Below are 56,768 nucleotides of genomic sequence, written 5' to 3'. Positions count from 1 at the left end.
CCATGTGATCGTGACAGACGACAATCCCCGTTCCGAAGATCCTGCCGCGATCCGCGCGGCGGTCATGGCCGGTGCTCCCGGTGCGGAAGAGATCGGCGGGCGGCGCGCGGCGATCGCCGCCGCGATCGCGCAGGCCGGGCCGGACGATATCGTGCTGCTCGCAGGCAAGGGGCATGAACAGGGGCAGGTGATCGGCGACCGTGTGCTTCCCTTCGACGATGTGACCGTCGCGCGCGAGTGCGCGCGCTGATGGGGCAGGCGATGACCCCGCTCTGGACGGCGCAGGAACTCGCGCAGGCGACTGGCGGCATCGCTTCGGGCGATTTCGTGGTGACCGGCGTCGCGTTCGACAGCCGGGAAGTCGGGCCGGGTGACCTGTTCATCGCGCTGAAGGGCGAGACGACCGACGGGCATCGCTTCGTCGACGCGACCTTTGCGGCGGGCGGCGCGGCGGCGATCGTGTCCCAGCCGGTAGACCATCCCCATGTTCTGGTTGCCGACACGACCCAAGCCCTGACCGACATTGCCATCGCATCGCGTGCGCGCATGACGGGCAAGGTCATCGGCGTCACCGGATCCGTCGGCAAGACCGGGACCAAGGAAGCCCTGTTCCACGCGCTCGACCGGATGCGGCCCGGGCAGGCGCACCGCTCGCTTAAAAGCTATAACAACCATGTCGGCGTGCCGCTGAGCCTCGCGCGCATGCCGCGGGACACGCTGTTCGGCGTGTTCGAAATGGGCATGAACCATGCGGGCGAGCTGGCCGCGCTGACGCGCATCGTGCGGCCCGATGCAGCGGTTGTCACGGCCATCGCCCCCGCGCATATCGAGTTTTTCGGCACGGAAACGGCCATCGCGCAGGCCAAGGCGGAAATTTTCGAGGGGCTGGAGCCCGGGGGCACGGCCATCGTTCCCTTTGACAGCCCGCATCGTCCGCTGTTGATCGAACGCGCACGGATGTGCGCAAGCGCGATTATGACATTCGGCATGGGCGCAGGCGCGGATGTCCGCGCGCTGGAGGCCGTGCCCGCGCGCGATGGCGGGTCGCTGGTGACCGCGCAATTGCCCGAAGCGGAACTGTGCTTCACCGTCGCGGCACCGGGCGACCACTGGGTTTCCAATGCGCTGGCGGTACTGGCGACGATCGAGGCTGTGGGCGGGGACCTCGCGGCGGCTGGGCTCGCGCTGGCGGAGTTGCCGCAGCTTCCCGGACGCGGCGAGCGCACGAAATTTCCGCTCGCTGATGGCGCCGTGCTGGTGATCGACGAGAGCTACAACGCGAATCCTCTGTCGATGGCCGCCACGCTCGCCCAACTGGGGCGCGAGCACGCAAAGCGCCGGATTGCCGTGCTCGGCGCGATGAAAGAGCTGGGCGTGCGCAGTGCCGCGCTGCACGCGGGCCTTGCCGAGCCCTTGCAGGATGCCGGGGTCGACATGGCTGTGCTGGTCGGCACGGAGATGGCGCCGCTTGCCGACAGGCTTGAAGGCCGCATCCATTTCACGCATGTGCCGGATGCGCTAGAGGCGGCGCATGTGATCGAATCGCAGATGCGGCCCGGCGATGCCATTCTGGTCAAGGGATCTAACAGTGTCGGTCTGTCGCGCGTGGTCGCGGCGCTGACCGGCGGAGGACATTAATGCTCTATTGGCTGGCGCAACAGCTCGATTTCCCCGGAATCCTGAACCTCGTCCGTTATCTGAGCTTTCGCGCGGGCGCGTCCATCGCCACGGCGCTGGTGATCGGGCTGGTGATCGGCCCGCGCTTCATCGGCTGGCTGCGCGTGCGGCAGGGCAAGGGCCAGCCGATCCGGTCTGACGGACCGCAGACTCACCTCGCCAAGCGCGGTACCCCCACCATGGGCGGGTTGATGATCCTCACCGCGATGATCCTGTCGGTTTTGCTCTGGATGGACTTCACCTCGCTTTACCTCTGGGCGTGTCTGTGCGTGACGCTGGGGTTCGGCGCGATCGGCTTCATGGACGATTATGACAAGGTCACAAAAGCGAGCCACAAGGGCCTGTCGGGCAGGCTGCGGCTGGCAGTGGAGTTCGCCATCGCCGGGATTGCGGCGGCGCTCATCGTCCACCAGAACGGAACGGCGCTCTATGTCCCATTCTGGAACGGTCCGGCAATCGACCTCGGCCCGTTCTATTTCGTGTTCGCCGCTTTTGTTATCGTGTCGTTCGGGAACGCGGTCAACCTGACCGATGGGCTGGACGGGTTGGCGACGATGCCGGTGATTATCGCGTGCATGGCGTTTACGGCGATCGTCTATCTGGTCGGGCGCGCGGACTATGCGCATTATCTGGGCATCCCCCATGTGCCGGGGGCGGGTGATCTCGTCATCCTGTGCGGGGCGATTATCGGTGCAGGGCTGGCGTTCCTGTGGTTCAACGCGCCGCCCGCCGCCGTGTTCATGGGAGATACCGGCAGCCTCGCCCTGGGCGGAACGATCGGCGTGATCGCGGTCGTCGCGCATCATGAGATCGTGCTGGCGCTGATCGGCGGGCTGTTCGTGGTGGAGGCGCTATCGGTCGTGATCCAAGTGTTCTTCTACAAACGCACCGGCAAGCGCGTGTTCAAGATGGCGCCGATCCACCATCATTTCGAGCAATTGGGCTGGGCGGAACCCACCGTCGTCATCCGCTTCTGGATCATTTCCTTCGTGCTGGCGCTGGCCGGGCTGGCGACGCTGAAACTGCGATGATCGTATCCCGCGCCTTTGCCGACAAGACCTATGCCGTGCTGGGCTTGGCGCGGTCGGGCCTTGCCACTGTGGCGAGCCTTGCCGCCAGCGGCGCGCGGGTGATTGCGTGGGACACACGCGAGGAAGCGCGCGATCTGGTGGCGGACACGGCAGACATCGCCGATCCACTGACCATCGACATGACGGGCTTTGCGGGCGTCGTCGTTTCGCCGGGCGTTCCGCTCAATCGCCACCCGATTGCCGACAAGGCGCGGGCGGACGGCGTGCCGGTGATCGGCGATATCGAGCTTTTCGCGCTCGCGCGTAAATGCCTGCCCGCGCACCGGGTGGTGGGCATCACTGGCACCAATGGCAAATCGACGACCACCGCGCTCATTCATCATATCATCGAGACCGCGGGCATCCCAACGCGGATGGGCGGGAATATCGGCCTGCCCATATTGGGGCAGGACCCCTTGCCCGAGGGCGGAATCTATGTGCTCGAACTATCGAGCTACCAGATCGATCTGACCTACAGCCTCGATTGCGACGTCGCTGTGTTGCTCAACATCACGCCCGATCATCTGGACCGCTATGACGGGTTTGAAGGCTATGTAGCGTCAAAGGCGCGATTGTTCGCCATGCAATCGGCCGATCATGCAGCGGTGATCGCCACCGATGACGAGCCGAGCCGGGCGATCATCAAGTCGCTGGGCCAGCGGGCGACGCGCGTCTCGGGCGAGGACATCGATCGCGCGGCGCAAGCGCGGTGGCCATCCCTGCAAGGTCCGCACAACGCACAAAATGTTGCGGTCGCGGCGGCCGTCGCGCGTGCGCTGGGCATCGGTGAGGCGATCATCGAGCGGGCGCTGGCGAGCTATGCCAGCCTGCCGCACCGGATGCAGCGCGTGGCCGAAGTCAACGGCGTTCTGTACGTCAACGACAGCAAGGCGACCAACGCGGCGTCGACTGCGCCCGCGCTCGCGGCCTACCCGCCCATCCACGGCAAACCGCGTGTCCACTGGATCCTCGGCGGTATCGCGAAGACGGACAATCTTGACGAGTGCGTGCCCTATTACCCCTATGTGAAGCACGCCTACACCATGGGCGAGAGCGGGCACATGTTCGCCGACCTGTTGCGCGATCATATGCCGGTCGATGACAGCGAGATGTTGCTGACGGCGGTGCGTCGCGCCGCCCGCATTGCCGAACCGGGCGATGTCGTGCTGCTGTCGCCCGCCTGCGCCAGTTTCGACCAGTTTCGCGATTTCGAGGCGCGGGGCGATGCCTTCGTCGCGGCGGTCGAGGCGGTGCAGAGCCAGGAAAGTGTGAGCGATGCGCAGTAAGGGCGAACCCAACCGCACGTTCCGGCCCCGCCAGATGGTGCGCGATTTTCGCAGCCGCACGGTGCCGCGCGAACGCACGCCGCTTGCGGCCTGGTTCTGGGAAATCGACCGGCTGCTCCTCTCGCTGATCGTGATTCTGATCGCGATCGGGCTGGTTGCGGTGGCTGCCGCGTCTCCGGTCGCCGCCATAGATCGTTCGACGAGTGCGGTCAGTGTCGACCCGCTGGTCTATTTCTACAAGCAATTGCTGTGGGTGTGTATCGGCGTTCCGCTGATGCTGGGCATATCGATGCTTTCGAAGGACAAGGCGCGTCGGTTCGCCCTGATCGCGACGGCATTTTTCGTGTTCACGCTGCTGCTGGTGCCGGTGCTGGGAAGCGTCGTCAACGGCGCGAAGCGGTGGATCGACCTGCCGGGAATGCGGTTCCAGCCGTCGGAATTTCTGAAACCCCTGTTCGTGGTGACGGTCGCCTGGCTGCTTTCACTGCGGGAACGGGAGCCGGATCTGCCCCTCATTCCGATCACGGGCGCGATCACGGCGGTTATCGCCGCGCTGCTGATGCAGCAGCCCGATTTTGGACAGACGGTGGTGTTCTGCGCCTGCTGGGGCACGCTGCTGCTGCTCGCGGGCGCGTCGGGGCGATTGATCGGCACGATGATCGCCGGGGCGGTCGGACTGCTGGTCGCGACCTATCTGTTCTATGAAAACGGGCGGCAGCGGATCAACGATTTCCTCGGGCTGGGCGTCGCGCCGGACGCCGGACCGGACCAGACGGATCTCGCGCACCGCACGATTACCAATGGCGGTTTTCTGGGGGTCGGACCGGGTGGCGGGCAGGAGAAGTTTCGCCTGCCAGAAGCGCATACCGACTATATCTTCTCCGTCATCGGGGAGGAATTCGGTCTGTTCGCCTGCATCATCATCGCGCTGCTGTATCTGGCGATCATGGTCCGGGTGCTGCTGCGCCTGCTGGACGAAGAAGATAATTTCATCATCCTTGCCGCGGGGGGGCTGACGACACAGTTCGGATTGCAGGCGATCATCAACATGGGGGTGAATGCGCAGATATTTCCTTCCAAAGGTATGACACTCCCCTTTATCAGCTATGGCGGCTCCTCTATGCTGGCGCTGTGTATCGGGGTCGGGCTGCTGCTCGCCTTCACGCGGCGCAATCCGTTTATGGACAAGCGTCGGCCCCATGCCGTGAAATGGAGTGGTCGATGAGCGTTTCCCGACACTTCGTTCTCGCCGCGGGCGGGACCGGAGGACATATGATCCCCGCTTATGCGGTCGCCGAGGAGCTGATGGCGCGCGGGCATCATGTGGCGCTCGTCACCGATGATCGCGGCGCGAAGATTCCCGGCATTTTTGACGGCATGGCGGTCCATATCCTGCCCGCCGGGCGGATGGACGGCGGCCCCAGGGGCTGGCTGCGCGGCCTTCGCGGCATCATGGCCGGGCGCGACATGGCGCGGCGCATGTATGACGGGTTTCGTCCGTCTGTGGTGGTGGGTTTCGGCGGCTATCCGGCGCTGCCCGCTCTGCTGGCTGCGCTGAAAGAAGACATCCCGACCGCCATCCATGAGCAGAACGCCGTTCTGGGCCGGGTTAACCGCTTGCTCGCAGGGCGGGTCAACGCGATCGCGACCGCCTATCCTGAGGTTAGCCGCCTCAAGGACAAATATGCCGACAAGGTCCATCTGGTCGGCAATCCGGTGCGGGCGCAGGTGCTCAATCTGCGCGAGGAAGAATTTCCTGTCCTGACCGACGAGAGCGTGTTTCGCCTGCTCGTGACGGGCGGCAGCCAGGGTGCGACGATCCTGTCCTCCGTGGTGCCGGAGGGGCTGAGCCTTCTCCCACTGAGCCTGCGCCGCCGTTTGCAGGTGACGCAGCAGTGCCGCGCCGAGGATATCGAGCGGGTGCGCGCGGCCTATGCCGAGCTGGAAATCCCGGCGGACCTCGCCACCTATATCAGCGACATGCCGCAAAAGCTGAGCTGGGCGCATCTGGTCATCGCGCGGGCGGGGGCATCGACGCTGGCGGAGCTGACCGTCGCCGGGCGTCCGGCAATCCTCATCCCGCTACCCTCCGCGATGGACGATCACCAGACCGCCAATGTGCGCGAGCTGGTCAATTGCGGAGGCGCGCGGTCGATCCGTCAGTCCAACTTCACGCCGGTGGAGCTGGCCAAGCAACTCCAGAAGATGGCAATGGAGCCCGGTGCGCTCCAGAACGCGGCGCGGCGGGCCTGGTCCTGCGGCCGTCCCAACGCCGCGCGCGATATGGCCGATCTGCTCGAATCGATAGGAACCGCTCCCCTGATGAACGACCCCGTGACTGTCTCCACGCCTGTGCCCACCAGCCTGAACCTGAAAGGCGTTCCGGCATGAAGGGCGTTGCGACGGACATCGGGACGATCCACTTCATCGGCATCGGCGGTATCGGCATGTCCGGCATTGCCGAGGTGATGCACAATTTGGGCTACAAGGTTCAGGGGTCGGACGTCGCCGAAGGCTATGTGATCGAGGGGCTGCGCAAGAAAGGCATACCGGTCGCTATCGGGCATCGCGCCGAAAATCTGGGCGATGCGGCGGTGGTGGTGACGTCGACCGCGATCAAGCGCGGCAATCCGGAGGTCGAGCTGGCGCTGGAAACCCGCGTGCCGGTGGTGCGCAGGGCCGAGATGCTGGCCGAGCTGATGCGCCTCAAGTCCACCGTCGCTGTGGCGGGCACGCATGGCAAGACGACGACAACATCGATGGTTGCGGCGCTGCTGGACGCGGGCGGCGTGGACCCGACGGTCATCAACGGTGGCATCATCAACAGCTATGGTTCCAATGCACGTCTGGGGCAGAGCGACTGGATGGTGGTGGAGGCCGACGAGAGCGACGGCAGCTTCTTGCGCCTCGACGGCACGATCGCGGTCGTCACCAATATCGATCCCGAACATCTCGACCATTATGGCAGCTTCGATCGCGTGAAGGACGCGTTCGTCGAATTCGTCGAGAATGTGCCGTTTTATGGCGCGGCGATCGTCTGCCTCGACCATCCAGAGGTACAGGCAATCTTGCCGCGCGTGCAGGACCGGCGCATCGTAACCTACGGCTTCTCCGCGCAGGCTGACATTCGCGGCGAGAATGTGCAGCCCGTGCCCGGCGGCAACCGCTTTGACGTGCAGGTGCGCGAGCGCGATGGATCGATCCGCCGGATCGAGGGCATCGAAATGCCAATGCCCGGGCGGCACAATGTCTTGAACGCCATGGCGGCTATCGGTGTGGCGCTGCACATGGGCATCGACGACGCGACGATCCAGACGGGCTTCGCCAAGTTCGGCGGGGTCAAGCGGCGCTTTACCAAGGTCGGCGAGATCGCGCTGCGCGGCGGTGGCGTCGCGACGGTGATTGACGATTACGGCCACCACCCGGTCGAGATCAAGGCGGTGCTGGCGGCCGCGCGCGAAGGCGCCAAGGGACGGGTCATTGCGGTAGTCCAGCCGCATCGCTTCACCCGTCTGCGCGATCTGATGGACGAGTTCCAGCAGGCGTTCAACGACGCCGATGTCGTCTATGCCGCGCCGGTCTATCCCGCAGGCGAAAGCCCGATCGAGGGCGTGGATAGCAACGCGCTGGTTTCAGGCCTCAAGCGGCGGGGGCACCGGGCGGTTTCCACCATCGAGGGCGCTGACGGTCTGGCGGAGACGCTGGCGCGGGATATCCAGGCCTACGACATGATCATCTGCCTGGGCGCGGGCGACATCACGAAATGGGCGGCGGGGCTGGCCGATGCCGTGTCCACGCGTCTGCACGAGGCGGCGGCATGAAGGATCTGATCGACTTTGCCGTGGACATGCAGAAGCGCGTGATCGATGCGCATGAGCAGAGCGTCGAGGTTGCCCGCACGTCGCTCAAGACCGGCGATGCGATGCTCGACGCGCAGAAGGCCATGACGGACGCCACCAAGGCGAACATCGCGGCATGGGAAAAATGGCTGGAACTCTGGGGCTGGCGTAAATGATGGCGGATGCGCTGGCTCTGCCTCCCTTGCGCGGAACGCTGGAGCGGGGAGGGAGTCTCGCGGATTTCATCTGGTTCCGTACCGGCGGCCCGGCGGAAGTGCTGGTGCGCCCGGCCGATGTCGAGGATCTGGCGGCATTTCTGAAGGAGCTGGACCCGTCCGTGCCGGTGCTGCCGGTGGGCGTGGGATCGAACCTGATCGTGCGCGATGGCGGTGTGCCGGGCGTCGTCGTGCGCCTGCCCAAGGCGATGCAGAAGGTGAGCGTCGAGCCGGGCAACCGCGTGCGCGCTGGCGGCGCAGCGATGGGCATTTCGGTCGCTAGCGCGGCGCGCGATGCGGGGATCGCCGGGCTGGAATTCCTGCGCGGCATCCCCGGAACGGTTGGCGGCGCGGTGCGGATGAATGCGGGCGCCTATGGCCGGGATACGAGCGATATCCTGGTCGAGGTCACAGTGGTGTTGCGCAACGGATCGGTCGAGACGTGGCCGGCCGGGCGCCTGGGCTACAGTTATCGGCACAGCGAACTTCCGCAAGGTGCGGTGGTGGTCGAGGCACTGTTCGAAGGCACGCCGGGCGATCCCGCCGCCATTGGCGCAGAGATGGACCGCATCGCCGCCGAGCGCGAGGCGAGCCAGCCACTGCGCAGCCGCACCGGCGGATCGACATTCAAGAACCCGGATGGGCATAAGGCATGGGAACTGGTCGACCGCGCCGGGTGTCGTGGGCTGCGCCGGGGTGACGCGCAGGTTTCCGAAAAACATTGCAACTTCCTGCTTAACCTCGGCGAGGCGAACAGCGCGGATATCGAACAACTGGGTGAGGATGTGCGGCGACGGGTGAAGGCGGACAGCGGCGTGGATCTGGAATGGGAAATCCAGCGGATCGGGGTCGCGAAATGAGCCGTGGTCCTTGGCACGTTGCTGTCCTCATGGGCGGCTGGTCCGCCGAGCGGCCTGTCTCGCTGATGAGTGGGGAGGGCGTTGCGAAGGCGCTGGAAAGTCGCGGTCATCGCGTTACGCGCATCGATATGGACCGCGATGTTGCGCAACGCCTTGCCGATACCAAACCCGATGTCGTGTTCAATGCGCTGCATGGCGTGCCGGGCGAGGACGGCACGGTGCAGGGCATGATGGACCTGATGGGCATCAAATATACCCATAGCGGGCTGGCGACGTCGGTGATCGCGATCGACAAGCAACTGACCAAGCAGGCGCTCGTTCCCCACGGCATCCCGATGCCCGGCGGGCAGGTGGTGGACAGCGCCACGCTTTACGAAGGCGACCCGATCCCGCGCCCCTATGTCGTGAAACCGGTCAACGAAGGATCGTCCGTCGGCGTCGCCATCGTCACCTATGACAGCAACTTCGGCAACCCCATTGGCCGCGATGTCGAGGGGCCGTGGCAGCATTTTGGCGAGCTTCTTGCCGAACCCTATATTCGCGGGCGCGAGCTGACGACCGCTGTGCTGGGGGATGAGGCGCTGCTGGTGACGGAACTGCGCCCGAAATCCGGCTTCTATGATTTCGACGCCAAATATACCGATGGCATGACCGAACATGTCTGCCCCGCCGATGTGCCGGACGCCATCGCCGACGCCTGCCGCGACATCGCCCTGCGCGCGCATCGCTTGCTTGGCTGCAAGGGCACGTCGCGGTCCGATTTCCGCTGGGATGACAATCTGGGCGTCGAGGGGCTGTTCCTGCTGGAGGTCAACACCCAGCCGGGCATGACGGCGCTGAGCCTCGTTCCCGAACAGGCGGCGAAGATGGGCATCGATTATGCCGAACTGGTGGAACGCATTGTCGAGGAGGCGCTATGAGCGAGACCCGCATCCGTCGCGGCGGCACAGGCCGCCTTTCCACCACGCGGGTATCATCGGGGCGCAGCAAGACCATGGCGCGGCCCCGCGCGGGCGGCGCAAAGAAAAAGACCGGGCTGGGACGTCTGCTTGCCATGGTGCCGATCAGTCCCGCCACGCAGCACCGGCTCGCGACTGGGGCCATCGTGCTGGCGGTTGTCGGGATCGGCTGGGGTGTGGCGAGCTTTTTCGGCCTGCCGGGCATGGCACGCATGGAAATCGCCGAGATGGCGTCGCGCGCGGGGTTTCAGGTCGAGAAGGTCGAGGTGCGCGGAGTCGAGCGCATGGACGAACTGCCGGTGTATAACATCGCCTTGGGGCAGGTGGACCGCTCGATGCTCAATCTCGATCTGTCAAATCTGCGCAGCGAAATGCTCAAGCTCGCCTGGGTGAAGGACGCGCGCATTTCCCGCCGCCTGCCCGACACACTGGTCGTGGACATTGTCGAGCGCCAGCCCGTCGCGGTGTGGCAGCATGACGGGCGGCTCGCGCTGATCGATGTGACGGGCCAGCCGCTGGAAGGGATCAGGCCGTCGGAACTTCCCGATCTGCCGCTGGTAGTCGGGCCGCGCGCCAATTTGCAGACGGGGCAACTGACCAAGCTGATGGATGCCGCGCCGTCGTTGAAGCCAGTGCTCGCCGGAGCGACATGGGTGGGCAACCGCCGCTGGGATCTGCGTTTCCAGTCGGGCGAGACGCTCTCGCTGCCCGAGGGGCAGGAACAGGCGGCCGCCGCGCTCGTTGAGTTTACCCGGCTCGATGGCATCAACCGCCTGCTCGGCCGGGGGATCGTGCGGTTCGATATGCGTGACCCGGACAAGTTCGTGCTGCGCCTGCCCAAGGATGCGGGCGCAAAGACAAATGCGGCGAAGAGCGATGCACAGGATGGGGACAAGCCCGCCCCCGCTGCCATCGTGTCGGGCGAGGATACCTGATTATGGCGCAGCCCAAGGGCGACAAGCTGATCACCGCCATCGACATCGGATCGTGGAAGGTTTCTGCGCTCATTGCGGGTGTGTCTCCGACCGGCGAGCTGACGATATTGGGCACGGGCCAGCGCGAAAGCCGGGGCGTACGGCGCGGCTTCATCGCCGACATGGAGCGGACCGAGCTGGCTGTGCGTGAAACGGTCGAGCAGGCGGAACGCGTTGCCGGCACCAACATCGAGGATGTGTGGGTCAGCTTTTCGGGTGGCAGTCTGGTGAGCGACATCGTGACGGTCGAGCGTGATCTCGATTGCAGCCGGGTGGAGCAGGCCGACATCGATGAGCTGCTCGCGGTAGGGCGCGACAGCATCGATCCGGATGGACGCGTCGTGCTGCATGCCCAACCGACCTGCTTTACGATCAATGGCACGGAAGGGGTCAAGCGGCCGCTTGGCATGCACGCCGATCGGCTGGGCGTCGACATTCATGTGGTACTGGCTGACGGGGCGCCGCTCGCCAACATGGACCAGTGCGTGCGCAACGCGTACCTCAACGTCAACGGCATCGTCGCTGCGCCGGTCGCGACGGCACTGGCGTGCCTCACCGAGGAAGAGCGCGATTTGGGAGTCGCATTGATCGAGCTGGGCGCGGGCGTCACCAACGTGTCCGTCTATGCAGGCGGTATGCTGGTGGGGATGCACAGCATCGCGATGGGCGCTGCGGACATCACCGACGATATTGCCTCGGCCTTCGGCATTCGTCGCAGTCAGGCCGAGCGCGTCAAATGTTTCTACGGATCGGCGATGCAATCGCGCCGCGATTTCCGCGAGATGATCGAGATCGTTCCCAATGTTACGGAGGGCGAACGCAGCGATGGCGGCCGCATCACGCGCGCATCGCTGGTGTCGGTGATCTGTGAACGCCTCAACCAGATCATGGTGCAGGCGAACGAGGCTCTGGGCAAGATGGGCTTCAGCACCCCGGTCGGGCGGCAAGTGGTGCTGACCGGCGGAGGTGCGGAAATGAAGGGTATTGCCGACTATGCGCAGGGCGCTCTGGGACGCACCGTGCGCGTTGGACGGCCGCGCGGGATTGCCGCGCTGCCTGAAGCGCACTCCGGTCCCGCGTTCTCGACGCTTGCGGGGCTGGCGCTCTATGGCCATACGAATCCACTGGATTTGCGCTCACTTCCGGCGTCGGATCAATCGGTTCACCGGATCGCGCCACTCGCTTGGTGGCAACGAATGGTGCGCGCCGTGAAGACAAATTACTGACGCATCCCACGTGGTGTCAAAATTAGGTTAAAAAAGGGATGAATTGCCGTTTCAACTGGTGCATGAAGTCCTACAGACCGTTATACTTCATTTTCATGAAGTCCAATTGGGGGCGAGGCCGGAACCTCGAAGGAGCAGATATATGAGCATTGAAATCGGACCGCCGGTCGTGGATGAACTCAAGCCGCGCATCGCCGTAATCGGCGTCGGTGGGGCCGGTGGCAATGCCATCGCCAATATGATCGCCTCGCAGGTCGAGGGCGTGGACTTCATCGTCGCCAACACCGACGCGCAGGCGCTCAACGCCTCGCCAGCCGAGCGTCGCATCCAGCTTGGCCCGCGTATCACCGAAGGCCTGGGCGCGGGATCGCGGCCGGAAATCGGGCGTGCGGCGGCAGAAGAGACGCTGACCTCGGTCGAGGAAGCGCTGGACGGCGCGCATATGTGCTTCATCGCGGCGGGCATGGGCGGGGGCACCGGCACCGGCGCCGCGCCCGTTATCGCGAAGGCCGCGCGTGATCGCGGCATCCTGACCGTGGGCGTCGTCACCAAGCCGTTCACTTTCGAAGGCAACCGCCGCGCCCGTTCCGCCGAAGCGGGGATCGAGGAGCTGCAGAAGCATGTCGACACCCTGATCGTCATTCCTAACCAGAACCTGTTCCTCGTCGCCAACCCGAACACGACGTTCAAGGAAGCGTTCGCGATGGCCGACGAAGTCCTGCAGCAGGGTGTGCGGGGTATCACCGACCTGATGGTCATGCCCGGTCTCATCAACCTCGACTTTGCCGATGTGCGCTCCGTGATGGGCGAGATGGGCAAGGCGATGATGGGCGCGGGCGAAGCGGACGGCGATGGTCGCGCTCTGGCTGCCGCCGAGCGCGCGATCGCCAACCCGTTGCTCGACGGCGTGTCGATGAAGGGCGCGAAAGGCGTCATCATTAACATCACGGGCGGCGACGATCTGCGCCTGATGGAAGTTGATGAGGCGGCCAACCACATTCGCGAACTGGTTGATCCGGACGCCAATATCATCGTGGGTTCGGCGTTCAACAATGATCTCAATGGCAAGATCCGCGTGTCGGTCGTCGCGACCGGTATCGAGAGCGAAGAGGGCGCGCAGCCTGCCGCGTCGCAGCCGTTCAGTTTCGCCAGCCGTCCCCAGACCCAAGCGGCGGCTCCGGTCGCAGCCGCTGCGCCCTTTGCACCTCCTGTCGAAGCAGTCGATCCTGCACCGGTAGCCGAAGCGCCGGTAGCGGCAGCAGAAGCGGAAGAAGCGATCGCGATCCCGCCAGCGCCAGCCCCGTCTGCTCCGGTCAAGCTGTTCGACGACGAGGGTGAGGACGAGCTGCTGCTCGGCGCGGAAGCGACCGAAACGGCGGCTGCTGCACCCGCAGAGGCCGCGCCCGCCGCGTCGCCGCTGGTCAGCAAGCCGGAACCCGCGCCTGCGCCGCGCACCGGCGGTACGCTGTTTGAACGGATGTCCGGCCTGTCGCGCGGCCTGAGCAAGTCGGCCGAGCCGGAAGAGGATGGCGGTTCGGTGACCCCGTTCCCGCAGTTCCTCAACCGCCAGGGCAATCAGTAAGCGCCAACGCGCACGTCCGAGGAGAGGTCCGTGCATTCGGGGGGATGCGCAGACCTCTCCTTTTTCGCGAAGAGCGGCTTCGGTCGGCGTTCGCTTAACCCGGAACGCGCGACCCCCAATTCGGTCGATGGGCGTGATGGGCGCGAAAGCGTCTTCGTCTGGTTCTGAAGCGATTGGTCCGAGCTGTGCGGCCCCCTGCCGCGTCGCCGCGCGCAAGGATATTTGCGTCCCCCGCAAAGGCTGATAGAGACGATTGCGTGAAGCATAGTATCCGGCATTTTTCCTTCGTTTCCGCCCTTGCAATCGTCTCGGCGTCGGGTGTGGCAAATAGCGTTTCGGCGCAAACATCCGCCCCGATCACGTCTCAGCTCGACATTCCGTCATCGGACCAGGCGGGCAAGCTGTCCGGCTATCTCGCCCGGCTGGCGACCGATCCGCGCGATCTGTCTTCGTTGATCGGTGCGGGAGAGGTGGCGTTGAGTCTGGAAGACGCGCGGGCGGCCGTTGGCTTTTTTGGGCGCGCCGACGAAGTGTCTCCCAACAATGGGCGGGTCAAGGCCGGGCTCGGCCGCGCGATGCTGGAAATGCAGCAGACGGGGGATGCGTTGCGCCTTCTCGAGCAGGCAGGAACGCTGGGCTATTCCGATCCGGAGATGCTGTCCGATCGGGGACTGGCGCGCGATCTGACTGGCGATCAGGCGGGAGCGCAGAGGGATTATGTCGCCGCGCTGCGGTCCCGGCCCAATGATCAGACGTTGATCCGCCGTTATGCGGTGTCGCTTGGCATATCGGGGCAGATTGATCTGGCAGAAAAGACGATCCAGCCGCTCCTCTACAAGAGCGATCGGGGCGCATGGCGGGATCGGGCGTTCATCCTGGCGATGAACGGGCGGCAGGAGCAGGCCCGTACGATCACCACCCAGGTCATGCCCAGGCCGCTTGCTGACGCGATCCAGCCCTATATGGAGCGCATGGGCATGCTGACCCCGGCGCAGCGCGCAGCGGCGGTGCATATGGGGCAGTTCCCGCCGGGCCTCGTCAAGGTAAGGGTCGCTTCGACAGCGGTTCCCGCACCCGCTTCCACTCCGACGGCTTCGGCGGTTGCAAGCAATACGAAGCGACCAACGGCGCGCGGGAGCCGTACCACGCCCACGTTGGCGGCCACTTCGCCCGTTGTGCAACCGATGCCGCCCACATACACGCCGCCGCAAAGTCCCACACTCTCCGGGCGTGCTGTTGAGAGCGACCCTGTTCGGTCGTCCGCGCCGGTCCGTGCAGCGCAAGCTGCTTCCGCGCCCAGCACCGCGCAAGTGCCTCCGGTCATCGACTATAGCGACGCACCGCCGACGAATATGGCACGGCCCGCGCCCGCGCGCGTCGAGCCTGTCCGGTCGCAGCCCGTCAGCCAACAGCCCGTTCGTCCCGCGCCTGCAAATGTCACGCCGGCACCAACAGCTCCTGCCACGTCCGCCGCCGCTGCTTCTGCTGTTCCATCTGCGCCCTCGGCCGCGACACCTCAGCCGATAACGCCACGTCCTGTAAACCCGGCGCCGACCTATGGGCCGCCTGCGCCACAACCGTCGGCCCAGCCGTCTTTCGCGCAGCCAAGCTCAGCCCCTCCCGCTCCGGCTCCGGCAGCGCCCGCATCGGTTCCGCAGACCGCGCCGACATCCAACCGCACCCTCGCGCAGATCATGGCCGAGGTGCAGGTTCCCGAGGCTGAGCAGGCGGCTAGCGCCGCCGCACTCGATCTGGTCGAGATCATGCGGGTTCAGGCGGAGCGCCGCAAGGCCAAGCTGGCCGCCGAGGCGAAGGCTAAGAAAGATGTCGCCGCCAAGGAGAAGGCTGCTGCTGAAGCCAAGGCAAAGGCCGAAGCGCTGGCCGAGAAGAAGCGCCTCGCCGCCAACCCGTCCCGCATCTGGGTGCAGGTTGGCACCGGGCGCGACAAGAGTGCGCTCGCCTTTACGCTCAAGGCGATGCGCAAGAAATACGCTGACACCATGGGATCGCGCGATGGCTGGACAGCCGAATGGGGGCGCACCAATCGCCTGGTCGTCGGTCCCTTCAGCTCCAAGGCAAAAGCGCAGGACTTCGAGGCGTCCATGAAAAAGGCGGGCAGTGACGCGTTCCTGTGGGTGAGTGACGCGGGGGAAGACGTATCGGCCCTCGGCGGAAAGTGAGCAGCCCCCACACCCTTGCGTCCTATGCCTGCCACCCGGAGCAGAGCCGGGGGCGGTTGCACCCGGAGCCGGGCGGCGAGACACGGGGGCCGCGCGATATTTTCCAGCGCGACCGGGACCGGATCATTCATTCGATCGCGTTCCGTCGCCTCCGCCACAAGACGCAGGTGTTTATCGCGCCGGATGGCGACCATTATCGCGTCCGCCTGACGCACAGCCTGGAAGTCGCGCAGATCGGCCGGACGATTGCCCGCGCGCTGGGGTTGAACGAAGACCTGACCGAGGCGCTGTGCCTCGCGCATGACATCGGTCATCCCCCGTTCGGCCATGCGGGCGAGGATGCGCTGGAAGAGGCGCTGGCGGGGCAGGGCGGCTTCGATCACAACGCCCATTGCCTGCGCATATTGATGCTGCTCGAAAGCCCCTATCCGCTCTTTCGCGGGCTGAACCTGAGCTGGGACATGTTGGAGGGGTTGGCCAAGCATAACGGGCCGGTGACGGCGCCCAATTGGGCGATGCGGGAACTGAATGCGCTGTTCCCGCTGGAGCTCGACAGCTGGCCGTCGCTGGAGGCGCAGGTGGCGGCGATCGCCGATGACATCGCCTATGACAACCATGATATTGACGACGGGCTGCGCGCAGGGCTGCTCAGCCTCGACCAGATTTGCGCGGTCCCGCTGGTGGCGCAAAGCTGGGACCGGGTAAGGGCGCGCTACCCCGATGTGCCGGAACATCGCCTGCTGCGCGAACTGGTGCGCGATCAGATCGGCGTGATGGTCAACGATCTGCTGGAAACAACGCGGGCGAATATCCTCGCCTCGGGTGTGCAGAGCGTGACGGACGTGCGCGCAGCGGGGCGAAGGCTTGTGTCCTTTTCCCCCGCCATGGAGGCCGCGGAGGCAGACCTCACCCGGTTTATGTACGCTCACCTCTATCTCCACGAGTCCCAGTTGGCGGAGGCGGAACGGGCACGGGTGGTCGTCTCTGGCCTGTTCGATGCCTATCGCGCCGATCCTGCCCGGATGGGGGGGCAGTGGGCGGAACTCGGCAACGCGCCCGAACCGCAGCGCAGCCGTACCATCGGAGACTATATCGCGGGCATGACAGACCGCTTCGCCGAACGCAGCTTGGAGGGGCTGGGAGGAAAGCTCATAGTGCCCGATTGACTCAGCGGTTGGGTTGCGCAAAAGGTTGTTTGTCTCCGCAGCGAGGATTCGTTGCGGTCAAGATGCGGGAGAGCGTCGGGGCAGGGCAACCTGCAGCGACCGCCGAAGGAGCAACCGCCCCGGAATCTCTCAGGCCCACGGACCGCATCTCGATCAAGGCACTCTGGAAAGCGGATGGTCTGTCCATCCCACCGAAGGTGTAAGCTGTCGTTTCCGCGTGGAACGGTCAGTCAAAGCTCTCAGGTTCCGTGACAGAGGGGGTTCGATGCAGCGTCCACAGTGGCATTGCGTCGGCCAGCCGTCTGTACAGGGACCGATAGTGTGACCGAATATTCCGAAGACGAACTTGAACCCATTGAAATCGGTACACTTCCGCTCGACGCGTGGCACCGGGCGCGGGGTGCACGCATGGTCGAGTTCGCGGGCTATCACATGCCGATCCAGTATGATGGCATCATGGCCGAGCACAGCTGGACGCGCGATCAGGCGGGCCTCTTCGACGTCAGCCATATGGGGCAGATCAGCCTGACCGGCGACGGGCTGGACGCCGCGCTGGAGGCGATCATTCCGGCGGAAGTGAGCAGTTTGGCTGTGGGACGGCAGCGTTATTCGCTTCTGCTCGACGAAGAAGGCGGCATCCTCGACGATCTGATGGTCAGCCGCCGGGGGCCGGACGACGGCGACGACATCTTCATGGTGGTGAACGGCGCAACCAAATATGACGATCTGGCCTGGCTGCTCGATCAGTTGCCGGACGACATCACGCTGAACCTCAACGAGGATCAGGCACTGCTGGCGCTGCAGGGGCCGCGCGCCGCCGAGGCGCTCGCACAGATCGTGCCGGGCGTCGATGCGCTGTTCTTCATGCAATGTGCGGGGTTTGCGTGGCGGGGCAACGCACTGTGGATCAGCCGTTCGGGCTATACGGGGGAGGACGGCTTCGAAATCAGTATCCCGGCCGATGCGGCGACGGATTTCGCCGATGCGCTCTGCGCGATCGACAGCGTGAAGCCCATCGGGCTGGGCGCGCGGGATTCGCTGCGGCTGGAGGCGGGATTGCCGCTCTATGGGCATGATCTTGACCCCGCCATCGGTCCGATCGGCGCAGGGCTGGGCTTCGCCATCAACAAGAAGCGCCGGGCAGAGGGCGGCTTCATCGGTCATGCGCGGGTCGCACGGGAGGTGGCGCAAGGCGCGCCTTTGCGGCAGGTCGGCCTCAGCATCGAGGGGCGCCTGCCCGCGCGCGAAGGAGCTCCGGTGTTTGTCGGTGCCCAGCGCGTGGGTGTGCTGACTTCGGGCGGCTTTGCACCGACCGTCGGCGCGCCGATCGCCATGGCGCGCGTCGAGGCGGCCTATGCCGCGCCGGGGACCGCGCTCGAAATCGAGGTGCGTGGCAAGCGTTTAGCCGCCAGCGTCACGCCGATGCCCTTCGTTCCCCATCGTTACCATCGCCAGGGAGGCAGCAAATGAGCCGTTATTTCACCGAAGATCATGAATGGGTCGATGTCGAGGGCGAAATCGCCACGGTCGGCATTACCGAATATGCGCAGGGACAGCTGGGCGACATCGTGTTTGTCGAGCTGCCGGTGGAAGGTGCCACCTTTACCAAGGGCGATGACGCCGCCGTGGTGGAATCGGTAAAGGCTGCATCGGACGTCTATGCGCCCGTTTCCGGCGAAGTGCTGGAGATCAATGGCGAACTGGAGGCCGAGCCTGCGCTGGTCAACAGCGACGCGGAGGAGGACGGCTGGTTCTTCAAGCTGCGCCTGACGGACGCGAGCGAACTCGACAGCCTGATGAACGAGAGCGCTTACGACAAGTTCGTGGCCAGTCTCTGAACATGGCTGCTGCTCCCAACCGGTCGAGCCAGTGGGATGCGTCCGATTATGGGCGCAACGGGGCGTTTGTCCCCGCGCTGGGCCTGCCGGTGGTGGAGTTGCTCGCCCCTCGGCCGGGAGAAGCCATCCTTGATCTGGGGTGCGGCGACGGCACGCTGACGCAGGCGTTGGTGGACGCGGGTGCGCGGGTGACGGCGGTGGATGCATCGCCCGCTATGGTGGCCGCTGCAAAAGCGCGCGGGATCGACGCCGAGCAGGCCGACGGCGAACAGCTCGCCTTTGACGGGCTGTTCGACGCGGTGTTTTCGAACGCGGCGTTGCACTGGATGCTGGATGGTCCCGCCGTGGCGCGGGGCGTGTTCCGCGCGCTGAAGCCGGGCGGGCGGTTCGTCGGCGAAATGGGTGGCGCGGGCAATGTGCAACAACTTCGCGGCGCCCTGAATGCCGAGTTGGAGGCATGGGGCTACGCGCTGCCCAAGCACGACCTGCAATGGTATCCGACCATAAAGGATTTCAGCGCTGTCTATGCCGCGTTGGGCTTCGTCGCCATTGACGCGCGGCTGATTGACCGTCCTACCCCCCTCCCGGCTGGGCCGGAAGGCTGGTTCCGCACCTTCCGGTCCGGGTTGATGGATGTGCTCGCTGTACCGACCGAGAACCGAGAGTCCATATTCACCGCTGCAGCAACGCGCGTGCCGACGGCAATGCAGGGTGAGGATGGCATGTGGCGCGCGGATTATGTGCGCCTGAGATTTGCAATGAGGAAACCGGACTGATGCGTTATCTTCCCCTGACCGATGCCGACCGGCGCGCGATGCTCGACGTGGTGGGTGCGGCGTCGATAGACGATCTGTTCGTCGATGTGCCCGCGCAGGCGCGGCTCGACGCCAAGATCGCCGAGTTGCCCGACCATGCCAGCGAATGGGCGGTGGAACGCCATATGGCGGGGCTCGCACGGCAAAATCTGGTGGCGGGCGACGTGCCGTTCTTTCTGGGGGCAGGAGCCTATCGCCACCATGTGCCCGCGAGCGTCGATCATCTTATCCAGCGCGGCGAGTTCCTCACTGCCTACACGCCCTATCAGCCGGAGATCGCGCAGGGCACGTTGCAGGTACTCTTCGAGTTTCAGAGCCAGGTGGCGCGGCTGTTCGGCTGCGATGTCGCCAATGCTTCGATGTATGACGGGTCGACTGCCTGCTGGGAAGCGATCGGCATGGCGCGGCGTATCACCAAGCGCAAGAAGGCGCTGATCGCGGAAGGGCTGCACCCGCATTATGTGAGCGTTGCCAAGACCATGGCGCGCTTTACCGGCGATGAGCTCGTCACCTGCGCGCCGGAACTGACGCCCGACGGTGACGTCGATGCGCTGACCGCAGCGGTGGATAAGGACACGAGCTGCGTGGTCGTGCAGTATCCCGATATTCTCGGTCGGATCAGTGACTTGTCGGCGCTCTCTGCGGCGGCTCATGAAGTGGGTGCGCTGCTCGTCGTGGTAGTGACGGAGCCAGTGGCGCTGGGCGCGATCCGCGCGCCGGGGGACATGGGCGCGGACATCGTGGTGGGCGAGGGGCAGTCGCTGGGCGTCGGCCTGCAGTTCGGCGGCCCGTATCTGGGACTCTTCGCCACGCAACAGAAATATGTGCGCCAGATGCCCGGTCGCCTGTGCGGGGAGACCGTGGACGCTTCGGGCAAGCGCGGATTCGTGCTGACGTTGTCGACACGCGAGCAGCATATCCGGCGGGAAAAGGCGACGTCGAACATTTGCACCAACAGCGGCCTGTGCGCGCTCGCTTTCTCGATCCACATGACCTTGCTGGGCGAACGCGGCTTGCGCGAACTTGCCATGCTCAATCATGCCCGCGCGGTCGAGGCGGCGGAGGTCCTGGCGGCCGTGCCGGGTATTCGCGTGCTCAACAACAGCTTTTTCAACGAGTTCACCATCATATTTGACACGGATGCTCGGGATGTTGCCCGTACACTTGCCGATCAGAGCGTGTTGGCGGGCGTGTCGCTCGGGCGGCTTTATCCGGGGGAGGAGGCGCTGGCCAACGGCCTTATCGTCGCCGTGACCGAAACCACGACCAGTGAAGATATCGCGGCATTGGCCGCTGCACTCAAGGAGGTTCTGGCATGACCATGCTGAAGGAAGGCCGTCCGACCACCCCCCAACTGGCGGTCGAGGATTTCGCGCCCGTCCTGCCGGAAACGGCGACCGGCAACCGAGCGCTGATGCTGGAAGAGAAGTTGATCTTCGAGATCGGCTCGCCAGACCGTACCGGGGTCGACTTTGCGCCGCTGCCTGAGGGGAAAAGCCGCCTGGGCGGGCTGGAACGCAGCGCGCCGATCGGCCTGCCCGGATTGTCGGAACAGGAGACGGTGCGGCATTACACGCGGCTGTCGCGCCAGAATTACGCGATCGACCTCGGCCTCTTCCCGCTGGGAAGCTGCACGATGAAGCACAATCCGCGCCTTAACGAGAAGGTTGCTCGCATGCCCGGCTTTGCCGACGTGCATCCCTTGGCGCCCATCGCCACGGTGCAGGGCGCGCTGGGCGTCATCTACGAGCTGGGTGAATGGCTCAAGACGCTGACCGGCATGGCCGCCGTCGCGATGTCGCCCAAGGCGGGCGCGCATGGTGAGCTGTGTGGGCTACTGGCGATGCGCGCGGCCCTCGAAGCGCGGGGCGACGCGCGCTCGGTCATCCTGGTGCCGGAAAGTGCGCACGGGACGAACCCGGCGACCGCCGCGTTCTGCGGGTATAAGGTCGAAAATATTCCCGCGACCCCGGATGGCCGCGTGGACACGGCGGCGCTGGAAGCGCGGCTGGGGCCGGATGTGGCGGGCGTGATGATCACCAATCCCAACACCTGCGGCCTGTTCGAGCGCGACATGAAGCGGATTGCGGATGCCGTCCACGCGGCGGGCGGGTTGGTTTATTGCGACGGCGCGAATTTCAACGCCATCGTCGGCCGTGTTCGCCCCGGCGACCTGGGCATCGACGCGATGCACATCAACCTGCACAAGACCTTCTCCACGCCCCACGGCGGCGGTGGACCGGGCAGCGGCCCGGTGGTGTTCAGCGCCGCGCTGGCGCCCTATGCGCCGCTTCCGTTCGTCGAGAAAACCGAGAACGGATTCGCGCTGATCGAGGAAGAAACGGCGGGTGAGCATCATGGCGGCAGCTTTGGCCGTATGGTCGCATTCCATGGCCAGATGGGCATGTTCACCCGTGCGCTGGCCTATATCCTCAGCCATGGCGCGGATGGTCTGCGGCAGGTGAGCGAAGACGCGGTGCTTAACGCCAATTATATCCTGCGCTCGCTGGAGGATGTGCTCGACGCGCCGTTTGCGGCATCCGGACCATGCATGCATGAGGCATTGTTCAGCGACAAGGGGCTGGCCGAGGGTTTCACCACGCTCGATGTCGCCAAGGGGCTGATCGACGAAGGCTTCCACCCGATGACGGTCTATTTCCCGCTGGTCGTTCATGGCGCGATGCTGGTGGAACCGACGGAAACGGAGAGCAAGGCCGCGCTCGATCAGTTCATCATGGCGCTGCGCAGTGTTGCGGAGCGGGCGAAAGCGGGCGACACGATGCTGAAGGGGGCGCCCTGGTATGCGCCGCGCCAGCGGCTCGATGAGACGCTTGCCGCGCGCAGTCCGGTTCTGGCGTGGAGCGACGCAACGGCGGCGTAACCTCTTCCTCTCGGCCGTGCGTTATGGTGCGGCCGAGAGATCCCGGACCCTCTGGATCCGCTTGTGCTCGCGATAGGCGATGTAGAGGCCGCTCGCTGTAATGATCGCGCCGCCGATAAAGGTGTTGATCGACGGCCAACTGCTCCACAGCAGCCAGCCGAGCAGGGTAGACCAAATGATGGCCGAATAATCCATCGGCAGAACCAGCGATACCGGTGCCCAGCGCAGCGAAGTCGTCATGCAGATTTGCGCCAGACCGCCCGTTAGCCCCGTGCTCAGCAACAATATCCAGGTCCACAGGTCATGTCCGCTGGCATAAAACGGCATGAACGGGGCGACGACCGGCAGGGACATGACGGAAAACCAGAAAACCGTCGTGATCGGTGCTTCGGTCCGGCCGATTTGACGCAGCAGGATGGAGATGAGCGCACTGGAAACGGCTGCAGCGATCGCGACAGCGAGGCCCAGCGGCGCGATTGTCTCATGCCCTTGGGGTTGGGCGATGATGATTACGCCGACAAAACCGATGATAACTGCGCTCCAGCGATGGATGCCGGTTTTTTCGCGCAGCAGCAGAGCCGAGAAAATTGTGCCGAAAATCGGCATGCTGAAACCGATCGTGGTCGCTTCGGCGAGGGGCAGCAGGATGTAGGAGAAGAAGTTGAACACCATGCCGCACAGACCCGCGAGGCTGCGGGTGAAGTGCAGGCCGGGCCGCTGGGTGCGCATGCTCGCCAGACCCGGTCCGGCGGCGGCAGCCAACACGATGATCGGAAGGGAGAAAAGCTGGCGATAGAATACGATTTCCACCAGATTGACGCCCCGTTCCGATGCGAGCTTCGCCCCCGCAAACATGAGCGTCAGCATGATCATTGCGATCAGGCGCTGGCTCAAGGCGTAGAAGGGACGATCGTGGGTCGCGTGCGGGCGAACAGCGGCTCTCGGGGAGGAAGAGGACATCGTTCCGCTTTAGGCAGTTTCCCGCTCGGCGCAATGCTCCGTTCGGCAATCAGGCCGGCAGGTTTACGATTGTCTGGGCTTATTTCCGGGGCTTGCGAAACTTCAGCGTCATGCGGTCGCTCTCGCCGATCGCCAGATATTTCGCCCGGTCCACCTCGCCCTTACGCAATGTCGGCGGAAGGGTCCACACCCCGTCAGGCCAGTCTGTGCTGTCTTTCGGATTGGCGTTGATTTCCGAACTGCCGACAAAAACAAATCCGGCCTTCTCGGCCAGGGCCCGCACAAACGAGGGCTTAAGGTAGCCGCTCGTCTTTTGTAGCGCATCCGGCCGGTCCTCGGGCAGGCGGTGGTCGACGATGCCCAGCGTGCCACCGGGTTTCAACATCGCATAGAACGTGGCAAAGGCGGCTTCTTCCGTCCCGTTCATCACCAGATTGTGAATGTTGCGAAACGTAAGCACGGTGTCGACGCTGCCTGGAGCTACGGCGTCGCCCGTGGGCCAGGGTGCGATCCGCGCCGTGCCGTAAAGCGCCGGATCGGCGGCGACACGGTTTTGAAGGGCAGTCGTAGCGGGCCCCGGCGGCTGGAGGCCGATATAGGTGCCGTGATCACGTAGGAGCGGCGCGAGGATCTCGAAATACCAGCCTCCGCCGGGCAAGAATTCCGCCACGGTCTGCTGGGGCGTTACCCCAAAGAACCGCAATGTTTCGATAGGATGGCGATAAGGGTCGCGCAGGCGATTGGCCGGGGTACGGCTGGGTGCGGCGACGGCCGCCCGAATCGCTGTCTCTGCCGACGCCTGTGTTCCGGGCTTGGCGAGTGCCGACGGTGGGAGAGCCATGGCCGTGCACAGTGACAGGGCAAGCGGAGCAAGTACGCGCATCATCGATTCTCCCGGAGATGCCCAAATGTGACGGGAAAATACGATTGCGGCAAGGGCCGTTTCCAACAACGCCGCAAGATGTCGATCGGCAGAGCCTACAGGCAGGCTTCCAGCAGCGCCTGATCGAAGCCGAATTGCCGCGCCTTGTCCAGCGTATAGGGGCGCAGACCGAGCGAGCGATACTCGCCGATGATCTTGCCGTTCGCGTCCTCGTCCAGATATTCGTATTTGAACAGTTCCTGGGTGACGATGACTTCGCCTTCCATCCCGATGACTTCGGTGATGTTGGTGATGCGGCGCGAACCGTCGCGCAGGCGCTTCACCTGCACGATGAGATCGACCGATTCGGCGATCTGGCGCGAGATGGCTTCCTTGGGGATCTTGATGTCGCCCATCAGGATCATGTTTTCCATACGGCCGAGGCATTCGCGCGGGCTGTTGGCGTGGAGCGTACACATGGAGCCGTCATGGCCGGTGTTCATCGCGGCGAGCAGATCGAAGCACTCCGCGCCACGAATTTCGCCCAGGATGATGCGGTCCGGACGCATACGCAGGGCGTTCTTGACGAGATCGCCGATGGTGATCGCGCCTTGCCCCTCCAGGTTTGCGGGACGCGTTTCGAGCGGCAACCAGTGTGGCTGCTGCAAACGAAGTTCCGCCGCGTCTTCGATGGTCAGCACGCGCTCGCCCGGATCGATCATCTTCGACAGGGCGTTGAGCATGGTCGTCTTACCCGAACCGGTGCCGCCCGAGATGACGATGTTGAACCGGCATGCACCGGCGATCTTGAGCGCGGTCGCCATCTTGTCGCTCATCGACCCGCCCTTCGCCATCATGTCGAGCGTGATCGGCTTGGCGGAGAATTTACGAATGGAAATGGCGGTGCCGCGCAGCGACAGCGGAGGCACGATGACGTTAACGCGGCTGCCGTCGGGCAGGCGGGCATCGGCCAGCGGCGTGGTCTGGTCGACGCGGCGGCCGACCTTGTTCACGATGCGCTGCGCAATCTGGAACAGATGCTCTTCGTCGCGGAACTGGATTGGCGCGATCTGCAGCTTGCCCTTCTTTTCGATATAGGTCTGCAGCGGGCCATTGACCATGATATCGCTGATCTCCGGGTCGTTGAGCAGTTCCTCAAGCGGACCGAGACCCAACAGTTCATCGACCAGCACTTTTTCGAGCGCGAACTGCTCGCGCCGGTTGAGCGTCAGCTTCAGTTCGGCGAGCACTTCCATGATAATCGGGCGGAATTCCTCCGCCAGTTCATCCTTGGTCAGCGTCGCCGCAGCTTCCGGATCAACGCGCTCGAGCAGGCGCGGCAGCACCTGTTCCTTGATCTTGTGGACGGAGGCATCAAAGCCCTGCGGCCCTTCGTCCGCCGCGTGTTCGGCATTCATGCGATCTGAAAGGCGCGCCATCGCCTCTGCGTTTTTGACTTGCGAGGGCGAGAGGTCAGCCGCAGCACCCTCCGGGTTCAGCGCGGCGGGGGTGATCGGAGGAAACTGATCGCCGCCAACGGAAGGCTCGCGCAGCGTGGGTGCGCCGGATGACGGCGTGACGATGTGCATCGGCTTGGCCACGCCAAATGCTGGCCGCGTACCGCCAGGTCCGTTCTTCCGTCCAAATGCGCTCATATTCTGTTTGCCTTGCGTATGCGTCGTGGGTCCCCGCGCGACACGACAGGAGATAGAGGGGAAACTTTGATAAAAGGTTAGGAGGAAGCTGAAACCCAATCACCATTAATTAACCAACGCCCTTCACAAAGAGCGGGGCGCAGTTGCTCGGGCGTGGGATTTGTGATGGCGAACGGAAGCGCATATCGTTCGTGATTCCCGTATTCAACGATTAGGAATCCATATCCGTATTTATTGGAACGGGCGCGGTCGGCTCCTGATCCAGCGCTCAAGCTTCAGGGGCCGGGAGCTTCGGCAGAATATTTCTTCGTGGACGACGGGAGCACTGACCGAACGCGCGATATCCTTTCCATACTTTCATCGCTGAATACGGACATACAATTCGTAAGTCTTTCTCGCAATTTCGGTAATGAAGCCGCGCTCGCTGCCGAGATGGCGCGCGCGACTGGGGATGCGGTTGTCCCGATCGACGTGGACTTGCAGGATCCGCCCGAGCTGATCCTTCCGATGGTTAAGCTCTGGTTGGGCGGGGGCCAGAACCTGCTGAGTCTTGGTATCATGGGAGAATATCTGGGCAGGGTGGCTCGGGAGGGACGTAATCGCCCGCTGTACATCGTCGCTGACGAAGGACGGCCAGTCGACCGAAAAACAAGACACACAAAACCAAATGGCTAGTCGCGTTGAAGGAGATGACGGTTGGATTGATCAGCACATACTCGCGGACGTGATTGCGAAGGCGGGCTTGAGAGTGGATGCGTTAGGCCATTTTAACAGTCTGCTTTATCCCATGGCGATTGCCCAGCGCATCGCCCACCAACTATCGCGGAGCAGCCTTGGGCTGGACGCTAGGCCGCCAGCATTGCTTAATAGCGCCTTGCGGTCCATCTTCGCTCTAGAGCGTCATTTGCTGGACGTTATTAAATTTCCGGCCGGGTTGTCACTTTACGCGGTCCTATCGGCTTGATCAAACCCCGGTTGGGTGCACCCACAAGCCGTTCCAGCATCGTGTCGGCTCTTTTGATGAAACGTGATAGGGTGCCGGAGGAGCAATAATCGCGGGCATTTTTGATAGCGGCGCGAGGTAGGAATCCTTCCGATAATTGGAAAACGTCTGTTCCCACGCCTTGAAGAATGTGCAACTCACCCTCGGCGAAACGGGGTTGAGAACGGCGCTACGAATTTCCATCAATGCGGTCACGCTGCCTATCACCAAGGCCACGATCAGCCAGGCAGCGGGTTGGCGTGGACTCTCTTGGTCCATAATGGCATCGGCGACCATGACAGCGAGAATTGCGAAGGCCGGGATTGTCGCGCGCATCATAAAATCGATCGACCAACCGATTTGTATAAAAGGCGCAACAAACAGCCACACGGTTACAATACCCAGAGTAGCCGCTCCCCATCGGTCAGCTCCCCGCAGCCGGGTTAGAGCGATGAGGGGCGCCAGATAGGGAATGGTTTCAATCATCTGAATCGCGATGAAACGGGCGATGCCCACAGGGAAGGCCCGTATGCCCACGGCATCGCCCGCCGCGGACAGATACAGCAATGATGGAGCTGCTAACATCGTGCTGAGTACGGGCAGCGTAAAGTCAAGACCGGTTAATCGGTGACGCCGTAAGGTCGACGCGGCCACATAAATCGCAAAGGGCATGCTGCCTATCAAGGCAAATGGCGACCAGATCGCTGTCAAGGGTAGCAAGGTAAGGAATGGAGCAGGGGGCAGTTTGCCAGCACGCCACAACAGAAAAAGGACGGCAACGGTCCATCCCGCAAGCGCGTGTTGCGGCACCCAAAAAGCCAAAGTGACAGTGGAAGAATATTCCAGTTTTGACCAGCTTTCGAGATGGTCCACCAGTTCCCGGTGGAGAAGCCACTGCCCGACAAGGTCAAGTCCGCTAAAGAAAACGAGGATAACCAGTGCGACCCCTTTCTGCTTGCCCGTCGCAAAAAGAGTGGACCCCAAGGAAAGTATGGCAGTCAAAAGCAGCGCATTTTGCAGCAAGAGAGCCCAATCGGCGGCTCCAGCACCCCACTGCTTGTATGCCAGCGCAGGCAAAAAAAACATACCGATGGGGGCGCGTAATACGTCGGGGAAACCGCGTGCAGTATAGACAAAGGGCCACGGATTAATGGCCATGTCGCGGAGAACTGCGTCGCGAACCTGCCAATCGACGTTAGCATAGAACAGCCGACCTTCGCCACCCAGTGCAAACAAGACGAGGCTGAAGCCGAAACACCATAATATGGTCGGCAATCGGATTGGACCAGCCACGCTTCGCATCGACCGGACTATGCCCCAGCACAGTCCGATAAGCAGACCGGCGCCCACGAGCCCATTTTCGACGGAGATAATCCCGAGAAAACGCAACAAAAGCAGTTGGGAAATTCCCAACCAGGCAGTCATGAAGACCAAAATAAACGAGGAGGAAACGCTCAGGGAAGAAATGCCGCTATAGCGCCGCAGCTGCCTCAGCCCACCCGCCCTGTCGTCTTTTGATAATCCCGCACCCATGTGGACTGGATTAATACCACCACATCCGAAGATCGAGTTAATATCGTCGCTTAGGTCTTAAAGAACCGACCGGACTAATGCTTAACCCGCCCGTTCAGCCAGGACCGTCAAACCCTTTTCATTCACTTCCGCAAAGCCGCCGACAACCGGGATGTTGACCGGTTCGGCGTTAGGGGTGGCGAAGACCTGGATCGCGCCATCGCGGACGGTGGACATGAAGGGGGCGTGGCCCTCGAGCACGCCAAAGTCGCCTTCGGTGCCGGGCACGACGACCATATAGACGTCTTCGCTGCGGACCAGCTTTTCCGGGGTTACGAGTTCGAAATGCAGTGCCATGTCTCAGATCTCCGGAAGGAAGAGCGACGTCGATCCGCTGCCCCACCCCAACCCCTCCCATGAAGGGGAGGGGCTCATAAGGTGCCCCTCACGGGGCATGTATTCGTTTAAGCCGCTTCGGCTGCCAGCTTCTTGCCCTTTTCGACGGCTTCATCGATGCCGCCGACCATGTAGAAGGCGCTTTCGGGCAGGTGGTCATATTCGCCGTCGACGACCGCCTTGAAGCTCTTCACGGTGTCCTCGATCTGCACGAACTTGCCCGCGATGCCGGTGAAGACTTCCGCGACGTGGAACGGCTGGCTGAGGAAGCGCTGGATCTTGCGCGCGCGGGCGACGGTCAGCTTGTCCTCTTCGGACAGTTCATCCATACCGAGAATGGCGATGATGTCCTGCAGCGACTTATACTTCTGCAGCGTTTCCTGAACCGCACGGGCGGTTTCGTAATGCTCCTGACCGACAACGGCGGGGGAGAGAACGCGGCTGGTGGAGTCGAGCGGGTCGACCGCCGGATAGATGCCGAGTTCCGAAATCGCGCGGTTAAGCACGGTCGTCGCGTCCAAGTGAGCGAAGGACGTTGCCGGTGCCGGGTCGGTCAAGTCGTCCGCAGGAACGTAGATCGCCTGCACCGAGGTGATCGAACCCTTGTTGGTCGAGGTGATGCGTTCCTGCAGTGCGCCCATGTCGGTCGACAGGGTCGGCTGATAGCCCACGGCCGAAGGAATACGGCCGAGCAGCGCCGACACTTCCGAACCCGCCTGCGTGAAGCGGAAAATGTTGTCGACGAAGAACAGCACGTCCTGGCCTTCCTGATCGCGGAAATATTCCGCAATGGTGAGGCCGGAAAGGGCGACGCGTGCGCGGGCGCCCGGGGGTTCGTTCATCTGGCCGAACACGAGGGCCACCTTCGAACCCTCGGGGGTCGGGTTGCCGTCGGCGTCCTTGGCGATAACGCCCGCGTCCAGGAATTCGTGATAAAGGTCGTTACCCTCACGGGTCCGTTCACCCACGCCCGCGAACACCGAGGTGCCGCCATGGCCCTTAGCGATGTTGTTGATCAGTTCCTGGATGAGCACGGTCTTGCCCACGCCCGCGCCGCCGAACAAGCCGATCTTGCCGCCCTTTGCGTAGGGGGCGAGCAGGTCGATGACCTTGATGCCGGTGACGAGAATGGAGGTTTCGGTCGACTGGTCGACGAATTCCGGCGCCTTCGCGTGGATCGGCGCGCGCAGGTCGGTGCCGACCGGGCCGCGCTCGTCAATCGGCTCACCGACGACGTTGAGGATGCGTCCCAGCGTCGCGGGGCCGACGGGCACGGAAATCTGCGCGCCGGTGTCGGTCACTTCTTGACCGCGGGTCAGACCTTCGGTCGAGTCCATCGCGATGGTGCGGACGGTGTTTTCGCCCAGATGCTGCGCAACTTCCAGAACAAGGCGCTGGCCATTGTTGCTGGTTTCGAGCGCCGAGAGGATCGACGGCAGCTGGTCAGGGAAGGTCACGTCGACGACGGCGCCGATGACCTGGCTGATGCGGCCTGTGATATTGGTGGTTGCCATGACTTCGCTTCCTTGCCTGCTAGTCTCTTAGAGCGCTTCCGCGCCCGAAATGATTTCAACGAGTTCGGTGGTGATCGCGGCCTGACGGCTGCGGTTATATTCGATGGTCAGCTTGTTGATCAGGTCGCCCGCGTTGCGCGTGGCGTTGTCCATCGCGGTCATCGATGCGCCCTGTTCCGACGCGCTGTTTTCCAGCAGCGCCTTGAAGATCTGGATCGCGACGTTGCGCGGCAGCAGATCGGCGAGGATCGATTCCTCGTCGGGTTCATATTCGACAGCGGCGCCGGACGACACCGGGCTGCCCGCCGATACTGCGACCGGGATCAGCTGCGTTTCGGTCGGAATCTGCGCGAGCGCAGACTTGAACGTGCTGAAGAAGAGGTGGGCGACGTCGAATTCGCCAGCCTCGAAGCGGGCGGAGACGTCCTCGGCGATTGCTTGTGCCTGCGCGAAGCTCACATCCTTGGTCCCCGTCGTGTCGTAATGACCGACGATCATATTCGGGAAGTTGCGGCTGATGACCGCACGGCCCTTGCGGCCGATAAGGTAAAACTTGACCGTCTTGCCCTGCGCAATCAGCGCACGTGCGGTGAGGACGGCGGCTTTCACGATGTTTGCGTTGAACGCGCCCGCAAGGCCGCGATCCGAGTTCGCGACGATCAGCAGGTGCGTATCGTCCTTGCCCGTACCGGCGAGCAGCTTGGGCGAGGAGGTGCTGACAGTGATTTTGCTGGCGAGGCTGGCGACGACCGCCTCCAGGCGCTGGCCATAAGGGCGCGCGGCTTCAGCAGCGGCCTGCGCCTTGCGCAGCTTCGCGGCGGCGACCATCTGCTTGGCCTTGGTGATCTTCTGGGTCGATTTGACCGAGGTGATCCGCCCTTTGAGTTCTTTCAAACTAGCCATGTCTAACCTTTAAGTCCGTCATCCTGACGAAGGTCAGGATCTCGGGCGGGGGTGTGCCACGTCGCCGGAGATCCCAGCCTTCGCTGGGATGACGTTGTGTTACGCGAACGTCTTGCCGAAGCTGTCGAGCGCGGCCTTCAGCTTGGCCTTGGGCTCGTCGCCCAGATCCTTGCTGTCGCGGATCGCAGTGAGGACATCGGCGTGATCGGCGCGCAAATAGGCGAGCATCGCTTCCTCGTAACGGTTCACGTCGCTGACCGGGATGCTGTCGAGATAGCCGTTGGTGCCCGCGAAGATCGACGCGGTCTGTTCTTCGAACGGCAGGGGCGAGAACTGCGGCTGCTTGAGCAGCTCGGTCAGGCGCGCACCGCGGTTGAGCAGCTTCTGCGTCGAGGCGTCGAGGTCCGAACCGAACTGCGCGAAGGCCGCCATTTCGCGATACTGCGCCAGCTCCAGCTTAATCGAGCCGGACACCTTCTTCATGGCCTTCGTCTGCGCAGCAGAACCCACGCGCGACACCGAAAGACCCACGTTAATGGCGGGACGGATGCCCTGATAGAACAGGTTGGTTTCAAGGAAGATCTGGCCGTCGGTGATCGAAATCACGTTGGTCGGAATATAGGCGGACACGTCGCCTGCCTGCGTTTCGATGATCGGCAGGGCGGTCAGCGAGCCCGAGCCATTTTCCTTGTTCATCTTCGCGGCGCGTTCCAGCAGACGGCTGTGGAGATAGAACACGTCGCCCGGATAGGCTTCGCGACCCGGAGGACGACGCAGCAGCAGTGACATCTGGCGATAGGCCACGGCCTGCTTGGAAAGGTCGTCATACACGATCACGGCGTGCATGCCGTTGTCGCGGAAATATTCGCCCATCGTCACGCCGGTGTAGGGCGCCAGATATTGCAGCGGAGCGGGCTCCGAAGCGGTCGCGGCCACGACGATGGAATATTCCATCGCGCCGTTTTCTTCGAGCTGGCGCACGATCTGCGCAACCGTCGAGCGCTTCTGGCCGACCGCGACGTAGATGCAATAGAGCTTCTTGCTCTCGTCATCGCCCGCGTTCGGACCCTTTTGGTTGATGAAGGTGTCGATGGCGACGGCGGTCTTGCCGGTCTGGCGATCGCCGATGATCAGTTCGCGCTGGCCACGGCCGACGGGGACGAGCGCGTCAATGGCCTTCAGGCCGGTCTGCACGGGCTCATGGACTGAGGTGCGCGGGATGATGCCCGGCGCTTTCTTTTCCACGCGCATGCGGGCTTCGGCGACGATCGGACCCTTGCCGTCGATGGGGTTGCCCAGACCATCGACCACGCGGCCCAGCAGGCCCTTGCCGACCGGCACGTCCACGATGGTGCCGGTGCGCTTGACGGTGTCGCCTTCCTTGATCTCGCTGTCCGAGCCGAAGATCACGACGCCCACGTTGTCGGCTTCGAGGTTGAGGGCCATGCCCTTCACACCGTTGGCGAACTCGACCATTTCACCGGCCTGGACATTGTCGAGCCCGTGGATGCGGGCGATGCCGTCACCGACGCTCAGCACGGTGCCGACTTCCGACACCTGAGCTTCCGTGCCGAAATTGGCGATCTGGTCCTTGATGACCTTCGAGATTTCTGCGGCGTTGATATCCATGTTCAGCCTTTCATCGGACCCTTGCGGGTCTTCAGCCCTTCATTGCGTGGGCAAGAGTGTTCAAACGGGTGCGGATGGAGGAGTCGATCATCTGGCTGCCGATCTTGACGACCAGTCCACCGAGAATCGCGGGGTCGACCTTGAGGTCCACCGCGACGTCGCGGCCGACCCGGGTGCGGAGGCTCTTTTGCAGCGCGGTCACCTGCGTCTTGCCCAGCGGATGGGCGGAGGTCACTTCGGCGCGGGTTTCGCCCTTGTGATTCGACAGCAGGGTTTCGAACCCGCGGATCACGGCGGGAAGCTGCGACAGGCGGCGGGCCTGTGCGAGCACACCGAGGAAGTTGCCGGTCAGCGTGTCCAGCCCCATGGACGCCGCAAGCGCTGCGACAGCCTTGGTCGCGGTCTCGCGACCGATGACGGGGCTGGTGGTGAGGTTACGGAAATCATCCGATTCGGCCAATGCCGCTTTCAGCGCGGTGAGGCTTTCCGCCACCGAATCGAGTGTTTTCGTATCGCGGGCCAGTTCGAACAGCGCTAGCGCATAGCGCCCGCTGAGGCTGGCCTGAATACCGCCGGAATTCTCCACGCGCCTTATATCCTCCGGTTCGCTTGCGAGGTGTGCAAAAAGACGAGGGATAGAAGCCCACCCCCGATCGTTGCGGGCCGGTTAGCAGGGGGTGCGCTGCGATGCAAGATGGCGCGGGGATTCATTTTGCACCGGGCGGCGCGGGCGCGTCATTGCGCAGGGGGCAGGGCGCCCTTCGTGCACCGATAGACCAGTCGTTCATTAGGCTGAGATGGCAGGACAGCGCGAATTTCAGCCTGGGACTGTGCCTGCTTGGTGAGCTGCTCGGGATCCCGGGTGCATTGGCCCGCTCCGAATTTCGCGCGCAATGCCCGCGCCTTGTCCATCGTTGTCGCATCGGCGAGATAACGGTCGGTGCGGAACCCGCCGGTTTTCGGATCGAAGCGGTTGATCGAAATGGTGGCATCGTTTGCGGGAACCAGGATACGGGTCCACCCCTCGTTATCCTCAATATACTGTGCGCTGCCGTTGGCGCAGCCCTTCTCCGTCCAGCGGATCGGCACGTCCTGAGTGTCCGATACCGTGATGCGGCTGCGGCTTTCGTCGATGCGGCAGAGATTATCACCCACGCCGTCATAGGTTGCGCCGTCGCCGACGGCCGCTTCGGTCATGTTGGCGGGCAGGGCGATACGATCGTCGATGCCAGAAAAGGATGGGCGCAAGAAGAAGGCTGCGCCCGCACCCAGCAGCAGGACCGCGCCGACGGCTCCCGCCTGATTGCGGGTCTTGGTCTTGCCCTGCGTGTGGAACAGCCCGGCCGCACCCACGGCAAGTACCCCGAAGGCAAGGAGCACGGCGGCGACCGCAATGGCGTTCTCTCGGCCGGAAATGATGTCCTGCTGGGCTTCCTGCCGCGCATTCTGCATGGCCTGATCACGCTGGGCGCGGAGAGCGGCATCCTGCGCGTCCTGCTTTTCGAGCTCGTCCTGCGCGCGTTGCGCTTCCAGCGCGTCCAGCTCGGCGATGGAGCGGCAGGGGACCGTGGTGCGCTGGAACTGCACGCTCGCTTGGCGCAGGAAGGAACCGATTTCGCGGTTGGAGACCGCAAAGCCGAATTCCGCATCGGCATCGCTCTCGCCCTGCGATCCGAAGCTGTTGACGCCGAGCACCCGCCCGCAATCGTCCACCAGCGGTCCGCCGCTGTTGCCCTGCGCCATGGGGGCGGTGTGCAGCAACGTATCGAAGCTGTGCGAGGAACGGCCGGTCGAGACATTGCCGCTCGTCTTGACCGGGCTGACAGGTGCAATCATCTCGCTCAGGCTCAGCCCTTGTGCGCGGTCGACCACGCCGGGATAGCCGATGGCGGTGACATGCTGCCCGTCGGTCACGGCGCCTGCAAAGAAGGACGATACCGGCAGATTGCCCGAGGTCAGCTGGATCAGCGCCAGATCGTTCCCCGGCGAGAAGGCAATGACCTTGCCGCCGTAGCTCTTCTTTCCCTCCGAAGGGATGATACCGAGCGAGAGATTGGGTTCGGTACGCAACAGCTCGACCACATGCGCATTGGTCAGAACCTTGTCGGGCGCGACGGCAAAGCCGCTGCCATGACCGACGAAATAGCTGTCATTGCCATTACTCGCGATCAGCACCACACGCACGACGCTGCGTACGGTGGCAGCGACGTCCTGCTGTTCCGCGGACGCCGGGATAGCGAAGATCAAGGTGAGTGCGGCAAGGATGCGGGCGATCAGCGTCATGCCGCGATGTGTATGTCAGCCGCCCCAGCAGGTAAACCGGGAAACGACGGGTGCGACTTTGAACGCAAGTTCCGGGAAGCGTCGCACGCGGCGTTGCGCTAAAGGGAGGGCATGACGGATCACCCCTCCATCGATGAAGACGCGGCATGGGCCGCTTTTGCACAGCGCGACCGGTCGCAGGACGGGTGTTTTGTCATGGCGGTACGCACGACCGGTATCTATTGCCGCCCGGGTTGCCCGGCGCGTTTGCCCAAGCGAGAAAATGTAGCCTTTTACCGGAACGGGGAAGAGGCACGGGCAGCAGGCTTTCGCGCCTGCCTGCGCTGCACGCCCGATGCAACTACGCGCGACCGGGTGGCGGTGGAGCGTGCGCTGGAACTGATGGCGGGGGAGGAGGCATGGCCGCTCGACCGGCTGGCCGCAGAAGTGGGTTATGCGCCGCATCATTTTCACCGGCTGTTCCGCCGCGCCACCGGAACAACGCCCGCTAAGCATGCGCGGGCTCTGCGCGCCGGACGGCTGGCGATGGCTTTGGAAGGAGACGGACCCGTGACAGACGCCATTTACGATGCCGGCTATTCCGCCCCGAGCCGGGCCTATGATGCCGCCAACGCGCATCTGGGGATGAGTCCCGGTGCCTGGGCGAAGGGCGGACGCGGCGTGACGATCCGCTTCGCCGTAGTAGACAGCAGTCTCGGCCCGATGCTCGTCGCGGCGACGGCCAAGGGCCTGTGCCGCATCAGTTTCGACGAGGGTGAGCCGGACCTGCGCGCCAAATTTCCGCTGGCGGATATCGGGCCAGGTGATGCCGGTTTCGCGCAGCTGGTGCGCGATGTGGTTGCGCTGGTCGATGACCCGGCGCGCGCTGCCGACCTCCCTGTCGATGTGCAGGGCACGGCGTTTCAGCAGGCCGTGTGGACGGCCCTGCGCGCGATCCCCCCCGGCGAGACCCGCACCTACAGCGAGATCGCGGCGATGGTCGGACGCCCCGGCGCGGTGCGCGCGGCGGGAACGGCGTGCGGGGTTAACCATCTGGCGGTGCTGATCCCCTGCCACCGGGTGCTGCGGAGTAACGGTGGGCTGGGCGGCTATGCCTATGGTCTCGCGCGCAAGGAGCAGTTGCTGGCGCGGGAGAAGGGCCATGCCGATCGGTAACGGGTTTCGGGACTGGCTACCGTTTCGCCAGTTTCTTCTCGATCGCCTGCCACAGCTTTGCAAATTGCTGGGCGGCGGGGCTGGAGGGGGCGAACTCGCCGATCGGCTTGCGGCGCGACGCCATCTGTTCGACAGCGCTCGCCATCGGCACGACCGGCCAGGTGGGATTTTCCTCCATGGCGCTCCGGTGCAGGCTGCGGCGGCGATCGACCATCGAATAGACGGGCAGGATGGGCGGGTGTGATCCACCGCGCTGCATCAGGTAGCGTGCGACTTCGCCGAGCGCCCGCTGCGACAGGGGGGAGGGGATGACCGGCACGACGATCACATCGGCGGCGCGCAATACCTGCTCGCTAGTTTCGGTAAGGCCGGGCGGACAGTCGAGGATGATGCGGTCATAATCCTTTTCCAGCCCCTCAATCAGGCGCGCGAGCCGCTTCTTCTTGCCGAGATCGAAAAACAGCCGGTCGAGGCCGCGTAGCGAGGTATCGGCGGCGATCAGGTCGATGCCGGGAACCGTGCTGGGGCGGATCAGGGTGCGGACATCGATATCCTTGCTGAAAATCGCCTGCGCCTCGTCCCGCCCGCTCTTGTCGGCGGAAAGCATCCATGTCGCCGCCGCCTGCGGATCCAGATCCCACAGCAGGGTCCGGCGGCTGCTGTTGCGCACGGCTGCCCAGGCAAGGTTGACAGCAAAAGTGGTTTTGCCGACCCCGCCCTTCAGGCTGTAGACCGCGATGGTCGCCAATGCGTCGCCTTTGTTCATGGCGAGCAGGCTAACCCTCCTCGCACCCTTCGGGCAAGCGGCTAACGACCCGACAAGTCAGTTTGATGACAGAGGATGGGTGAAAGCTGTCCCGATTCAGAGCAGGTCGCGGACTTTGTCCTGCGGGCGGCACAGCGCGACGCCCTTGTCGGTTTGGACCAAAGGCCGCTGGATCAGGATGGGATGGTCCATCATCGCATCCAGAATCGCATCGTCGCTGACGGCAGGATCGGTCAGGCCGAGCTCCTCGGCGGGCGTACCCATCAGACGCATGCCCTCGCGCGGCGTGATACCCGCCTTGGCGTAGAGCGCTTTGAGCTGGTCGCGGCTCGGCGGGGTCTTGAGATACTCGATCACGGTCACGTCCACGCCAGGCGTTTCCTCAAGGATCGCCAGCGTCTTGCGCGATGTGCCGCAATTCGGGTTGTGCCAGATGGTCGCCTTCATGCCGTCTTGTCCTTTGTCAGCCAGACCGAAACTGTATTGCCGAGCACGGCGCCGATCAACTGCATGGCAATGAATGCGGGCGCATCGATCGGGCGGATGCCCGAGAAGCTGTCCGTCAGGGTCCGCGCGAGCGTAACTGCCGGATTGGCGAAGCTGGTCGATGATGTGAACCAGTACCCCGCGACGATCCAGCTTGCCACCAATGCGGGCAAGGCATCGGGGCGGTATGTGGCGCCCAACCGGATGGTGAGGATGAGGCCGAAGGTCGCTACCGCCTCCCCCAGCCATTCGCCGGCGGTGGCGCGCGCATGCGTGCTGGCCGCCAGCAGTGGTTCGCCGAACATCGCGTGGGCGACGATGGCCCCCGCAATCGCTCCCGCGACCTGTGCCAGGATGATCGCTGCCTTGCTGTGGCGCTTTTCGAGCAGGAGTGTGACGGCCGGATTGAACTGCGCGCCGCTGATCGGCAACAGCAGGGAGATCAGCACATACAGCACCGCGCCCGTTGCCGCCGTGTTACCGATCAGGGCCACCGCGACATTTCCGCCTGCCAGACGCTCGGCCATGATGCCGGATCCGATCACAGTGGCGACAAGGATGGCGGTGCCCAAAGCTTCCGCAACGATGATGCGCTTCATTCTGTGCTGCTCTTGCCGATGTCGTGGAGCTTGGCTTGCAACGACTGGCCTTCCAGTGCTTCGAAGGGCAGCGATACGAAAATGCTGATCCGGTTCCTGAGCATACGGTATGTGTCATAGAACGCCGCATGCACCTCCGCATCACTTCCTTCGACCGCGGCTGGATCGGGCATACCCCAATGCGCCGTCATCGGTTGGCCTGGCCAGATCGGGCAGACCTCGTTGGCGGCATTGTCACAGACGGTGAACACGAAATCCATCTTCGGTGCGCCGGGGGCGGCAAATTCGTCCCAGCTTTTGGAGCGAAATCCGCTCACATCATGGTTCAGGCTCTGGAGGACGCTGAGCGCTACCGGATGCACCGCACCTTTGGGCATGCTTCCGGCGCTGTAGGCCTGAAACTTGCCCAGTCCTTCCCGCTCAAGAATGGCTTCCGCCAATATGCTGCGCGCCGAATTTCCGGTGCACAGGAACAGCACGTTGAATTTTCCTTCAGTCGGCATGGCAGGACTCCCCCGTCGTAATTCGCGTGAAACCGCACAGGGCAGGCGCGCCCTCGCAGCAATCTTCGATCAGATAGCCGAGCAAGCCGCGCACCTGTGCGAAATTCACGGCGTAGAATATATGCCGCGACTGCCGCGTTGCGGTGACGATGTGGGCGTGTTCCAGCTGCGCCAGATGATGCGAGAGGGTCGATGGGCTGACGTCGAGCCGCTGCGCGAGGTCTCCGGCCGCCAGCCCGCCCTCGCCCGCCCGGACAAGGCAACGGAATACTTCCAGGCGTGTAGCATGAGCGAGGGCGGAAAGGGCGTTAACGACAGCTATCGATTCCATATTTCGCCAAATATCGAAATATGATACGCCATGCAAGGCCTTGCGTTCCCAAATATCAACCTTTGGGGGTGAAGCCAAAAGGGCTAGTTAGCGCTCTCGTCTCGCGCCAACCACTCTTCCAGCCACTTGATCGTATAGTCGCCGTTCTGGAATTCCGGATCGCGCAGCAGCTTCTGGTGGAGCGGGATCGTGGTCTTCATCCCCTCGATCACATATTCCTCCAGCGCGCGCTTGAGGCGCATGATGCACCCTTCACGCGTGCGGCCATAGACGATCAGCTTGCCGATCATGCTGTCGTAATAGGGCGGCACCTTGTAGCCTTGATACAGGCCGCTGTCGACGCGCACATGCATCCCGCCGGGGACGTGATAGCTCGTGACCGTGCCGGGCGACGGCGCGAAGGTCTGCGGGTCTTCGGCATTGATACGGCACTCGATCGCATGGCCGGTGAAGCGCAGATCCTCTTGCGTCACGGAGAGCGGACGGCCTTCCGCAATACGGATCTGTTCGCGGACCAGATCGACGCCAGTAATCATTTCGGTGACGGGATGCTCGACCTGGAGCCGGGTGTTCATCTCGATGAAATAGAACTCGCCATTCTCGTAAAGGAACTCGATCGTCCCTGCGCCGCGATAGCCCATGTCGGCCATCGCCTTGGCGACGACGCCGCCCATGCGATCGCGCTCCGCAGACGAGATCACGGGGGAGGGCGCCTCCTCCAGCACCTTCTGGTGGCGGCGCTGGAGCGAGCAGTCACGCTCGCCCAGGTGGATGGCATTGCCTTCGCCGTTGCCGAACACCTGAAATTCGATGTGGCGCGGATTGCCGAGATATTTTTCCATGTAGACGGTGGCGTCGCCGAACGCGGCCTTCGCCTCGCTGCCCGCCTGGCTCATGAGTGTTTCGAGCTGGCTTTCGTCCGGCACGACCTTCATGCCGCGCCCGCCGCCGCCCGAGGCCGCCTTGATGAGCACCGGATAGCCGATCTGCGCCGCGATGGTCTTGGCTTCGGCAAGATCGCTGATCGCGCCGTCCGATCCGGGCACCAGCGGCAGGCCGAGCGCGCCCGCAGTGCGCTTCGCCTCCACCTTGTCGCCCATGATGCGGATATGCTCGGGCTTGGGGCCGACGAAGATGATGCCGTGCGCCTCGACGATCTCGGCGAACTGCGCGTTTTCCGACAGGAAGCCATAGCCGGGGTGGATCGCGTCGGCGCCGGAAATCTCTGCCGCCGAGATGATGTTGGCGATGTTGAGATAGCTGTCGCGCGCCGCCGGAGGCCCGATGCAGATCGCTTCGTCGGCCAGGCGCACATGCATGGCGTCGGCGTCGGCGGTGGAATGGACCGCCACCGTCTTGATGCCCATTTCATGGCACGCGCGGTGGATGCGCAGGGCGATTTCGCCGCGGTTGGCGATCAGCAGCTTTTCAATCGACATGGGCTAAGCTTACTCGATCACGACGAGGGGCTGGTCGAACTCGACCGGCTGGCCGTTCTCGACCAGGATTGCCTTGACGGTCCCGGCAGTGGGCGCGGCAATCGGGTTCATCACCTTCATCGCCTCGACGATGACAAGGGTGTCGCCCGCCTTCACGTTCGCGCCGACGCTGATGAAATGCGCCGCGCCCGGCTCTGCGGCGAGATAGGCAGTTCCGACCATGGGCGACTTTACCGCGTTCGTGTGGGTGGTCGGAGCAGTTGGCGCAGCGGCGGGGGCAGGAGCCGCTGCGGGCGCCGGAGCAGCCGCAAAGACCGGAGCGGGCGCGGCGGCGGCGTGAACCTTGCGCGCGACGCGGATCTTGCGATCGCCATCCTCTACCTCGATTTCGGTCAGGTTTGTGCTGTCCAGCATGTCCGCCAGCTCGCGCACCAGATTGACGTCGATCTGCATTGCGCCCTTGTCGTGCTTTTCGCTTTTGTCGTTCATTGTGCCCCTCAATGGTGATTGGCGTATGGAAATGGTTAAGTCGGTCCGCGCCTATTGCGGTTTACCGCGAAGCGCAACCGGCAACTCAGCGGGTCAGAGTTCCAGCGCCGCTTCGAGCGCCAGCATATAGGATAACGCGCCGAAGCCAGCGACGGTGCCATGTGCGGCCATCCCGACGTAGCTTTTGTGGCGAAATTCTTCCCGCTTGTGGGGATTGGAAAGGTGGACCTCGATCACCGGCATCGTGATCGACTTGATTGCGTCGTGCAACGCGACGGATGTGTGCGTGAACCCGCCGGGGTTGAGGATGACAGCGTGCGCGCCCTCGGCCTGCGCTTCGTGCAGCCAGTCGATCAGATGCCCTTCATGGTTGGTCTGGCGAAATTCGATCGCGACGTGCGCGCGTTCCGCTGCATCCTCCATCCGTTCGGCAATGTCGTCGAGCGTGTCATAGCCGTAGATGTCCGGCTCGCGCGATCCCAACAGGTTGAGATTGGGGCCGTTTAGCACGAATATCTTGCGGCTCTCGGTCATAATAGCTCCCTGATGCGCCTGCCCTGTTGCGGGACGGGGGCAACAGCCCCTATATGCCCGGACGAAGCCCGTGCAATCCGCGATGTGGGTTTCTAGCCTTTCGTGTCCCGCGAAGTCGAGATGCGATTTTCTCTCCCGCTGCGATAGGGGTCTGGACGTGAGCGTCGACGGTACGATTTCGATTGTGGTCAACGGCGAACATCGCCGCATCCGGCAGGGCATGACGCTGGCGGATCTTGCTAACGATCTCGGGCTGGCCCCGGAAAAGGTGGCGGTCGAACGCAACCTGTTGGTCGTGCCGCGCTCGACGCTGGCGGAGGTGGTGATAGCCGATGGGGACGAGCTGGAAATCGTGCATTTTGTGGGCGGCGGCGATGTTTCGTCGGGTGAGGACAGCTGGACCGTCGCGGAAAAGACTTTCACGTCCCGCCTGATCGTCGGCACGGGCAAGTACAAGGATTTCGAGCAGAACGCCGCCGCCGTGGCCGCTTCCGGTGCGCAGATTGTCACCGTCGCTGTACGGCGCGTCAACGTGTCGGACCCGAAGGCGCCGATGCTGACCGACTATATCGACCCGAAAAAGATCACCTATCTTCCCAACACCGCAGGCTGCTTCACCGGTGAGGAAGCGATCCGGACGCTGCGGCTCGCGCGCGAGGCGGGCGGCTGGGATCTGGTGAAGCTCGAGGTACTGGGCGAGGCGCGGACCCTCTATCCCGACATGGTCGAGACGCTACGAGCGACCGAAGTGCTCGCGAAAGAAGGCTTCAAGCCGATGGTCTATTGCGTCGATGATCCCATCGCGGCGAAACGGCTGGAGGATGCAGGCGCGGTCGCGATCATGCCGCTGGGCGCACCGATCGGGTCCGGGCTGGGCATCCAGAACCGCGTCACAATCCGCCTGATTGTCGAGGGGACGAGCCTTCCGGTGCTGGTTGATGCAGGGGTGGGGACCGCGTCCGACGCCGCTGTCGCGATGGAGCTCGGTTGCACAGGCGTCCTCATGAATACCGCCATTGCCGAGGCAAAAGACCCGGTGTTGATGGCAGCGGCGATGAAGGCCGCGGTGGAGGCCGGGCGCATGTCCTATCGCGCCGGGCGCATGGGGCGGCGGATGTACGCGGACCCGTCCAGTCCTCTGGCCGGGCTGATCTAGAAGCCTGCCCTTCAAGCGCGCATCAAAAAACCCCGTGGGTCAGCGACCGACGGGGTTTTAATGGTGGGCGTGGCAAGGATTGAACTTGCGACCCCTGCGATGTCAACACAGTGCTCTACCACTGAGCTACACGCCCACGGAGTGGTGCTGTTAGCGAGCCGTGATTGTTTGTGCAAGCGTGGATATGCGCTAAAGCCGAAGAATAATCGTTGCGAGAGGGCGGGCTATGGTGGTTGATCTGGCAGTGCGTGAAATGCCGGTGCGGCGGCCCTGGTACCGGCATATGTACGCGCAGGTATTGATCGCCATCGCGCTTGGTGTGGCACTGGGACATTTTGCGCCGGAATGGGGTGCGGCGCTCAAGCCGCTGGGCGATATGTTCATCAAGCTGGTGAAGATGGTCATCGCGCCGGCGATCTTCCTTTCGGTCGTCACAGGCATCGCCGGGATGCGCGATCTGGGTGGACTGGGCCGGGTGGCGGGGCGCGCTTTCGTCTATTTTCTCGCCTTTTCGACGCTTGCGCTCATCCTCGGGCTGGTGGTCGGCAATGTCGTGCGGCCGGGCGCGGGGCTGCATATCGATCCCGCCAGTCTGGATGCGGCCAAGGTGGCGGATTACGCGACCAAGGCGCATGACACGAGCCTCGTCGGCTTCATCACCGGCATCGTTCCCGATACGCTGGTGAGCGCGCTTGCTGAGGGCAACATCCTGCAGGTGCTGCTCGTGGCGATTCTGATCGGTGTGGCGATCAACCTCACGGGCGAGCGGTCCGCGCCGCTCGAGCGGCTGTTCGAGGCGGCGATGCATGTCGTGTTCCGTCTGGTGTCGATCCTGATGCTGGCCGCACCGATTGGTGCGTTCGGCGCGATGGCCTTTACGATCGGCACCTACGGGTTGGGGACGCTCGCCAATCTGGCGGGACTGGTTGCGACATTCTATCTGACGTCGCTGCTGTTCGTGCTGGGCGTACTGGGGCTGGTGGGCTGGGCCTGCGGCTTTTCCATTTTCCGGCTGGTGGCCTATCTCAAGGCTGAACTGCTGCTGGTTCTGGGGACGTCATCGTCCGAGACTGCGCTGCCGAGTTTGATTGAGAAAATGGAGCGGGCCGGGTGCGACAAGGGCGTCGTCGGACTGGTGGTGCCGACGGGGTACAGCTTCAATCTGGATGGCACGAACATCTATATGACGCTCGCGGCCCTCTTCATTGCACAGGCGATGGATATTCCGCTGACCCTGGGCGATCAGATCGCGTTGCTGCTCGTTGCGATGATCAGTTCCAAGGGCGCCGCCGGTGTCACTGGCGCGGGGTTCATCACGCTTGCCGCGACGCTGTCGATCGTGCCGTCAGTACCGGTCGCTGGCATGGCGATGATCCTGGGTATCGACCGTTTCATGAGTGAGTGCCGCAGCCTGACCAACTTCATGGGTAATGCGGTGGCGTGTATCGTCATCGCGGCGTGGGAGGGGAAGCTGGACCGGACCCGCCTCAATGCGGCGATGGCGGGTGATCCGCTGCCGGTAACTCCGGATGTCGAGCCGGTTATCGCCGACTAGAGCGAGGCTATTTCAGTTCGCTGGCGCTGTCGATGCCGAACATGCGGTCGACTTCGAGGACGAGGTCGCGCAGGTGGAAAGGCTTGGACAGCACCTTCGCCTCCGGCATCGCCTTCCCGGCCTTGAGCGTGACCGCCGCAAAGCCCGTGATGAACATGACGCGCATGTCCGGTGCGATCGTCGCGGCGTGCTGGGCCAGTTCGATGCCGTCCATTTCGGGCATCACGATGTCGGTGAGCAGCAGGTCGAAGCGATCTGATTCGATCAGCGGAACGGCCGCCGTGCCGCGGTCGACGCTCACGACATCATAGCCTGACTTTTCGAGCGCGCGGGCCAGATACTGGCGCATCGCATCATCATCTTCGGCCAGCAAAATCCGGATCATCGGTCCGTCACACTCCAGAAATGATGGGAGCCGCCGCACAAGGCTGTGCAACCGCTCCGACTTATGCCACCATCTTATGAGCGAAGGCCTTAAAATTTTCCAGCACGTTAAGGGTTTTTGATCGCGATGGCCGATTTTTTGTCGATGGAGCATGGCATGATGGCGGAGGGGGCAACGTTTGCCCGCTTCGGACCGGATATTCCCGCGAGCCCTGTCATCCTGTCGGTATGCCATGCCGGGCGCGCCTATCCGGAGGGCCTGGCGGCAAATCTGCGGGTTCCGGTATCGACGCTGGCGCGGCTGGAGGATCGCCACGCCGATGCGCTCATCGCGCCGCTTGTGGACGCCGGAGCCAGCGCGATCGTCGCGCAAGTCCCCCGCGCCCTCATCGATCTCAACCGTGACGAGCGCGATATCGATCCGCGCATGGTCGAGGGGTTGCCGCGCCATCATTCGTTGATCGAGAGCGCCAAGCAACGGGGCGGGCTGGGGCTGTTTCCGCGCAGTCTGCCGGGATGTGGCGACTTGTGGGCTACGCGCATTTCCTTTGCGGAGGCGCGGCGGCGGATCGAGCAGATGCACCGGCACTACCATAACGGCCTTGCCGAGATGATCGACGCGGCGGTGCGGGCGCATGGCTGTGCGCTGCTGCTCGACATTCACTCCATGCCGCCGCTCAAGCCCGGACGGATGGGTGAGGCGGTGCCGGAGATGGTGGTGGGAGACCGCTTCGGGCAGAGCGCGAGCGCGCAGCTTTCCGCAACCGCGCAGGCCGTGCTCGGCGGGCGTGGCTATGCGGTTTCGCTTAACCATCCCTATCCCGGCTCGCACCTGCTGGAACGCCACGGCAATCCAGCGCGGCGCCGCCATGCTCTGCAGATCGAGATTTCGCGTGCGCTCTATCTGGACGGGCGGCAGGACAAGCCTGTCCCAGCCATCCGCGATGTGCAGGATAGCCTCATTGCGCTGGTGCAGGCGCTGATCGAGGATGTGACGAACGACCGCTGGCTTGACGCCGCAGAATAACGGATGCCCCGACCACAAAAGAAGAGCCACCCCACGCGTCGCGCGGGGTGGCCAAGGTTCAGGGAGGAGACGCCCCAAGGGAGGGGCGTCCAGTACACCTACCCGAAAGGGGAACAGGCAAGTGCACAAGCGATATTTAAGGGAAGGACAGTGTCTTTTCAACCACTCATCCGGTCCGATACGGTAATAACGACAAAAAACTTGTTCGGAAACGGGCAGGACTTTTTGCCGGACAAGACGGAGGCAGGAGAATATGTGTCCTCCTGCCTCCGTAAAGCACGATAATCAGCCGAATTCAGGTGGATCAGGCCACCGGTTCCGGAACAGCGATTTCAGGCATTTTGCCCTGATCGACCTGCTGCTGGAAAATTTCGCGCATCAATTGCAGCGAGAAAAGGTGAGCGTGGATCAACGGCAGCATCCCGCTCTGATTGATCTTGCGCAGCTGGTCGCCCCGCATGTCGCGCAGCTTTTCCTCGTTCACCATCTGAAAGCCGCGATACACAAACGGCTGCTCCTTGCCGGGCACCTGGATCGCGACTTCGCCGTCCATCAGGAGGTCGAGCGACTTCAGTTCCTGCATGAACATGCCGGTACGCTGGGCCGCCTGCTCGAAATCCTCACAGAATTTGAGGATATTCTGCGTCACTTCGCTGGCCTTGCCGTCAACGATGAGGAGGTCGCCTTCCTCAAACTCGCCGACCGTGTCGGACGTGGGATCGAAGCACAGCGACATTTCGTCACTGTCAGAGCGCAGTTTCGCGAGCATCCACGGGTGACGGCGAACATAGGCGGGGATATAGGCCGGGCCACGCAGCTTGCCTTCATCGTCGAGGAAGGTGTTGATCCCCTCGTTCAGTCCCATCAGCGCCAACGGCACCGAGTCGTCGCCTGAGGAAAAGATGATCGGCACGAAGCGCTGCGCTGCGACGAATTCGTCGATCGTCAGCGGGATTGCGTGCTGGTTCTTGAGGAACGGCGCCGTGTCGGTGGGGCGCACGCGCAGGGCCGTATGCTCATTGCTGTTGAGCGGAACCAGGTCGTTGTACAAGATCGGCAGGCTGGCTTGGGGCGCGCTGGCCATGGTCATTCTCTCCGTGCAGATTGGCGCTGGCGTGGCGCGGGATGTCAGTCGGTAGCGCCAATAAATTGCTCATGCTTCCGATGCAAGCGGGATGAGTTTTTCGGGGTTCATGATGCCGAGCGGATCAAGCGCCGACTTTATGGCGCGCAATGCCGCGAGTCGGGCCGGGCTGGACAAGCGCCCCAACTCAGCGCGCTTCATCTGGCCAATGCCGTGCTCCGCGGAAATGGACCCGCCCGCCGCGACGACGGCATCATGGATGAACTGGCTGATCGGCTTGCCAAATTCGGATGTCCACGCCGAGCCATCCGTCGTGCCATCGGGCGCGCGCACATGGAAATGGACATTGCCGTCGCCGAGATGGCCATAAGCGGAGGCGTGTACCCCGGGAAAGGTGGCTTCCACCTGCCGGCCGGTATCGATGATGAAATCGGGCATGCGCGCGACCGGGACGCTCACGTCGAACTGGAGGGCTGGGCCGAGTGCCTTTTCCGACGCTGAGAGCGATTCGCGAATGCGCCAGAAGGCCTGCGCCTGCGCCTCGTTCTGGGCGAGGGTCGCGTCGAGGACGCTGCCGTTCGCAACTTCGACGGCGAGCGTGTTTTCCAGCGCGCTGGCGGTGCCGTCGGGGTCGCCGCTGCTGTCGATCTCGACCAGCACATGCCAGGGCGCGGGGGCATTGAGCGGACTGCGCAGGTCAGGAATATGGGCGAGAACATTTTTCAGCCCCGCCTCGGTCAGGATTTCGAACCCCTCGACGACCGGGCCAAGCTGCGCTTCGAGCCGATGCAGCAGATGCAGCGCTTCATGGGGGCGGGCGACGCCGACCCAGGCGGTGAGCGTCGACGTCATGGCCGGTGCGAGCCGCAGCGTCGCTGCCGTCACCACCCCCAGAGTGCCTTCCGCGCCGATCAGCAGATGGCGAATGTCGTAGCCGCGATTGTCCTTCTTGAGCGCGGCGAGGCCATCATAGATGCTGCCATCGGGCAGCACCGCTTCGAGACCCGCGACCAGCCCGCGCATGGTGCCATGGCGCAGTACCTGCGTGCCCCCTGCGTTGGTCGAAACGAGTCCGCCGATGGTCGCCGATCCCTTGGCGCCAAGGCTCAGCGGAAAACGGCGGTTCGCTGCCTGCGCCGCGTCGTGGAGGTTTGCGAGGATGACGCCCGCCTCGCACAGGGCCAGGTTGGCGTCTGCATCGATAGAACGGATGCGGTTCATCCGCCGCAGCGACAGGATGAGCGCGCGGCCGTCTGCCGGGGGCGTTGCTCCGCCGACCATCGATGTGTTACCCCCCTGCGGAACGAGCGGAATGCCATGCTGCGCGGCGATGCCGACCACGGCAGCGACCTGCTCCGTCGTGGCGGGCGCAAGGATTGCCGCGGCGTCGCCATGATAACGCCCGCGCCAGTCGGTCAGCCAGGGCGTGATGTCGTCCCGGTCGGTCACGACGCCGCGCTCGTCCAGCACGGCCCGAAACGGGGAGAGGTCGATTGTCTGGGACATGCTGGGTCTATGCCGCATAATTCACCTGTTGTTCAACAGTCCGTCTCTATGGCACAGCACGCCGAGTGAGTGGGACGCCCTTGATACTGACCATAGCCTTGATGATGATGCCTACGGTGCCGGACAATGGCGCGAACGTGGGTGTCGGTCGGCGGGACGCGGGGCCGCATGTGCTGGAGGGCGAGACCCTCCTGGCGCAGATCACGATCGAACAGCGCATTATCATCCGGGTGCCGATGGCGCGCCCCTCCGGCAACGGACCTGGCCCCAATGTCCGTCCCGACCGCCAGTTTCGCGCACCGCAGCCTGCCATCGAATGGAACGAGGAAAAAGGCCCGCAGTGCGTGGGCATCCGCATGGTGCGGGCGGCCTCTGTCACCACGTCGAGGGGTGTGGACCTGATGCTGCGCGACGGCACGCGGCTGCGCGCGCATCTCAGCCGCGAATGCCGCTCCGCCGACCTGTGGTCGGGCTTCTATATCCAGCCCAATGCCGATGGCAATTTGTGCGCCGACCGGGACGAAGTGCTGGCGCGTGGCGGACAGAGCTGCGAGATCGAGCGGTTTCGCAAGCTGGTGCCTGAAAAGCCGTGACGCTAGCTACGCCCGGGACGAGAGATTTCTTGACAAATTCGGCTTTTTTCCGCAAGGGCGCGGCTGACCTGACGTGGGTTCACGCGCAGGCGTTCCTGTTTTTCCGGACAACTTGATGAAATTTGCCGATATCGGCCTTTCCGATGAATTGTTGAAGGCCGTGACCGAGGCCGGATATGACACGCCGACGCCGATCCAGGCGCAGGCCATTCCGTCCGTGCTGATGATGAAGGACATTATCGGAATCGCCCAGACGGGCACGGGCAAGACCGCGAGCTTCGTGCTCCCGATGATCGACATTCTGGCGCATGGGCGTAGCCGCGCACGCATGCCGCGTTCCCTCATCCTCGAACCGACGCGCGAACTCGCTGCGCAGGTGGCCGAGAATTTCGAGAAGTACGGCAAATATCACAAGCTCAACATGGCGCTGCTGATCGGCGGCGTATCGATGGGTGATCAGCTTGCGGCGCTGGAAAAGGGCGTCGATGTGCTGATTGCGACGCCGGGTCGCCTGATGGACCTGTTCGGGCGCGGCAAGATCATGCTCAACGGGTGCAGCCTGCTCGTGATCGACGAGGCGGACCGCATGCTCGACATGGGGTTCATTCCCGACATCGAGGAAATCTGCACCAAATTGCCCGCGCAGCGCCAGACATTGCTGTTTTCCGCGACGATGCCGCCGGTCATCAAGAAGCTGGCCGACAAGTTCCTCTCCAACCCCAAGCTGATCGAAGTGGCGCGGCCCGCAACGGCTTCCGCCAACATCACGCAATGGCTGGTGAAGGTGGAAAGCCGCAAGAAGCGCGATACGCTGCGCAATTTGCTGCGCGCTGATGATGTCACGAACGCGATCATCTTCTGCAACCGCAAGACCACCGTGCGTGAGCTGAACAAAAGCCTGCAACAGAACGGCTTTTCGTCGGGCGAGATCCATGGCGATATCGACCAGGGCGCGCGGATCGCGGAGCTGGAGCGGTTCAAGAACGGCACCGTCAAAATCCTCGTCGCTTCGGACGTCGCAGCGCGCGGACTGGACATCAAGGGCGTCAGCCATGTGTTCAACTTTGATGCGCCTTGGCACCCGGATGACTATGTCCACCGGATCGGGCGGACCGGACGCGCAGGAGCCACCGGTGTCGCCTACACCTTCGTCACGGCGGAGGATGCGGAGGCGCTCGACAATATCCAGAAGCTCATCGGTACCAAGATTCCCTATGCACCCTTGCCGGGAGCAGGTGAGGGTAACGAAGGCGCGCAGAGCGACGAACGTTCCGCCGCCAAACCGGCACGCGGTCGGGGCCGGCGCAAGGCGGCCGATGACGCTCCGGCGGCAGTCGAGAAGGCCGAGAAGGTTGAAGCCAAAGCGCCCGGCCGATCCGCTTATGCGCCGCGTCAGGCGAACGTGGAGGCTCCTGAGCCCGCGCCGCGCAAACCCGAACCAAAGGCAGCGGCGCCCGCGCGCGCGCCGCGAAATGACGACGGCCCGGACGACGGCTGGAACGGCCCGGTCCCCAGCTTTCTGCAGTTCGGGATCGACGCCTGAGCCCATTGTGCGGGTGCGCCGAATATTCCCACACGGTCGGCGGCGTTGCATGAAAAGGCCATTGCCACCGCAAAATCGCTCGCCTATAGGCAGGCGCCTTGGGGCCGTAGCTCAGTTGGGAGAGCGCGTCGTTCGCAATGACGAGGTCAGCGGTTCGATCCCGCTCGGCTCCACCATTTCCCTCCGCTTCTCGCCTTCGGGAGGACGTCTCACATGTCGATCTATGAATATGACGGGAAGCAGCCGTCCTTCCCCGCCGATGGAACGGCATGGGTGGCGCCGTCGGCCGATGTGATGGGTGATGTCCGTTTGGGAAGCGAGGCAAGCGTTTGGTTTGGCGTGGTCATCCGCGCCGATAACACCCCGATCACCATTGGCACGCGCAGCAACGTTCAGGACAATGCGGTGCTTCACAGCGACCCCGGCGTGCCTCTCACCCTCGGCGAAGGCGTTACCGTGGGCCACAAGGCGATTTTGCATGGCTGCACGATCGGCGACAACACGCTGATTGGCATGGGAGCGACCATATTGAACGGTGCGGTCATTCCCGAAAACTGCCTGGTCGGCGCGGGGGCGCTGGTGACCGAAGGCAAGACCTTTCCGCCGGGCAGCCTGATCGTCGGTGTGCCTGCCAAGGCGATCCGCGAACTGGACGAGGCGGCGTTGGCGGGCCTGCGCGCTTCGGCCGCGTCCTATGTGGCAAAGAGCAAGCAATTCGCCGGTTCCTTGCGCCGCGTTGACTGACATTTCCGTTGCGCGGGGGCAGGCGCCCCGGTAGCCCGGCTGTATGACCGCGCAGATTTCGCCCTTTTACGCCATCGGCATCAGCCGCCTTGCGCATCGGCTCAAGGAGGAGGGGCGCTCGATCATCCATATGGAGTTTGGCCAGCCGTCGACCGGCGCTCCTGCCAAGGCCATAGAGGCTGCGCATCATGTCCTCGACCATGATGGCATGGGCTATTGGGAGAGCAATGCCCTCAAGCAGCGGATTGCGACGCATTATGACGAGGCTTACGGGGTCCATGTCGATCCGGAGCAGATCATCCTGACCTGTGGCGCATCGCCCGCGTTCGTGCTCGCGCTCTCCTGCCTGTTCGCGCCGGGGGCAAGGGTGGCGATCGCCCGGCCCGGCTATGTGGCTTATCGCAACACCGTGCGCGCCCTGCATATGGAACCGCTGGAAGTGCCGTGCGGCAGCGCCGAGCGGTTCCAGCTGACGGCGCGCGCCCTTGCTGCGATCGATCCGGCGCCCGATGGCGTCATCATCGCAAGCCCGGCTAACCCGACGGGGACGATTATCGATCCGGACGAACTGGCGATCATCATCGCGTACTGCCAGGAACGCGGGATCCGGGTGATTTCCGACGAGATCTACCATGGCCTGAGCTATGGAGCGTCCGCGCGCTCCGCGCTGCAGGAGGATGCTGGGGTTCTGGTCGTCAACAGCTTCTCCAAATATTACAGCATGGCGGGCTGGCGGCTCGGATGGCTGGTCGTGCCGCCCGATCTGATCGATGCCGCGCGGGCGCGCATGGGCAATCTGTTCCTGACGCCGCCGTCACTCGCCCAACATGCCGGGCTGGTGGCCTTTCAATGCCGGGACGAGCTGGAAGGGCACGTCGCAACGTACGCGCGGAACCGTGACCTTATGCTGGACGCGCTGCCTTCCCTTGGGCTGGACCGGATCGCGCCGCCCGACGGGGCGTTCTATATCTATGCGGACATCGGCCATCTGACCGATGACAGCATCGCTTTTTGCACGCGGCTGCTTCAGGACACGGGCGTCGCGACCGCACCAGGAGTCGACTTCGATCCGGTCGATGGGCATCGGTTTATGCGGTTCAGCTTTGCGGTTTCTACGACAGAGGTCGAGGACGCGATTGCGCGGATGAAGCCGTGGTTTGCCGCGCAACCGCGCCGATCAGACTAAACCAGCTCACCGCGCAGCAGGAGCGGCAATGCACCGGATTCGCCGCGTGCTTCGGACATGAAACGGTTCTTGAGAGGCCCTGCCTTCTGCACCGCGCCGAGGCCAAAGCGGCGGATCGCAGAGGGCAAGCGGCCGGGAATGTCGAACAGGCGAACCAGCCCGTCCATCGCCACCGTGACGCTCAGAGCATCGAGGCTGCGCCAGCGTTGGTAGCGGGCGAGCAGCTGCGCATCGCCGGGTTCAAGGCCAAGGCGCATCCCGTCAACGATGACTTCGATCAGCGCGGCGGCATCGCGGAAACCGAGATTGACGCCCTGTCCCGCGATCGGATGGATACCATGCGCGGCGTCGCCGACCAATGCGAGCCGCGTGTCGGTAATCCGCACGGCGTGGTGGAAACCCAGGGGGTAGCTGGAGCGCGGGGCGGCGACCTTTACGTCGCCCAGAAAGCCGCCGATGCGCTTTTGCGCTTCATGGGCCCAGCCACGCTCTCCCAGCGCGAGCATCGCGGGGGCGTCCGCCGAGGGCACGGTCCACACCACCGCCGAGCGGGTGCCCGGCTGCATGGGGAGCAGGGCGAAGGGGCCGCCGGGGTAGAAAATTTCATAGGCGGTATTGGCGTGCGGGACGGTGTGTTCGATGGCCGAGACCATCGCGACATGGTCGTAGTTCCAGCGCGCAACGGTGATCCCCGCCGCCTCCCGCAGCGGACTGGCACGGCCTTCCGCTCCGACGAGCAGCGACCCGGCGATCTGCGCGCCGCTGGCGAGCGTCACCGTTACGCCGTCGAGCGTGCGATCGATGTGGAGAGCGCGGTCCGGCTGGAACAGGGTGAGGTCGGCGCAGTCCACCGCCGTATCGCGCAGCGCTTCGCGGATCAGGCGGTTTTCGAACATGATGCCCATCGGGTCGCCGTCTTCGGGCGGAGCGAAGTCGAGCGCACCGGGTTTCAGCCCGTCACTGACCCAGATCCGCTCGATCGGGCAGCCCTTGCCGTCGAGCCGATCCGCGATGCCGATGGCCGAGAACAGTTTCCAGCTGGCACTGGCGATGGCCGAGACGCGGCCATCGAATCCGGCGGCCAGCGTCGTAGCCGGGTCCGCCGGGTCGACCACTGCGCAGCGCACGCCATGGCGCGACAGGCCAATGCCGAGCGTTAGCCCGACCAGACCGCCGCCCATGATGATGACGTCAAAGCGCTGCATCTGACCCTCTTTCCGCTTATTTGCGTCGGGTGCCGGTCATCGCCATGGCCCCGAAGGCGCCCGCCTGGATCGTCCCTGTGAGCGTATCGCCCTCGACGATCGCTTCGGCCTCCAGCGTCATCGGCATGGGAATGGTCATTTCCATTTTCCACGTCAGCATGTTGCCATCGACCTTGCCGTCCTTCACGTCGAGTGAGCCGAGTGGCCCGGCATTGGTGCCGTTGAAGTGATCGCCGCTGCTGATAACGGTGAACACGCTCGCCTGATCGCCCATTGGCGTCTTGGTGATGCAGTCATACGCGCCGTCCACGAGTGCCATATCCGTTCTCCCTTGCTGGCTTACTTGATCGCTTGCTGGGCCGGACTTTCGACCGGCACGCCGTTCGCGTCAACCACGGTGATGGGCAGACCGAGCGATTTTAGCTGGGGCAGGACTTGAGTCTTGTCGCCGACCACCACCCATACGAATTTTGACGGGTCGATCATCTTGCGCGCGGTCGCGTCCAGTAACGCGGCGGTCTGCTTGCGGTAGCGGTCTGCGAGCGTTTCGACATAATCGAAAGGCCGCTGGAAGAGCGCATCGCGCTGCATTTCCGTGAGGACGTCGGACGATGTTTCGAACCCGCCGGGCAGCTCGCGGATGCTACCATTGACGGTGCGTTGCAGTTCCTCGGCAGTGACGCCCTTGTCGGTGAGGAACGCCGTCATCTGGCTTCGCAGTGCAGCGATGCTCTCACCTGTCTTGTCCGCCTGCACGGGGGCGCTCACAATATAAGCGGCACGGTCCTCATTGCGTTGCACGCTTGCCTGCACGCCGTAAGACCAGCCTTTCGTCTCGCGCAGGTCCATGTTGATGCGTGAGAGGAAATTTCCGCCCAGGATATCGTTGGCAGCGAGCAGGTCGACGAAATCGTCCCCACCCTTTGCGTCGAGAAGCTGTCCCGCGACGATGGTCGATTGCGGCGATTGCGGACGGTCGACCAGCACGATGCGCGGCTGCGGCGCGGGCGTCAGCGTGGTGAAGTCCTTGCGGCCGGGCAGGTCGCGCGTCATTCGCCAGCCGGTGAAGCGGGCTTCCAGCAGGGGCTTGAGTTCGGCAAGCGTGGTCGCGCCCACCACGAAGATTTCGGCATTGTCGGCGCGAATCCAGCGATGATGGAAGCCCGACAGATCCTGCGAGGTCAGCCGCTTGACCACTTCCGGATCGCCCGAGCCGGAGGCGGCGATGCCATAGGGGTGATCCCGCCCGAAGAGGACCGGCAGCAACGTGCGGCTGGCAATGCTGGCGGGCTGGGTGCGTTCCTGCGCGATGCGGTTCAACTGCGCTGCGCGGACGCGCTCCAGCTCTTGCGGGTCGAAGGCCGGGTTCTGGAGAATGTCAGACAGCAGATCGAGCGACGGCGCGAGGTTGGGCGTCAGCGCGTAGAGCGACACGCTCGTCCGGTCGAGCGAAGCGCCCACGGAGATCGCCGCGCCCAGACGTTCCTGCTGTTCCGCGATTTCGATGCTGTTGCGGGTGCGGGTGCCCTCTTTCAGCATCGCGAGCATCAGCGCCTGCGTGCCCTGTCCATCCTTGGGATCGGCGGCCTTGCCCGCGTTGAACACCACCGACATGCGGATGGTCGGCACGGTGTCGCGCTTGGCGAAATGGACCTTGATGCCGTTGGAAAGTGTGGTTGTCTCGACCGTCGGAAAATCGACGTTCGGGATCGCGCCGACATCCGGCAGCTTGCTGCGGTCGACATCCGCGCGCGGCGCGGAAGCTGGGGTGGGGTTTTGGGGATCGCGATAATGGGCCGGGGTGCTCACCGCGCCCGAGCGGGAAGCATCGGCCTTGGTGGCGACACCGGCCGCATCCTGATAGACGTCCCGCTCGCCCGGCACGACGCTCAGCGCGAAGACCGGGCGGCTGAGCCATTTTTTAAGCGCCGCCGTAACCTTGGCGGGTGTCGCCTGCGCGACCTCGCTCATTTCCCTTTTGTAAAAGTCCGGTGTGCCCGAATAGAGCTCACCCTCCGCCAGGGTGGTCGCCTTGCCATTGAATCCGCCGACCTGCTCCAGCCCGCTGATACGCCCGGATACGTCGCTGGTCGCGACGCGCTGGACTTCATCTGCGTTTGGCCCCTTGGCGATAAAATCGGCGAGGATCGCGTCCAGCCGTTTGCCGAGCACCGCTGGATCGACGCCCGGTTTGACGTCCGCTGTCACCTCGAAAAACCCGAGCTGCGCGAACTGCTGCACATCAGCAGTCACGGCGACGGCGAGCTGCTCGCCCTTCACCAGCATATTGTCGAGGCGGGAAGAGGCGAGGCCGCCCAGCACGCTCGCGCCCACGGCGAGCGGCGTGCTGTCGGGATCGTTGAGGCCCGGCACGGTCCACCAGCGGTAAAGGCGGGTCGTCGCCACACGGTCCTTCATCACCATGTCCTTGCGCGCGGCGAGTGTGGGAACCTCCACCTTGAGCGGCGCGACCTTCTTGCCCGCAGGGATGCTACCGAAATATTTCGTGACGAGCGTTTTGGCGGTGGCAGCGTCGATGTCGCCCGCCAGCACGAGGACGGCGTTATTGGGGCCATAATGGTCAGTGAACCAGCCCTTCACGTCGGCAAGGCTGGCCTTGTCGAGATCCGCCATCGAACCGATCGTCGGATGTCCATAGGGGTGGGCGGGGGTCAGCAGCCCCGCAATCTGCGCATATTCGACAAGGCCATAAGGCTGGTTGTCGCCCTGCCGCTTTTCGTTCTGGACGACGCCGCGCTGGTTATCGAGCTTGTCCTGCGTGACCGCACCGAGCAGGTATCCCATCCGGTCGCTTTCGAGGAACAGGGCCACTTCGAGCGCGGAGGTCGGCACGGTCTGGAAATAATTGGTGCGGTCGAACCAGGTGGTGCCGTTGAAATCGGTCGCGCCGACCTGCTGCAGTGGTTCGAAATAGTCACCGGGCGCATGCTCTGATCCGTTGAACATCAAATGCTCGAACAGGTGCGCGAAGCCGGTCTTGCCCTGTGGCTCGTTCTTCGACCCCACGCCATACCAGACCGACACCGCGACGACGGGGGCCTTGCGGTCGGTGTGGACGATCACGCGCAAGCCATTGGGCAGCGTGAAGCGCGCATAGGGAATGTCGACCTTTGCAACCAGCTGCGACACGGGCACCTGTGCGAATGCGGCTGCGCCGGGCATGGCGAGTGTCAGCGCGAGGAGGGAGGACAGGAGAGG

General features: G+C 63.7%; 54 protein-coding genes, 2 tRNA genes and 1 riboswitch (2 of these 57 cut by a window edge). Of the genes, 31 read left to right on the top strand and 25 right to left on the bottom strand.

Going from position 1 to position 56,768, the window contains the following annotated elements; genetic code table 11:
* The 21 genes from FHS92_RS06650 to gcvPB form a co-directional block, all read left to right on the top strand.
* Positions 1-250: the 3' end of a UDP-N-acetylmuramoyl-L-alanyl-D-glutamate--2,6-diaminopimelate ligase gene (locus tag FHS92_RS06650; RefSeq protein WP_184078908.1), read on the top strand. It extends 1,178 nt beyond the left edge of the window; only the last 250 of its 1,428 coding nucleotides appear in the window; its start codon lies off the left edge, out of view; it ends in the stop codon at positions 248-250.
* A gap of 11 nt (positions 251-261) precedes the next feature.
* Entirely contained in the window at positions 262-1,638 is a 1,377-nt protein-coding gene (locus FHS92_RS06645) for a UDP-N-acetylmuramoyl-tripeptide--D-alanyl-D-alanine ligase (protein WP_184078591.1), read from the top strand.
* Positions 1,638-2,708, top strand: a complete 1,071-nt coding sequence (gene mraY, locus FHS92_RS06640) for a phospho-N-acetylmuramoyl-pentapeptide-transferase (protein ID WP_184078590.1) — start codon at positions 1,638-1,640, stop codon at positions 2,706-2,708. Before FHS92_RS06645 ends, mraY begins: the two co-directional genes overlap by 1 nt.
* Complete coding sequence (gene murD, locus FHS92_RS06635) at positions 2,705-4,033, top strand: UDP-N-acetylmuramoyl-L-alanine--D-glutamate ligase (protein ID WP_184078589.1); 1,329 nt, start codon at positions 2,705-2,707, stop codon at positions 4,031-4,033. Before mraY ends, murD begins: the two co-directional genes overlap by 4 nt.
* Positions 4,023-5,258: an FtsW/RodA/SpoVE family cell cycle protein gene (locus FHS92_RS06630; protein WP_184078588.1), complete on the top strand. Its 1,236-nt coding sequence runs from the start codon at positions 4,023-4,025 to the stop codon at positions 5,256-5,258. Before murD ends, FHS92_RS06630 begins: the two co-directional genes overlap by 11 nt.
* A complete protein-coding gene (gene murG, locus FHS92_RS06625) occupies positions 5,255-6,424 on the top strand; it encodes an undecaprenyldiphospho-muramoylpentapeptide beta-N-acetylglucosaminyltransferase (RefSeq protein WP_184078587.1) in 1,170 nt (389 codons plus the stop codon). The genes FHS92_RS06630 and murG overlap by 4 nt, the downstream gene beginning before the upstream one ends.
* The gene (gene murC / locus FHS92_RS06620) at positions 6,421-7,854 is read left to right on the top strand and encodes a UDP-N-acetylmuramate--L-alanine ligase (RefSeq protein ID WP_184078585.1); all 1,434 of its coding nucleotides are present in this window, start codon (positions 6,421-6,423) and stop codon (positions 7,852-7,854) included. Before murG ends, murC begins: the two co-directional genes overlap by 4 nt.
* On the top strand, positions 7,851-8,048 hold the full coding sequence (locus FHS92_RS06615) for a hypothetical protein (RefSeq protein WP_184078583.1): 198 nt from the start codon (positions 7,851-7,853) through the stop codon (positions 8,046-8,048). Before murC ends, FHS92_RS06615 begins: the two co-directional genes overlap by 4 nt.
* On the top strand, positions 8,048-8,947 hold the full coding sequence (gene murB / locus FHS92_RS06610; protein WP_184078906.1) for a UDP-N-acetylmuramate dehydrogenase: 900 nt from the start codon (positions 8,048-8,050) through the stop codon (positions 8,945-8,947). The genes FHS92_RS06615 and murB overlap by 1 nt, the downstream gene beginning before the upstream one ends.
* On the top strand, positions 8,944-9,867 hold the full coding sequence (locus FHS92_RS06605) for a D-alanine--D-alanine ligase (protein ID WP_184078581.1): 924 nt from the start codon (positions 8,944-8,946) through the stop codon (positions 9,865-9,867). The genes murB and FHS92_RS06605 overlap by 4 nt, the downstream gene beginning before the upstream one ends.
* Positions 9,864-10,841 (top strand): cell division protein FtsQ/DivIB, encoded by a 978-nt coding sequence (locus FHS92_RS06600; protein ID WP_184078579.1) that lies wholly within the window; start codon positions 9,864-9,866, stop codon positions 10,839-10,841. The genes FHS92_RS06605 and FHS92_RS06600 overlap by 4 nt, the downstream gene beginning before the upstream one ends.
* 2 nt (positions 10,842-10,843) lie before the next feature.
* Positions 10,844-12,106, top strand: a complete 1,263-nt coding sequence (gene ftsA / locus FHS92_RS06595) for a cell division protein FtsA (protein ID WP_184078577.1) — start codon at positions 10,844-10,846, stop codon at positions 12,104-12,106.
* A gap of 142 nt (positions 12,107-12,248) precedes the next feature.
* On the top strand, positions 12,249-13,688 hold the full coding sequence (gene ftsZ / locus FHS92_RS06590) for a cell division protein FtsZ (protein ID WP_184078575.1): 1,440 nt from the start codon (positions 12,249-12,251) through the stop codon (positions 13,686-13,688).
* A 30-nt stretch (positions 13,689-13,718) separates the two neighbouring features.
* Positions 13,719-13,856, top strand: a complete 138-nt coding sequence (locus FHS92_RS06585; RefSeq protein ID WP_184078573.1) for a hypothetical protein — start codon at positions 13,719-13,721, stop codon at positions 13,854-13,856.
* Positions 13,857-13,945: 89 nt separating this feature from the next.
* On the top strand, positions 13,946-15,868 hold the full coding sequence (locus tag FHS92_RS06580) for an SPOR domain-containing protein (protein ID WP_343056672.1): 1,923 nt from the start codon (positions 13,946-13,948) through the stop codon (positions 15,866-15,868).
* A complete protein-coding gene (locus tag FHS92_RS06575; protein ID WP_184078571.1) occupies positions 15,865-17,034 on the top strand; it encodes a deoxyguanosinetriphosphate triphosphohydrolase in 1,170 nt (389 codons plus the stop codon). Before FHS92_RS06580 ends, FHS92_RS06575 begins: the two co-directional genes overlap by 4 nt.
* Positions 17,035-17,089: 55 nt before the next feature.
* Positions 17,090-17,189, top strand: a riboswitch (glycine riboswitch).
* Positions 17,190-17,355: 166 nt separating this feature from the next.
* The gene (gene gcvT, locus FHS92_RS06570; RefSeq protein ID WP_184078569.1) at positions 17,356-18,504 is read left to right on the top strand and encodes a glycine cleavage system aminomethyltransferase GcvT; all 1,149 of its coding nucleotides are present in this window, start codon (positions 17,356-17,358) and stop codon (positions 18,502-18,504) included.
* On the top strand, positions 18,501-18,872 hold the full coding sequence (gcvH, locus tag FHS92_RS06565) for a glycine cleavage system protein GcvH (protein WP_184078567.1): 372 nt from the start codon (positions 18,501-18,503) through the stop codon (positions 18,870-18,872). The genes gcvT and gcvH overlap by 4 nt, the downstream gene beginning before the upstream one ends.
* A 2-nt stretch (positions 18,873-18,874) precedes the next feature.
* Positions 18,875-19,648, top strand: coding sequence for a class I SAM-dependent methyltransferase (locus FHS92_RS06560; protein ID WP_184078565.1), 774 nt, complete (start codon positions 18,875-18,877; stop codon positions 19,646-19,648).
* Positions 19,648-21,006, top strand: a complete 1,359-nt coding sequence (gene gcvPA / locus FHS92_RS06555; RefSeq protein WP_184078563.1) for an aminomethyl-transferring glycine dehydrogenase subunit GcvPA — start codon at positions 19,648-19,650, stop codon at positions 21,004-21,006. The genes FHS92_RS06560 and gcvPA overlap by 1 nt, the downstream gene beginning before the upstream one ends.
* Positions 21,003-22,568, top strand: a complete 1,566-nt coding sequence (gene gcvPB / locus FHS92_RS06550; protein WP_184078561.1) for an aminomethyl-transferring glycine dehydrogenase subunit GcvPB — start codon at positions 21,003-21,005, stop codon at positions 22,566-22,568. Before gcvPA ends, gcvPB begins: the two co-directional genes overlap by 4 nt.
* A 21-nt stretch (positions 22,569-22,589) precedes the next feature.
* On the opposite strand, the gene FHS92_RS06545 is transcribed toward gcvPB, so the two are convergent.
* The 3 genes from FHS92_RS06545 to FHS92_RS06535 all read right to left on the bottom strand — a co-directional run bounded on the left by FHS92_RS06545 (position 22,590) and on the right by FHS92_RS06535 (position 26,045).
* Complete coding sequence (locus FHS92_RS06545) at positions 22,590-23,528, bottom strand: DMT family transporter (protein ID WP_184078559.1); 939 nt, start codon at positions 23,526-23,528, stop codon at positions 22,590-22,592.
* A gap of 79 nt (positions 23,529-23,607) precedes the next feature.
* A complete protein-coding gene (locus tag FHS92_RS06540) occupies positions 23,608-24,411 on the bottom strand; it encodes a class I SAM-dependent methyltransferase (protein WP_184078902.1) in 804 nt (267 codons plus the stop codon).
* Positions 24,412-24,506: 95 nt separating this feature from the next.
* A complete protein-coding gene (locus tag FHS92_RS06535) occupies positions 24,507-26,045 on the bottom strand; it encodes a TadA family conjugal transfer-associated ATPase (RefSeq protein ID WP_184078557.1) in 1,539 nt (512 codons plus the stop codon).
* A gap of 309 nt (positions 26,046-26,354) precedes the next feature.
* Between FHS92_RS06535 and FHS92_RS06530 the strand changes: the two genes are divergently transcribed.
* Positions 26,355-26,720 (top strand): glycosyltransferase, encoded by a 366-nt coding sequence (locus FHS92_RS06530; RefSeq protein ID WP_343056671.1) that lies wholly within the window; start codon positions 26,355-26,357, stop codon positions 26,718-26,720.
* Positions 26,721-27,009: 289 nt separating this feature from the next.
* Here the strand turns inward: FHS92_RS06530 and FHS92_RS06525 are convergent, their stop codons facing one another.
* From FHS92_RS06525 to FHS92_RS06495, 7 genes are all read right to left on the bottom strand, one after another.
* Positions 27,010-28,560 carry a hypothetical protein gene (locus tag FHS92_RS06525; RefSeq protein ID WP_246351781.1) on the bottom strand — a complete coding sequence of 517 codons (1,551 nt, stop codon included), beginning with the start codon at positions 28,558-28,560 and terminating at the stop codon, positions 27,010-27,012.
* 81 nt (positions 28,561-28,641) lie between these two features.
* Entirely contained in the window at positions 28,642-28,896 is a 255-nt protein-coding gene (locus tag FHS92_RS06520; protein WP_184078555.1) for an ATP synthase F1 subunit epsilon, read from the bottom strand.
* A 107-nt stretch (positions 28,897-29,003) separates the two neighbouring features.
* Entirely contained in the window at positions 29,004-30,449 is a 1,446-nt protein-coding gene (gene atpD / locus FHS92_RS06515; RefSeq protein ID WP_184078553.1) for a F0F1 ATP synthase subunit beta, read from the bottom strand.
* Between the two features lie 27 nt (positions 30,450-30,476).
* Positions 30,477-31,352 (bottom strand): F0F1 ATP synthase subunit gamma, encoded by an 876-nt coding sequence (locus tag FHS92_RS06510; protein ID WP_184078551.1) that lies wholly within the window; start codon positions 31,350-31,352, stop codon positions 30,477-30,479.
* 99 nt (positions 31,353-31,451) lie between these two features.
* Complete coding sequence (atpA, locus tag FHS92_RS06505; protein WP_184078549.1) at positions 31,452-32,981, bottom strand: F0F1 ATP synthase subunit alpha; 1,530 nt, start codon at positions 32,979-32,981, stop codon at positions 31,452-31,454.
* A 31-nt stretch (positions 32,982-33,012) separates the two neighbouring features.
* Complete coding sequence (locus FHS92_RS06500) at positions 33,013-33,567, bottom strand: F0F1 ATP synthase subunit delta (protein WP_184078547.1); 555 nt, start codon at positions 33,565-33,567, stop codon at positions 33,013-33,015.
* Between the two features lie 149 nt (positions 33,568-33,716).
* Positions 33,717-35,264 carry a S1C family serine protease gene (locus FHS92_RS06495; RefSeq protein WP_184078545.1) on the bottom strand — a complete coding sequence of 516 codons (1,548 nt, stop codon included), beginning with the start codon at positions 35,262-35,264 and terminating at the stop codon, positions 33,717-33,719.
* Between the two features lie 111 nt (positions 35,265-35,375).
* Here FHS92_RS06495 and ada point away from each other — a divergent pair, with 111 nt between their 5' ends.
* On the top strand, positions 35,376-36,419 hold the full coding sequence (ada, locus tag FHS92_RS06490) for a bifunctional DNA-binding transcriptional regulator/O6-methylguanine-DNA methyltransferase Ada (protein WP_184078543.1): 1,044 nt from the start codon (positions 35,376-35,378) through the stop codon (positions 36,417-36,419).
* A gap of 16 nt (positions 36,420-36,435) precedes the next feature.
* Here the strand turns inward: ada and FHS92_RS06485 are convergent, their stop codons facing one another.
* From FHS92_RS06485 to aroQ, 8 genes are all read right to left on the bottom strand, one after another.
* Positions 36,436-37,185, bottom strand: a complete 750-nt coding sequence (locus FHS92_RS06485) for a ParA family protein (RefSeq protein WP_184078541.1) — start codon at positions 37,183-37,185, stop codon at positions 36,436-36,438.
* Positions 37,186-37,281: 96 nt separating this feature from the next.
* On the bottom strand, positions 37,282-37,632 hold the full coding sequence (arsC, locus tag FHS92_RS06480; protein WP_184078540.1) for an arsenate reductase (glutaredoxin): 351 nt from the start codon (positions 37,630-37,632) through the stop codon (positions 37,282-37,284).
* Positions 37,629-38,270 carry an aquaporin gene (locus FHS92_RS06475; RefSeq protein ID WP_184078538.1) on the bottom strand — a complete coding sequence of 214 codons (642 nt, stop codon included), beginning with the start codon at positions 38,268-38,270 and terminating at the stop codon, positions 37,629-37,631. The genes arsC and FHS92_RS06475 overlap by 4 nt, the downstream gene beginning before the upstream one ends.
* Entirely contained in the window at positions 38,267-38,773 is a 507-nt protein-coding gene (locus tag FHS92_RS06470; protein WP_184078536.1) for an arsenate reductase ArsC, read from the bottom strand. The genes FHS92_RS06475 and FHS92_RS06470 overlap by 4 nt, the downstream gene beginning before the upstream one ends.
* A complete protein-coding gene (locus FHS92_RS06465) occupies positions 38,763-39,104 on the bottom strand; it encodes an ArsR/SmtB family transcription factor (protein ID WP_184078534.1) in 342 nt (113 codons plus the stop codon). Before FHS92_RS06465 ends, FHS92_RS06470 begins: the two co-directional genes overlap by 11 nt.
* Positions 39,105-39,187: 83 nt before the next feature.
* Positions 39,188-40,543, bottom strand: coding sequence for an acetyl-CoA carboxylase biotin carboxylase subunit (accC, locus tag FHS92_RS06460; protein WP_184078532.1), 1,356 nt, complete (start codon positions 40,541-40,543; stop codon positions 39,188-39,190).
* A gap of 9 nt (positions 40,544-40,552) precedes the next feature.
* A complete protein-coding gene (gene accB, locus FHS92_RS06455) occupies positions 40,553-41,032 on the bottom strand; it encodes an acetyl-CoA carboxylase biotin carboxyl carrier protein (protein ID WP_184078530.1) in 480 nt (159 codons plus the stop codon).
* A 93-nt stretch (positions 41,033-41,125) separates the two neighbouring features.
* On the bottom strand, positions 41,126-41,566 hold the full coding sequence (aroQ, locus tag FHS92_RS06450) for a type II 3-dehydroquinate dehydratase (RefSeq protein ID WP_184078528.1): 441 nt from the start codon (positions 41,564-41,566) through the stop codon (positions 41,126-41,128).
* Between the two features lie 157 nt (positions 41,567-41,723).
* Here aroQ and thiS point away from each other — a divergent pair, with 157 nt between their 5' ends.
* Positions 41,724-42,722 (top strand): sulfur carrier protein ThiS, encoded by a 999-nt coding sequence (thiS, locus tag FHS92_RS06445; protein WP_184078526.1) that lies wholly within the window; start codon positions 41,724-41,726, stop codon positions 42,720-42,722.
* Between the two features lie 61 nt (positions 42,723-42,783).
* Here the strand turns inward: thiS and FHS92_RS06440 are convergent.
* A tRNA-Val gene (locus FHS92_RS06440) sits at positions 42,784-42,858 on the bottom strand.
* A gap of 90 nt (positions 42,859-42,948) precedes the next feature.
* Between FHS92_RS06440 and FHS92_RS06435 the strand changes: the two genes are divergently transcribed.
* Positions 42,949-44,277 carry a dicarboxylate/amino acid:cation symporter gene (locus FHS92_RS06435; protein WP_246351780.1) on the top strand — a complete coding sequence of 443 codons (1,329 nt, stop codon included), beginning with the start codon at positions 42,949-42,951 and terminating at the stop codon, positions 44,275-44,277.
* A gap of 7 nt (positions 44,278-44,284) precedes the next feature.
* Here FHS92_RS06435 and cpdR read toward each other — a convergent pair whose 3' ends face one another.
* Complete coding sequence (gene cpdR / locus FHS92_RS06430; protein WP_184078523.1) at positions 44,285-44,662, bottom strand: cell cycle two-component system response regulator CpdR; 378 nt, start codon at positions 44,660-44,662, stop codon at positions 44,285-44,287.
* Positions 44,663-44,788: 126 nt separating this feature from the next.
* On the opposite strand from cpdR, the gene FHS92_RS06425 reads away from it, so the two are divergent.
* Positions 44,789-45,688, top strand: coding sequence for an N-formylglutamate amidohydrolase (locus FHS92_RS06425; RefSeq protein WP_246351779.1), 900 nt, complete (start codon positions 44,789-44,791; stop codon positions 45,686-45,688).
* A gap of 304 nt (positions 45,689-45,992) precedes the next feature.
* Here the strand turns inward: FHS92_RS06425 and FHS92_RS06420 are convergent, their stop codons facing one another.
* Both FHS92_RS06420 and FHS92_RS06415 read right to left on the bottom strand, forming a co-directional pair.
* Positions 45,993-46,772, bottom strand: coding sequence for a SapC family protein (locus FHS92_RS06420; protein WP_184078521.1), 780 nt, complete (start codon positions 46,770-46,772; stop codon positions 45,993-45,995).
* A gap of 69 nt (positions 46,773-46,841) precedes the next feature.
* On the bottom strand, positions 46,842-48,278 hold the full coding sequence (locus FHS92_RS06415) for an FAD-binding oxidoreductase (RefSeq protein ID WP_184078519.1): 1,437 nt from the start codon (positions 48,276-48,278) through the stop codon (positions 46,842-46,844).
* Positions 48,279-48,379: 101 nt separating this feature from the next.
* Here FHS92_RS06415 and FHS92_RS06410 point away from each other — a divergent pair, with 101 nt between their 5' ends.
* The 5 genes from FHS92_RS06410 (at position 48,380) to FHS92_RS06390 (ending at position 52,344) form a co-directional block, all read left to right on the top strand.
* Positions 48,380-48,871 (top strand): hypothetical protein, encoded by a 492-nt coding sequence (locus FHS92_RS06410; protein WP_246351778.1) that lies wholly within the window; start codon positions 48,380-48,382, stop codon positions 48,869-48,871.
* A gap of 115 nt (positions 48,872-48,986) precedes the next feature.
* The gene (locus FHS92_RS06405; RefSeq protein WP_184078517.1) at positions 48,987-50,414 is read left to right on the top strand and encodes a DEAD/DEAH box helicase; all 1,428 of its coding nucleotides are present in this window, start codon (positions 48,987-48,989) and stop codon (positions 50,412-50,414) included.
* A gap of 100 nt (positions 50,415-50,514) precedes the next feature.
* Positions 50,515-50,590, top strand: a tRNA-Ala gene (locus FHS92_RS06400).
* A gap of 37 nt (positions 50,591-50,627) precedes the next feature.
* On the top strand, positions 50,628-51,158 hold the full coding sequence (locus FHS92_RS06395; protein ID WP_184078515.1) for a gamma carbonic anhydrase family protein: 531 nt from the start codon (positions 50,628-50,630) through the stop codon (positions 51,156-51,158).
* A gap of 43 nt (positions 51,159-51,201) precedes the next feature.
* A complete protein-coding gene (locus FHS92_RS06390; protein ID WP_184078513.1) occupies positions 51,202-52,344 on the top strand; it encodes a pyridoxal phosphate-dependent aminotransferase in 1,143 nt (380 codons plus the stop codon).
* Here FHS92_RS06390 and FHS92_RS06385 read toward each other — a convergent pair.
* The 3 genes in view from FHS92_RS06385 to FHS92_RS06375 are tightly spaced (at most 20 nt apart) and all read right to left on the bottom strand, a layout consistent with a single transcriptional unit that may run on beyond the window.
* Positions 52,341-53,549 carry an FAD-dependent monooxygenase gene (locus FHS92_RS06385; protein WP_184078511.1) on the bottom strand — a complete coding sequence of 403 codons (1,209 nt, stop codon included), beginning with the start codon at positions 53,547-53,549 and terminating at the stop codon, positions 52,341-52,343. The two genes, FHS92_RS06390 and FHS92_RS06385, sit on opposite strands and share 4 nt — an antisense overlap.
* A gap of 16 nt (positions 53,550-53,565) precedes the next feature.
* Positions 53,566-53,868 (bottom strand): hypothetical protein, encoded by a 303-nt coding sequence (locus tag FHS92_RS06380; RefSeq protein ID WP_184078509.1) that lies wholly within the window; start codon positions 53,866-53,868, stop codon positions 53,566-53,568.
* A gap of 20 nt (positions 53,869-53,888) precedes the next feature.
* Positions 53,889-56,768: the 3' portion of a M16 family metallopeptidase gene (locus tag FHS92_RS06375; RefSeq protein ID WP_184078507.1), read on the bottom strand. The gene runs 15 nt beyond the window's last position; 2,880 of the gene's 2,895 nt are visible here — the last part of the coding sequence; its start codon lies off the right edge, out of view; its stop codon occupies positions 53,889-53,891.

Source organism: Sphingobium subterraneum, from assembly GCF_014199435.1.
GTDB classification, from domain to species: domain Bacteria; phylum Pseudomonadota; class Alphaproteobacteria; order Sphingomonadales; family Sphingomonadaceae; genus Sphingobium; species Sphingobium subterraneum.
This window is presented reverse-complemented; position numbering and strand designations above follow the sequence as displayed.

Coding starts and splice junctions, on each gene's coding strand:
- FHS92_RS06645 (WP_184078591.1), top strand. CDS start 262: ATGACCCCGCTCTGGACGGCGCAGGAACTCGCGCAGGCGACTGGCGGC.
- mraY (WP_184078590.1), top strand. CDS start 1,638: ATGCTCTATTGGCTGGCGCAACAGCTCGATTTCCCCGGAATCCTGAAC.
- murD (WP_184078589.1), top strand. CDS start 2,705: ATGATCGTATCCCGCGCCTTTGCCGACAAGACCTATGCCGTGCTGGGC.
- FHS92_RS06630 (WP_184078588.1), top strand. CDS start 4,023: ATGCGCAGTAAGGGCGAACCCAACCGCACGTTCCGGCCCCGCCAGATG.
- murG (WP_184078587.1), top strand. CDS start 5,255: ATGAGCGTTTCCCGACACTTCGTTCTCGCCGCGGGCGGGACCGGAGGA.
- murC (WP_184078585.1), top strand. CDS start 6,421: ATGAAGGGCGTTGCGACGGACATCGGGACGATCCACTTCATCGGCATC.
- FHS92_RS06615 (WP_184078583.1), top strand. CDS start 7,851: ATGAAGGATCTGATCGACTTTGCCGTGGACATGCAGAAGCGCGTGATC.
- murB (WP_184078906.1), top strand. CDS start 8,048: ATGGCGGATGCGCTGGCTCTGCCTCCCTTGCGCGGAACGCTGGAGCGG.
- FHS92_RS06605 (WP_184078581.1), top strand. CDS start 8,944: ATGAGCCGTGGTCCTTGGCACGTTGCTGTCCTCATGGGCGGCTGGTCC.
- FHS92_RS06600 (WP_184078579.1), top strand. CDS start 9,864: ATGAGCGAGACCCGCATCCGTCGCGGCGGCACAGGCCGCCTTTCCACC.
- ftsA (WP_184078577.1), top strand. CDS start 10,844: ATGGCGCAGCCCAAGGGCGACAAGCTGATCACCGCCATCGACATCGGA.
- ftsZ (WP_184078575.1), top strand. CDS start 12,249: ATGAGCATTGAAATCGGACCGCCGGTCGTGGATGAACTCAAGCCGCGC.
- gcvH (WP_184078567.1), top strand. CDS start 18,501: ATGAGCCGTTATTTCACCGAAGATCATGAATGGGTCGATGTCGAGGGC.
- FHS92_RS06560 (WP_184078565.1), top strand. CDS start 18,875: ATGGCTGCTGCTCCCAACCGGTCGAGCCAGTGGGATGCGTCCGATTAT.
- gcvPA (WP_184078563.1), top strand. CDS start 19,648: ATGCGTTATCTTCCCCTGACCGATGCCGACCGGCGCGCGATGCTCGAC.
- gcvPB (WP_184078561.1), top strand. CDS start 21,003: ATGACCATGCTGAAGGAAGGCCGTCCGACCACCCCCCAACTGGCGGTC.
- FHS92_RS06545 (WP_184078559.1), bottom strand. CDS start 23,528: ATGTCCTCTTCCTCCCCGAGAGCCGCTGTTCGCCCGCACGCGACCCAC.
- FHS92_RS06540 (WP_184078902.1), bottom strand. CDS start 24,411: ATGCGCGTACTTGCTCCGCTTGCCCTGTCACTGTGCACGGCCATGGCT.
- FHS92_RS06535 (WP_184078557.1), bottom strand. CDS start 26,045: ATGAGCGCATTTGGACGGAAGAACGGACCTGGCGGTACGCGGCCAGCA.
- FHS92_RS06525 (WP_246351781.1), bottom strand. CDS start 28,560: ATGGGTGCGGGATTATCAAAAGACGACAGGGCGGGTGGGCTGAGGCAG.
- FHS92_RS06520 (WP_184078555.1), bottom strand. CDS start 28,896: ATGGCACTGCATTTCGAACTCGTAACCCCGGAAAAGCTGGTCCGCAGC.
- atpD (WP_184078553.1), bottom strand. CDS start 30,449: ATGGCAACCACCAATATCACAGGCCGCATCAGCCAGGTCATCGGCGCC.
- FHS92_RS06510 (WP_184078551.1), bottom strand. CDS start 31,352: ATGGCTAGTTTGAAAGAACTCAAAGGGCGGATCACCTCGGTCAAATCG.
- atpA (WP_184078549.1), bottom strand. CDS start 32,981: ATGGATATCAACGCCGCAGAAATCTCGAAGGTCATCAAGGACCAGATC.
- FHS92_RS06495 (WP_184078545.1), bottom strand. CDS start 35,264: ATGACGCTGATCGCCCGCATCCTTGCCGCACTCACCTTGATCTTCGCT.
- ada (WP_184078543.1), top strand. CDS start 35,376: ATGACGGATCACCCCTCCATCGATGAAGACGCGGCATGGGCCGCTTTT.
- FHS92_RS06485 (WP_184078541.1), bottom strand. CDS start 37,185: ATGAACAAAGGCGACGCATTGGCGACCATCGCGGTCTACAGCCTGAAG.
- arsC (WP_184078540.1), bottom strand. CDS start 37,632: ATGAAGGCGACCATCTGGCACAACCCGAATTGCGGCACATCGCGCAAG.
- FHS92_RS06475 (WP_184078538.1), bottom strand. CDS start 38,270: ATGAAGCGCATCATCGTTGCGGAAGCTTTGGGCACCGCCATCCTTGTC.
- FHS92_RS06470 (WP_184078536.1), bottom strand. CDS start 38,773: ATGCCGACTGAAGGAAAATTCAACGTGCTGTTCCTGTGCACCGGAAAT.
- FHS92_RS06465 (WP_184078534.1), bottom strand. CDS start 39,104: ATGGAATCGATAGCTGTCGTTAACGCCCTTTCCGCCCTCGCTCATGCT.
- accC (WP_184078532.1), bottom strand. CDS start 40,543: ATGTCGATTGAAAAGCTGCTGATCGCCAACCGCGGCGAAATCGCCCTG.
- accB (WP_184078530.1), bottom strand. CDS start 41,032: ATGAACGACAAAAGCGAAAAGCACGACAAGGGCGCAATGCAGATCGAC.
- aroQ (WP_184078528.1), bottom strand. CDS start 41,566: ATGACCGAGAGCCGCAAGATATTCGTGCTAAACGGCCCCAATCTCAAC.
- FHS92_RS06435 (WP_246351780.1), top strand. CDS start 42,949: ATGGTGGTTGATCTGGCAGTGCGTGAAATGCCGGTGCGGCGGCCCTGG.
- cpdR (WP_184078523.1), bottom strand. CDS start 44,662: ATGATCCGGATTTTGCTGGCCGAAGATGATGATGCGATGCGCCAGTAT.
- FHS92_RS06425 (WP_246351779.1), top strand. CDS start 44,789: ATGGCCGATTTTTTGTCGATGGAGCATGGCATGATGGCGGAGGGGGCA.
- FHS92_RS06420 (WP_184078521.1), bottom strand. CDS start 46,772: ATGGCCAGCGCGCCCCAAGCCAGCCTGCCGATCTTGTACAACGACCTG.
- FHS92_RS06415 (WP_184078519.1), bottom strand. CDS start 48,278: ATGTCCCAGACAATCGACCTCTCCCCGTTTCGGGCCGTGCTGGACGAG.
- FHS92_RS06410 (WP_246351778.1), top strand. CDS start 48,380: ATGATGATGCCTACGGTGCCGGACAATGGCGCGAACGTGGGTGTCGGT.
- FHS92_RS06405 (WP_184078517.1), top strand. CDS start 48,987: ATGAAATTTGCCGATATCGGCCTTTCCGATGAATTGTTGAAGGCCGTG.
- FHS92_RS06395 (WP_184078515.1), top strand. CDS start 50,628: ATGTCGATCTATGAATATGACGGGAAGCAGCCGTCCTTCCCCGCCGAT.
- FHS92_RS06390 (WP_184078513.1), top strand. CDS start 51,202: ATGACCGCGCAGATTTCGCCCTTTTACGCCATCGGCATCAGCCGCCTT.
- FHS92_RS06385 (WP_184078511.1), bottom strand. CDS start 53,549: ATGCAGCGCTTTGACGTCATCATCATGGGCGGCGGTCTGGTCGGGCTA.
- FHS92_RS06380 (WP_184078509.1), bottom strand. CDS start 53,868: ATGGCACTCGTGGACGGCGCGTATGACTGCATCACCAAGACGCCAATG.